Annotated in this window: 52 protein-coding genes (1 of these 52 running past the window's edge); 29 read left to right on the top strand and 23 right to left on the bottom strand. The window is 36.6% G+C overall.

Features of this window, described 5'->3' with window-relative positions; all coding sequences use genetic code 11:
- Positions 1-359 precede the first annotated feature (359 nt).
- Both BUA71_RS06050 and BUA71_RS06055 read right to left on the bottom strand, forming a co-directional pair.
- Positions 360-794: a hypothetical protein gene (locus BUA71_RS06050; protein ID WP_072877764.1), complete on the bottom strand. Its 435-nt coding sequence runs from the start codon at positions 792-794 to the stop codon at positions 360-362.
- Between the two features lie 147 nt (positions 795-941).
- Positions 942-3,755, bottom strand: coding sequence for a M16 family metallopeptidase (locus BUA71_RS06055; protein WP_072877765.1), 2,814 nt, complete (start codon positions 3,753-3,755; stop codon positions 942-944).
- Positions 3,756-3,987: 232 nt separating this feature from the next.
- Here BUA71_RS06055 and bshC point away from each other — a divergent pair, with 232 nt between their 5' ends.
- A complete protein-coding gene (bshC, locus tag BUA71_RS06060; RefSeq protein WP_072877766.1) occupies positions 3,988-5,598 on the top strand; it encodes a bacillithiol biosynthesis cysteine-adding enzyme BshC in 1,611 nt (536 codons plus the stop codon).
- A gap of 4 nt (positions 5,599-5,602) precedes the next feature.
- Positions 5,603-6,967 carry a pyridoxal phosphate-dependent decarboxylase family protein gene (locus tag BUA71_RS06065; protein ID WP_072878393.1) on the top strand — a complete coding sequence of 455 codons (1,365 nt, stop codon included), beginning with the start codon at positions 5,603-5,605 and terminating at the stop codon, positions 6,965-6,967.
- Positions 6,968-7,388: 421 nt separating this feature from the next.
- Here BUA71_RS06065 and BUA71_RS06070 read toward each other — a convergent pair whose 3' ends face one another.
- The 8 genes from BUA71_RS06070 to BUA71_RS06105 form a co-directional block, all read right to left on the bottom strand.
- Complete coding sequence (locus BUA71_RS06070) at positions 7,389-7,541, bottom strand: type II toxin-antitoxin system HicB family antitoxin (RefSeq protein WP_217653607.1); 153 nt, start codon at positions 7,539-7,541, stop codon at positions 7,389-7,391.
- Positions 7,542-8,200: 659 nt separating this feature from the next.
- Entirely contained in the window at positions 8,201-9,259 is a 1,059-nt protein-coding gene (locus tag BUA71_RS06075; protein WP_072877768.1) for a nucleoid-associated protein, read from the bottom strand.
- 179 nt (positions 9,260-9,438) lie between these two features.
- Positions 9,439-9,948 carry an IS1096 element passenger TnpR family protein gene (locus BUA71_RS06080; RefSeq protein WP_072877770.1) on the bottom strand — a complete coding sequence of 170 codons (510 nt, stop codon included), beginning with the start codon at positions 9,946-9,948 and terminating at the stop codon, positions 9,439-9,441.
- 50 nt (positions 9,949-9,998) lie between these two features.
- On the bottom strand, positions 9,999-11,012 hold the full coding sequence (locus BUA71_RS06085; RefSeq protein WP_072877772.1) for a COX15/CtaA family protein: 1,014 nt from the start codon (positions 11,010-11,012) through the stop codon (positions 9,999-10,001).
- A 41-nt stretch (positions 11,013-11,053) separates the two neighbouring features.
- On the bottom strand, positions 11,054-12,478 hold the full coding sequence (locus BUA71_RS06090; protein ID WP_072877774.1) for a CCA tRNA nucleotidyltransferase: 1,425 nt from the start codon (positions 12,476-12,478) through the stop codon (positions 11,054-11,056).
- A 288-nt stretch (positions 12,479-12,766) separates the two neighbouring features.
- A complete protein-coding gene (locus tag BUA71_RS06095) occupies positions 12,767-13,141 on the bottom strand; it encodes a GxxExxY protein (RefSeq protein ID WP_072877776.1) in 375 nt (124 codons plus the stop codon).
- A gap of 22 nt (positions 13,142-13,163) precedes the next feature.
- On the bottom strand, positions 13,164-13,733 hold the full coding sequence (locus BUA71_RS06100; RefSeq protein WP_072877778.1) for an L-threonylcarbamoyladenylate synthase: 570 nt from the start codon (positions 13,731-13,733) through the stop codon (positions 13,164-13,166).
- Positions 13,720-14,835 carry a glycosyltransferase family 4 protein gene (locus BUA71_RS06105; protein WP_072877780.1) on the bottom strand — a complete coding sequence of 372 codons (1,116 nt, stop codon included), beginning with the start codon at positions 14,833-14,835 and terminating at the stop codon, positions 13,720-13,722. The genes BUA71_RS06100 and BUA71_RS06105 overlap by 14 nt, the downstream gene beginning before the upstream one ends.
- 542 nt (positions 14,836-15,377) lie before the next feature.
- On the opposite strand from BUA71_RS06105, the gene BUA71_RS06110 reads away from it, so the two are divergent.
- The 3 genes from BUA71_RS06110 to BUA71_RS06120 all read left to right on the top strand — a co-directional run bounded on the left by BUA71_RS06110 (position 15,378) and on the right by BUA71_RS06120 (position 17,927).
- Positions 15,378-16,112, top strand: coding sequence for a lipopolysaccharide kinase InaA family protein (locus BUA71_RS06110; protein ID WP_072877782.1), 735 nt, complete (start codon positions 15,378-15,380; stop codon positions 16,110-16,112).
- A gap of 26 nt (positions 16,113-16,138) precedes the next feature.
- Positions 16,139-17,110 (top strand): glycosyl transferase family 90, encoded by a 972-nt coding sequence (locus BUA71_RS06115; RefSeq protein ID WP_072877784.1) that lies wholly within the window; start codon positions 16,139-16,141, stop codon positions 17,108-17,110.
- A gap of 70 nt (positions 17,111-17,180) precedes the next feature.
- Positions 17,181-17,927 carry a lipopolysaccharide kinase InaA family protein gene (locus BUA71_RS06120; RefSeq protein WP_072877786.1) on the top strand — a complete coding sequence of 249 codons (747 nt, stop codon included), beginning with the start codon at positions 17,181-17,183 and terminating at the stop codon, positions 17,925-17,927.
- A 13-nt stretch (positions 17,928-17,940) separates the two neighbouring features.
- Here the strand turns inward: BUA71_RS06120 and BUA71_RS06125 are convergent, their stop codons facing one another.
- Positions 17,941-18,954 carry a glycosyltransferase family 2 protein gene (locus BUA71_RS06125; protein ID WP_072877788.1) on the bottom strand — a complete coding sequence of 338 codons (1,014 nt, stop codon included), beginning with the start codon at positions 18,952-18,954 and terminating at the stop codon, positions 17,941-17,943.
- A 58-nt stretch (positions 18,955-19,012) separates the two neighbouring features.
- Between BUA71_RS06125 and BUA71_RS06130 the strand changes: the two genes are divergently transcribed.
- The gene (locus BUA71_RS06130) at positions 19,013-19,840 is read left to right on the top strand and encodes a glycosyltransferase family 2 protein (protein ID WP_072877790.1); all 828 of its coding nucleotides are present in this window, start codon (positions 19,013-19,015) and stop codon (positions 19,838-19,840) included.
- Here BUA71_RS06130 and BUA71_RS06135 read toward each other — a convergent pair.
- Together BUA71_RS06135 and BUA71_RS06145 are read right to left on the bottom strand one after the other, a co-directional pair.
- Positions 19,818-20,870: a glycosyltransferase family 9 protein gene (locus BUA71_RS06135; protein ID WP_072877792.1), complete on the bottom strand. Its 1,053-nt coding sequence runs from the start codon at positions 20,868-20,870 to the stop codon at positions 19,818-19,820. The genes BUA71_RS06130 and BUA71_RS06135 overlap by 23 nt on opposite strands.
- Before the next feature lie 472 nt (positions 20,871-21,342).
- Positions 21,343-22,158 carry a 2,3,4,5-tetrahydropyridine-2,6-dicarboxylate N-succinyltransferase gene (locus BUA71_RS06145; protein WP_072877795.1) on the bottom strand — a complete coding sequence of 272 codons (816 nt, stop codon included), beginning with the start codon at positions 22,156-22,158 and terminating at the stop codon, positions 21,343-21,345.
- A gap of 269 nt (positions 22,159-22,427) precedes the next feature.
- Here BUA71_RS06145 and ruvX point away from each other — a divergent pair, with 269 nt between their 5' ends.
- The 3 genes from ruvX to BUA71_RS06160 all read left to right on the top strand — a co-directional run bounded on the left by ruvX (position 22,428) and on the right by BUA71_RS06160 (position 24,272).
- Entirely contained in the window at positions 22,428-22,835 is a 408-nt protein-coding gene (gene ruvX / locus BUA71_RS06150) for a Holliday junction resolvase RuvX (RefSeq protein WP_072877797.1), read from the top strand.
- Positions 22,836-23,081: 246 nt separating this feature from the next.
- A complete protein-coding gene (gene def, locus BUA71_RS06155; RefSeq protein ID WP_072877799.1) occupies positions 23,082-23,672 on the top strand; it encodes a peptide deformylase in 591 nt (196 codons plus the stop codon).
- 165 nt (positions 23,673-23,837) lie between these two features.
- A complete protein-coding gene (locus BUA71_RS06160; RefSeq protein WP_072877801.1) occupies positions 23,838-24,272 on the top strand; it encodes a DUF5606 family protein in 435 nt (144 codons plus the stop codon).
- Positions 24,273-24,546: 274 nt separating this feature from the next.
- Here BUA71_RS06160 and BUA71_RS06165 read toward each other — a convergent pair whose 3' ends face one another.
- Together BUA71_RS06165 and BUA71_RS06170 are read right to left on the bottom strand one after the other, a co-directional pair.
- Positions 24,547-25,068 carry a DUF7935 family protein gene (locus tag BUA71_RS06165; RefSeq protein WP_072877803.1) on the bottom strand — a complete coding sequence of 174 codons (522 nt, stop codon included), beginning with the start codon at positions 25,066-25,068 and terminating at the stop codon, positions 24,547-24,549.
- Positions 25,065-26,687 carry an FMN-binding glutamate synthase family protein gene (locus BUA71_RS06170; protein ID WP_072877805.1) on the bottom strand — a complete coding sequence of 541 codons (1,623 nt, stop codon included), beginning with the start codon at positions 26,685-26,687 and terminating at the stop codon, positions 25,065-25,067. The genes BUA71_RS06165 and BUA71_RS06170 overlap by 4 nt, the downstream gene beginning before the upstream one ends.
- A gap of 524 nt (positions 26,688-27,211) precedes the next feature.
- Here BUA71_RS06170 and BUA71_RS06175 point away from each other — a divergent pair.
- The 5 genes from BUA71_RS06175 to BUA71_RS06195 all read left to right on the top strand — a co-directional run bounded on the left by BUA71_RS06175 (position 27,212) and on the right by BUA71_RS06195 (position 32,445).
- On the top strand, positions 27,212-29,533 hold the full coding sequence (locus tag BUA71_RS06175; RefSeq protein WP_072877807.1) for an ATP-dependent helicase: 2,322 nt from the start codon (positions 27,212-27,214) through the stop codon (positions 29,531-29,533).
- A gap of 3 nt (positions 29,534-29,536) precedes the next feature.
- A complete protein-coding gene (locus BUA71_RS06180) occupies positions 29,537-30,160 on the top strand; it encodes a potassium channel family protein (protein ID WP_072877809.1) in 624 nt (207 codons plus the stop codon).
- Positions 30,161-30,311: 151 nt separating this feature from the next.
- Positions 30,312-30,524 carry a hypervirulence associated TUDOR domain-containing protein gene (locus BUA71_RS06185; RefSeq protein ID WP_072877811.1) on the top strand — a complete coding sequence of 71 codons (213 nt, stop codon included), beginning with the start codon at positions 30,312-30,314 and terminating at the stop codon, positions 30,522-30,524.
- Between the two features lie 233 nt (positions 30,525-30,757).
- Entirely contained in the window at positions 30,758-31,378 is a 621-nt protein-coding gene (locus tag BUA71_RS06190) for an L-threonylcarbamoyladenylate synthase (RefSeq protein ID WP_072877813.1), read from the top strand.
- Positions 31,379-31,608: 230 nt separating this feature from the next.
- Positions 31,609-32,445 carry an alpha/beta fold hydrolase gene (locus BUA71_RS06195; RefSeq protein ID WP_072877815.1) on the top strand — a complete coding sequence of 279 codons (837 nt, stop codon included), beginning with the start codon at positions 31,609-31,611 and terminating at the stop codon, positions 32,443-32,445.
- Between the two features lie 303 nt (positions 32,446-32,748).
- Here the strand turns inward: BUA71_RS06195 and BUA71_RS06200 are convergent, their stop codons facing one another.
- The 3 genes from BUA71_RS06200 to BUA71_RS06210 all read right to left on the bottom strand — a co-directional run bounded on the left by BUA71_RS06200 (position 32,749) and on the right by BUA71_RS06210 (position 35,132).
- Positions 32,749-33,582 carry an OmpA/MotB family protein gene (locus tag BUA71_RS06200; RefSeq protein ID WP_072877817.1) on the bottom strand — a complete coding sequence of 278 codons (834 nt, stop codon included), beginning with the start codon at positions 33,580-33,582 and terminating at the stop codon, positions 32,749-32,751.
- Between the two features lie 90 nt (positions 33,583-33,672).
- Positions 33,673-34,668, bottom strand: a complete 996-nt coding sequence (locus tag BUA71_RS06205) for a glycosyltransferase family 2 protein (protein WP_072877819.1) — start codon at positions 34,666-34,668, stop codon at positions 33,673-33,675.
- Positions 34,669-34,682: 14 nt separating this feature from the next.
- A complete protein-coding gene (locus tag BUA71_RS06210; RefSeq protein WP_072877821.1) occupies positions 34,683-35,132 on the bottom strand; it encodes a type I restriction enzyme HsdR N-terminal domain-containing protein in 450 nt (149 codons plus the stop codon).
- Positions 35,133-35,330: 198 nt separating this feature from the next.
- On the opposite strand from BUA71_RS06210, the gene holA reads away from it, so the two are divergent.
- From holA to BUA71_RS06240, 6 genes are all read left to right on the top strand, one after another.
- On the top strand, positions 35,331-36,332 hold the full coding sequence (holA, locus tag BUA71_RS06215; RefSeq protein ID WP_072877823.1) for a DNA polymerase III subunit delta: 1,002 nt from the start codon (positions 35,331-35,333) through the stop codon (positions 36,330-36,332).
- Positions 36,333-36,415: 83 nt separating this feature from the next.
- Positions 36,416-37,318 (top strand): 1,4-dihydroxy-2-naphthoate octaprenyltransferase, encoded by a 903-nt coding sequence (gene menA / locus BUA71_RS06220; RefSeq protein WP_072877825.1) that lies wholly within the window; start codon positions 36,416-36,418, stop codon positions 37,316-37,318.
- Between the two features lie 123 nt (positions 37,319-37,441).
- Positions 37,442-38,122 (top strand): metal-dependent hydrolase, encoded by a 681-nt coding sequence (locus BUA71_RS06225; protein WP_072877827.1) that lies wholly within the window; start codon positions 37,442-37,444, stop codon positions 38,120-38,122.
- 44 nt (positions 38,123-38,166) lie between these two features.
- Positions 38,167-39,201 (top strand): o-succinylbenzoate synthase, encoded by a 1,035-nt coding sequence (locus BUA71_RS06230; RefSeq protein ID WP_072877829.1) that lies wholly within the window; start codon positions 38,167-38,169, stop codon positions 39,199-39,201.
- A 3-nt stretch (positions 39,202-39,204) separates the two neighbouring features.
- Entirely contained in the window at positions 39,205-40,146 is a 942-nt protein-coding gene (locus tag BUA71_RS06235) for a CPBP family intramembrane glutamic endopeptidase (RefSeq protein ID WP_072877831.1), read from the top strand.
- A gap of 62 nt (positions 40,147-40,208) precedes the next feature.
- The gene (locus tag BUA71_RS06240; protein ID WP_072878395.1) at positions 40,209-41,306 is read left to right on the top strand and encodes an AMP-binding protein; all 1,098 of its coding nucleotides are present in this window, start codon (positions 40,209-40,211) and stop codon (positions 41,304-41,306) included.
- Positions 41,307-41,541: 235 nt separating this feature from the next.
- On the opposite strand, the gene BUA71_RS06245 is transcribed toward BUA71_RS06240, so the two are convergent.
- From BUA71_RS06245 to BUA71_RS06255, 3 genes are read right to left on the bottom strand one after another with little or no spacing between them, the layout of a single operon-like run.
- Positions 41,542-43,179, bottom strand: a complete 1,638-nt coding sequence (locus BUA71_RS06245) for a M1 family metallopeptidase (RefSeq protein ID WP_072877833.1) — start codon at positions 43,177-43,179, stop codon at positions 41,542-41,544.
- A gap of 22 nt (positions 43,180-43,201) precedes the next feature.
- Positions 43,202-44,086: a hypothetical protein gene (locus tag BUA71_RS06250; protein ID WP_072877835.1), complete on the bottom strand. Its 885-nt coding sequence runs from the start codon at positions 44,084-44,086 to the stop codon at positions 43,202-43,204.
- Entirely contained in the window at positions 44,083-45,726 is a 1,644-nt protein-coding gene (locus BUA71_RS06255) for an acyl-CoA carboxylase subunit beta (protein WP_072877837.1), read from the bottom strand. Before BUA71_RS06255 ends, BUA71_RS06250 begins: the two co-directional genes overlap by 4 nt.
- A gap of 255 nt (positions 45,727-45,981) precedes the next feature.
- Between BUA71_RS06255 and BUA71_RS06260 the strand changes: the two genes are divergently transcribed.
- The 8 genes from BUA71_RS06260 to lpdA all read left to right on the top strand — a co-directional run bounded on the left by BUA71_RS06260 (position 45,982) and on the right by lpdA (position 54,481).
- Positions 45,982-46,161: a CAL67264 family membrane protein gene (locus BUA71_RS06260; RefSeq protein WP_072877839.1), complete on the top strand. Its 180-nt coding sequence runs from the start codon at positions 45,982-45,984 to the stop codon at positions 46,159-46,161.
- Between the two features lie 14 nt (positions 46,162-46,175).
- Positions 46,176-46,649, top strand: coding sequence for a DinB family protein (locus tag BUA71_RS06265; RefSeq protein WP_072877841.1), 474 nt, complete (start codon positions 46,176-46,178; stop codon positions 46,647-46,649).
- A 71-nt stretch (positions 46,650-46,720) separates the two neighbouring features.
- Complete coding sequence (gene ettA, locus BUA71_RS06270; RefSeq protein WP_072877843.1) at positions 46,721-48,412, top strand: energy-dependent translational throttle protein EttA; 1,692 nt, start codon at positions 46,721-46,723, stop codon at positions 48,410-48,412.
- Between the two features lie 166 nt (positions 48,413-48,578).
- Complete coding sequence (gene prmC / locus BUA71_RS06275) at positions 48,579-49,427, top strand: peptide chain release factor N(5)-glutamine methyltransferase (protein ID WP_072877845.1); 849 nt, start codon at positions 48,579-48,581, stop codon at positions 49,425-49,427.
- 38 nt (positions 49,428-49,465) lie between these two features.
- Positions 49,466-50,065 (top strand): LOG family protein, encoded by a 600-nt coding sequence (locus tag BUA71_RS06280; protein ID WP_245812546.1) that lies wholly within the window; start codon positions 49,466-49,468, stop codon positions 50,063-50,065.
- A gap of 8 nt (positions 50,066-50,073) precedes the next feature.
- Complete coding sequence (locus tag BUA71_RS06285; protein ID WP_072877849.1) at positions 50,074-50,745, top strand: VOC family protein; 672 nt, start codon at positions 50,074-50,076, stop codon at positions 50,743-50,745.
- 6 nt (positions 50,746-50,751) lie between these two features.
- Positions 50,752-52,743: an NAD-dependent DNA ligase LigA gene (gene ligA / locus BUA71_RS06290; RefSeq protein WP_072877851.1), complete on the top strand. Its 1,992-nt coding sequence runs from the start codon at positions 50,752-50,754 to the stop codon at positions 52,741-52,743.
- A gap of 331 nt (positions 52,744-53,074) precedes the next feature.
- Positions 53,075-54,481, top strand: a complete 1,407-nt coding sequence (lpdA, locus tag BUA71_RS06295) for a dihydrolipoyl dehydrogenase (protein ID WP_072877853.1) — start codon at positions 53,075-53,077, stop codon at positions 54,479-54,481.
- Positions 54,482-54,595: 114 nt separating this feature from the next.
- Here lpdA and BUA71_RS06300 read toward each other — a convergent pair whose 3' ends face one another.
- Both BUA71_RS06300 and BUA71_RS06305 read right to left on the bottom strand, forming a co-directional pair.
- Positions 54,596-55,471, bottom strand: a complete 876-nt coding sequence (locus BUA71_RS06300; RefSeq protein ID WP_072877855.1) for an aldose 1-epimerase family protein — start codon at positions 55,469-55,471, stop codon at positions 54,596-54,598.
- A gap of 8 nt (positions 55,472-55,479) precedes the next feature.
- On the bottom strand, positions 55,480-56,829 hold the full coding sequence (locus BUA71_RS06305) for a DEAD/DEAH box helicase (RefSeq protein WP_072877857.1): 1,350 nt from the start codon (positions 56,827-56,829) through the stop codon (positions 55,480-55,482).
- A gap of 314 nt (positions 56,830-57,143) precedes the next feature.
- Here BUA71_RS06305 and BUA71_RS06310 point away from each other — a divergent pair, with 314 nt between their 5' ends.
- Positions 57,144-57,671 carry the 5' portion of an NADPH-dependent FMN reductase gene (locus tag BUA71_RS06310; protein ID WP_072877859.1) on the top strand. Its footprint extends 27 nt past the window's final position, so the window shows 528 of its 555 coding nt (coding positions 1-528); it begins with the start codon at positions 57,144-57,146; the stop codon falls past the right edge of the window.

Here is a 57,671-nt window from a genome sequence, read left to right on the forward strand (position 1 = left end):
TAAGACGGTTACAAATGGCCGCTTTTGATTTGTACCGTAAGTTTACGTCAATATTGCCGTTTTTCAAATTTTTTGTAGTGGGTCTCGCAATGACAGTAACAAACACCAAGCTCAAACTTTCAAAACGACTCTTCTGATTAGCCCAACTGATAACTGAAAACTCACAACCGATACCCAGTTTGCAGTCGCAGTGATCAGTAGACAGTAACTTCAAACACCATAATCAGGCAAAGTCAAACTCCAAGCACCGAACAACAAACCTCAAACAACTAAAGATTGCCGCGCTTCTTCATCGCTCGCAATGACAAATAATCAGTTAACAAACGGGGGAAACCACAATAGAGAATCGAGAACCGATATCATTCCTTTACTTCAGAAACTAATTTAAAACTTAGGCTATCCGTTTCGTTTAATTTATACTGAAAAATTGCCTGTCCGGCAACGTGGCCATCTTCATACCCGGCCCAAATAAAGCGATCGTTTAAAATTTCAGTATCTGTGAAACGCATAGTTCCGCCCAGAACCGATGATTCAGGGATTAACTGCGGCTTACTTTTAAGCGATTCTACAATAAAAGTTTCTGGATTTTGAATGGTATCGAATCTTTTTGGAAAAACTACCGGATTTCTACTTTTTAGCAGTTGTAATTCTTTTTCCAGTGAATCTTTTTCAACCTTTAATTCATCGAGATCGGCTTCAAGATTGTCAATTTTTAATTGTGTTTTTTCTTTCACTGCTTCATTAGTACAGCTAAGTAAGAGACAAAGGGCGGGGACTAAAAATAAACTTTTCATTTGGCTAAAATAGCAGGGTGGCGACAGATTAAGCGAAAATATTTGCTAAAAATTCTTTAAAAGTTATACTGCCAAACGACAGGCGATGTACAAAAAAATGCAGGGTTTAGCAATTCTGAAATGACCTTTCGACACAACAACAAATACTTATTTTTCATTCAATAGAACCGGTTTACCAAGTCTTAGATCTTCCAGTTTTTCCATTTGAGTTTTGGCATCGCCTACAATTAGAAAGTACATTTTTTCAGGATCAATGTACTTCTCGGCGAGTTCCCTTATGTCCATAACATTAAGCTTCTTTACCAATTCTTCGCGTTGTTTTATATAATTTTTATCGCGCCCATATGTGCTTATTTCGCTAAGCATATCCAGTTTGGCATTAAGGGTTTCAAACTTTCTGGCATTACTTTTAATCATAAAGCCACGGGTAACCTCCATATCTTCTGCATTAAAACTATGGGGATAATTTTCAATAATTTCTTTGATCAGCTTTACGGCATCGTAGGTAATATTGCTGCGCACGCCACTGGAAATTAAAAAGGGCCCTTTATTTTTTCCGCCTTCAAATTTTGAGCGTATGCCATAGGTGTAACCTTTTCCTTCTCGTAATTCTTGCGTTAATTGAGAGGCAAATCCGCCACCGCCAAGCCTGTAATTCATTACCTGGGCGGCATAATATGCCGAGTCTTTTGCCGAGAGGGCAGGAGCACCAAATCTTATGATAGATTGCTTGGCACCCGGAACATCGTAAAAGTAGATTTGAGATTTCCCGGGAAGTTGCGCCTGTTTCAACTCGGGAATTTTTACAGATTTTGGAGGCCAGGCTACCGAGAGCCCGCGAATTCCTTTTAAAGCCTCATCTTTTTCTATGGCGCCTACTACGTGAAAAACACTTCTTTTTGGAGAAAGGTTTTCTGAATAATATTTTTTTAAATCGGCTAAGGTGATACTGTTTACCGAAGCTTTAGTGCCCAGAATGTTTTGTCCTAAAATATGATTTTCGCCATACATTAATTTTCTAAATTCGTTATTGCCAATGCTGTTAGGATCGGCTTTTTGTTGTTGAATTCTACTCAAGGCCTGTTGCTTTACCAATTTAAATTCGGTGTTGTCCCAACGTGGTTCCAGTAAGATTTCCTGCACCAAATCTATAGTTTTAGCATAATTTTTCGCAAGCGTACTTCCACTTAAAACTATTTTTTCTTTCCCCGCTTGAACCCGAATCTCGGCGCCCAGTAGTTGAATGGCTTCTTCCAATTCTTGCGGGGTTTTATTTTTCGTACCTTTGGTTATTAGGTTTGCCAGTAGATTGGAAACCCCAACTTTTCCGGGTTTTTCCAGGATTAAACCGCCCTGCATTTCCAGGCTAAATTTTACTAAAGGAACCTCATTATTGGTGATACCATAAAGTTTTAAGCCAGAGGGTAAAATGCTTTCCCAAATATTGGGTGTTGTCAATTTTGGCGCTTTCCCATAAGGCGGTTCGTTGCTTCGGTCGAAACTTGAAGGTGTTTTTTTATAATTTGATGTGTTGGATTGCGTAATTTCTGCTTCAGCATTTTCTACAATTTTCTCCTCGATTATCTCGGCCGGTTTAGAACCTTCTAAGGCGAGCTCCGTCTTTCCTTTAGGGACAAAACTGGTCGCCACATAGTTTTTTGCTTTTATGTATTTTTCATAAACACGGCTAACATCTTCAGCGGTTACCGCCAGGATTTTTGCCACATCTTTATTGATGTAATTGGGGTCATTGGCGAAAATTTGATATTGCGCTAGTTGAAAGCCTTTTCCTAAAACACTGGAAAGACTGTTGTAAAAATCTGTTTCCTGCTGGGCTTTTATACGTTTTAAATCTTTTTGGGGAATCCCGTTTGCTTCAAACTCAGTTAAAGTTTCAAAAATTGCTTTTTCTACCGTATCCAGATCAATATCGTTATATGCGGTGACCTGAAGCATCAATTGACCGGCTAATTCAGATGTATAATTAAACATACTTACGCGATCGGTAAGTCCTTTTTTTGCAGCCAGGTTTTGGTACAACGGAGCATTCTTTCCTTCACTTAAATATTTTGCAAGCACTTCTAAGGCATAGGCATCTTTGTGATAAGAATATACCGATGGCCAGGCTAGGGTAAGTTGTGGCAACTGCGCAAAGTTATCTTCATAAAACAGTTTTTTGGTTTGGTTAAGGGCTACCATTTGTTTTTCCCTACGCTTAACTTCAGGACCACGCGGAATTTCATCAAAATATTTATGTACCCATTCTTTGGCCTGTTCTCTATCAAAATCTCCAGCAATACTTAAAGTCACATTATTAGGCACATACCAGCGATTATAAAATTCCTTTACATCGGCCAAACTTGCGTTTTGCAAATCTTCTAATGAGCCAATAACCTGCCAGTGATATGGGTGGTCTTTTGGGTATAGGTTTTTATCTATCACATAATATGTGTGGCCGTATGGGCGGTTATCAACTCCCTGTCTTTTTTCATTCTTCACTACTTCTTTTTCTTTTGCCAGCACGGGTGCCGTTACAGTATTTATAAAATAACCAAGCTTATCTGCTTCGGCCCATATCATTTTTTCCAGGGCGTCTTTGGGAACCGTTTGAAAGTAATTGGTACGATCCCGGCTGGTAGAACCGTTAGCGCCAGAGCCACCAATTCGCGCACTCAATTTATCGAGCCCGCCTTTGCCAAGATTCTCCGATTCCAGGAATAATAAATGTTCGAATAGATGTGCAAATCCGGTGCGACCTTCTTTTTCCCGCGCCGATCCCACGTGAGCTGTTAAAGCTACAGCAACCACCGGATCTGATTTATCGATATGCAAAATCACATTTAAACCATTTTCTAAGGTAAAAGTTTCAAAATCTACATTGAAGTCAGTGGCTTGTTGTGCCTGAAGGTTTGTAAAAAGAAAGCAGCAACAAAAAAGCAGAAAGATATTTTTGAAATTCATAAGCTGAAGTTTAAATCTGGATAATTCGTGATCAACCCGCAAAAGATATTCCTACTAAAGATAAATTATTCGGGCCAAGCTTTTCAAAATTAATATTTATTTCGTTTAATTCAGTAGAAAAAATAAGCTAATAAGTGCTTAGATAAGCTAAGCATTTGCCCTGTTCAAATTAACTAAAATTTAGCGTAAAAAATTCTTAACTTCAATATCTTTACAATCCAAAAATTTGCCAATGCCAACCGAGTGTATCCCGTATAGAGAAACCAATTATTTTACTACTTTAATCCTGGATTATCTCTCTGGAAAAGAGGAGTTGAAAGAGTTTTATAACCGCTTTCCCAAGCTGGAGAATTTTGAGGAGCAAATAAAAGAGAAATCTTCTTTCCCTGCAGAAAACAGAAAAATCCTGGCAGAAGTTCTGGAAAATCAATATGCCGAAGTAAATACTTCAGAAAAAACCCGACAGCATATTGAAGCGCTTAAAAGCGAAAACAGCTTTACCGTGGTTACCGGGCATCAATTAAACCTGTTTACCGGTCCGCTTTACTTTTTATATAAAATTATTTCCACCATAAATCTCACGAAAGAATTAAAGGAGAAATACCCCGATTTTCATTTTGTACCGGTTTACTGGATGGCAACCGAAGACCACGATTTTGAGGAAATTAGTTTCTTTAATTTAAATGGGAAGAAATTTCAATGGGCTAAAACTCCAAAAAATGCCGGTCTCGATGCGGTAGGGCAGTTATCTACCGAGGGACTGGAAGATGTTTTTAAACTTTTTTCTGCTGAAATTGGTGGTGGTAAGAATGCTGAAACACTAAAAAACCTATTTGAAAAGGCTTATTTAGAACATGAAAACCTTACCGATGCAACGCGCTATCTGGCAAACGAGCTTTTTAAAGAGCAGGGACTGGTAATTTTAGACGGACAGGATAAAGATTTAAAAAAGCTTTTTATTCCATTTGCGAAAAATGAACTTTTAGAACAAAAATCGCATCAAGCGACTAGCCCCACAGCAGAAAAACTGAATAAACTCGGTTATAAGGTGCAGGTGAATCCCCGGGAGATTAATTTATTTTATCTGCATAATGGTTTACGGGAGCGTATTATAGAGCGTGAGGGCGAATATTTTGTGCACGAAACAGAAATTAAATGGAGTAAAGACGAGATTCTCAAAGAACTCAATAACTATCCAGAACGTTTTAGTCCCAACGTGATGCTACGCCCATTGTACCAGGAGGTGGTTTTGCCCAACCTATGTTATATTGGCGGTGGTGGTGAGATCGCTTACTGGCTTGAATTAAAAGCTTATTTTGAAGCTGAAAATATAACTTTTCCTATCTTATTACTGCGGAATTCAGTTTTATTGCAGTCTGAAAAACTTGATAAAAAACGCCAAAAACTGAATATTTCGAACAAGGAATTATTCCTGAAACAGCACGAGCTTATTAATAGAAAAGTGAGACAAATTTCCAATATAGATATTGATTTTTCTGAACAGAAAGAACATTTGGTAAATCAATTTCAGGAAATGTACAGCCTGGCTAAGAAGACCGATAAATCTTTTCTCGGTGCGATAAAGGCGCAGGAAGTAAAACAATTAAAAGGTCTTGATAATTTAGAAAAACGACTGCTAAAAGCACAGAAACGAAAATTAGAAGATGAGGTAAACCGAATTACCATCTTGCAAAATAAGCTTTTTCCGAATAAAAGTTTACAGGAAAGACAAACCAATTTTTCTGAAGTTTATGCTGAAATGGGACCAAAGCTTATTTCAGAATTATTAAAAAAGTTAGATCCGTTAGATCAAGAATTTAAAATTTTGACATTTGAAGAATAATAAAATGCATACCATAGATATGGATTTGGTAGAAATGACGCTAGACGTTATGAAATATACCATAGACCGTATCTCCAATCTTACTCCCGAAATGGGAGCTCCCAAAAGTGAAGAAGAATTAATGCGAATTGTTGGTGAAACCGTCACTCCCGAAGGTATTGGAGGGGAGTCGGCATTTCAGTTGTTTAAAGATGTTTTGGTAAAGGCTACGGTGCCTATAGATCATCCGCGGCATCTGGCTTTTGTACCGGCAGCGCCAACCCGGGCAGCTATTATGTTCGATTTGGTGACCTCGGCCTCCAGTATTCACGGCGCATATTGGATGGAAGGCGCCGGTGGGATTTTCTGTGAAAACCAGGCGATGAAATGGCTGGTTTCACTTACCGGTCTCCCCAAAGGTGCTTTTGGGGTATTTACCAGTGGCGGTACGGCGGCAAATTTATCGGCCATGGTGGCCGCCAGGGAAGAATGGAGGTCCCGGAACACTCAAAACGTAGGAAAAAAAGCTTTGATGCTTACTTCACACGGTGCGCATAGTTCTATACAGGCAATGGCCAAAGTGATTGATGCCGATGTGGTGATGATAGATTGTGAAGAAGAAAACCTAACAGGTAGAGAGCTGCAAAATGCCATTGACGAGCTGGAAGAAAAGGATAGAAACCGGCTTTTCGCAGTGGTTGCAACCGGTGGAACTACCAATGCCGGGATTGTTGACGATTTAGATACTATAGCCAATATATGTGAAAAGGAAAATGTTTGGTTTCACGTAGATTGTGCTTATGGCGGGGGTGCTTTGGCAGCACCATCGGTTAGGCATTTGTTTAAAGGCGTGGAACGAGCCGATAGTATTACTATAGATCCTCATAAATGGCTGTTTTCCCCTTATGATTGCGGCGCGGTAATTTATAAAGATTTGGAACTCGCTAAGAAAGCACATTCTCAAAAAGGTGCTTACCTGGAAATTTTTAAAGATGATGGGGCCAATGGCTTTAACCCTGCAGATTATCAAATTCAGTTGACCAGAAGAGTTAGAGGAATGCCACTTTGGTTCTCTTTGGCCATGCATGGTACCAATAAATACCGGGAGGCTATTGAAACAGGAATGGAGCTCGCGCAAATCGCTTCAAAAAAGATTGAGGAAAGAGAAAACCTGGAACTGGTTAGACCGGCGAGCTTATCGGTGGTGTTATTCCGAAGAAAAAACTGGACTCCAGATGAGTACAGGCATTGGACTTATAAAAATCACCGGGAAGGTTTTGCCCTGGTTACACCAACCACCTGGAAAAAAGAAACCGTATTGCGGTTTTGCTTTATCAATCCCGATACTTCAAAAAAAGATATCGATATGATTTTGGATAGTTTGGAGTAGAATACTTTATTTCGAATTAAAAATATACTGTAAAAAATTATGCCACTACTTCACGAAATATTTAATCTATTTGTGAATTAGTGGCTTTTTTTTGATTAATTTAGTGTGTAAATTGCAATTAACTCTTCTCTTCTTTTAGGATGCAGTTTACCGTTAATTTAGATTTTTCAATATACTTAGTATTCTCAAGCAGTAATATCATTTAGAATACTGCTAATGTGGTTTTATAAATGAAAAACGCAAAAATTAATTATTAGATCAATATTTTTTGCAAAACATATCGGAAATTTGAGATTTTTTGAACCAGAGAACTTCAGTTTAAAATAACATTAGGATGTTATAATTAAGACATATTCTAGGCATTTTTCAATTTTACTTTTGGCTGTGGGATTTTTCTTCCTTTTAATTTAGCTGTTTCAATTTACTCTGCTATAATAATCTCAACATTAGACAATGCTTTCTGGTAAGTTTCCCCATCTGCAAAACATCCTGCTAATTCTGGTACTTCAGCAATATAGGCTTCGTCTTCCTCACTCCAAAAAATGATGATTTCATATTTATAGTCCTTATTCATCTTTGTTCAATTTTAATTGAAATAAGATAAGAAAATTCGAAGAAAACCTATTCAGAATTACTTTAACTGAGTTATGCTTATAAAACCCTTGTAGAAGGGTCTTTTAACAGGACTTTTGAAAGAAAATATTGGAATTATAACGCATACTTCTTGGAAGTATTACTCAATGATTGATGCTGTAGTCTCGATAGTTACCTTAGGTTTGCAATGATACTTTTACGGATAAAAAGTTATGTCGCTCCGCTGGAGCTCGCAGAACACAATACCCCCTCTATACTATAAATATGCCGCCTCTACGAGGCTTAGTGGGATTAAAAGACATTCGCAATAAAATATTACAGAAAGGAAAAGTGAAACTCAGCGAGCTTCAGAGAAGCGAAATATTTATAGTAAAAGATTTCAGAACCTGGCAAAAAGCTCCAGGGGAGCGGTATATTTATGACAAATGGATAACCTGATTATATTTGGGATTAAATACAGAATCTTGCAGTGGTCATTACAATTTAGAAAGACGGAAATTAAGTGCTTTAAATTTTAATTCTGAAAGCAGTGTTGAGTTCAACATTTTTTAAAACAAGAGACCTCACAATTTCATGTACTATGAGGTCTGCTACTATTTGATTGATATAATAAACAGTTTAAGGCTTTTTCTAATTACCTTAACTCTTTTCTTCTTTGTTAAAATAAACCAGGTAGTAATACATCTGTTTATCTTCGTCCCAGCCTTTTTCCACAAACTTATCTGCCGACTCGGCATTTACAAAATCCATTTTAATCTGGATATTGGTGTCTAAGTTTATAACACTTTTTATTTTTTTACGGGCATCGGTCACTGCTTTATTGGCAATGGGGAAATTTGTGAGGTCTTCAACTTTATATTTAGGTGCTTTTTCTGTTTTATAATGCTGAAATTCGGGAAGTAGCTCGGGATTGTCTATCACCGAATTTAGGAAATTGCTTTCCTCAAAATCATCGTTTTTAGCGAAGTAATCCATACTGCGGTTCATAAACATCACTTCTTCCTTTTTGTCTTCAGCAGGTAAAACCACGTCTTTGGCAAAATTCTTACAGAAGTTAAGATAACTTTTAGTGTTGTAATTCTCATCGCGCATCACATCTACGCCCAAAAAGTTTTCCAGCCAGTACTTAGTATCGTATTTATTGGAATCTACCGATAAGATTTTATAACCTTCGGCTCTATTCTTGTTGAAAATAAGCGCACCTTTATCTAATTTATTCAGGTTTATTCCCTGCTGAACAATCATTTCCAGAATGCTTCCATTTTCTTCAAATTGCAAAAAGTCGTGTTTTAATTCTGATTTAAATATACCTATACCAGAAACTTTTTCGTTGTCAATTTGCATATTTTCAAAATAAACCACATAAACTTCACCGCTTTTTATATGTGGATGGGAAGATTGTTCAAATAGTAAAGTGGTAATCTTTTTTGAGGCTTCGTGAATATCTTCAGGATTGTCGAAAATAGCGTTTGCTAAATTGTACAATTCATTAAATTCTATATCGGTATCGTGGGAAAACTGAAAATAGTTCTCTTCTTTTTCCCTAAATGGTTTTAGGAAATACTCTTTAATTAATGGAGTTATCTCATCATTGAGTTGATAAGGAGCCGCAGATAGGAAAATATTCTCATTTCGACTTTTGTTCCCTACTCTGTGAATAGAAAGGGATTCAATTTGTGCATTAAAAAGATTGATCATTCAGTACAATGTTATTTTATGATCTCCGCATTTTTTGCCGAACTCATCTCGGTAAAGCGGAAACCTATAGTTGTTTTAAATCTTTATTGAATTTTACGACAGCCTTTATACTATTAATAGATATTTAAAGCTATAAAAGTTGGAATTCCCGAAGCAGGTTCGGGATAATTGCTTAGCAATTAATTCCAATTTTCATCAAAGGAAAGGTCGTCATAATCGTTGGTATTGTAGCCCTGGTCGAAAATGTCCTGGGAACCTGCCTCATCATCGTCTTCGCCAACAAAATCTTTATCTGGTGCTTCATCTGGCAACTGCCCGTGCACATACATAAGATTTGGATAATCGCGACCATCTTCAATTTCTCCTATTTGCGCCAATTCGATTAAAAAAGTCCACATTTTTAAAAAATCATAAACATAGATAATATTCCTGTTTTCTTCGTCTAAGATAGATTCCAGGCTGGTTTCGTTCATTAAACGAACCTCGCCACCCATATCAAATTGGGAAAATTCTTCGCCCTGCTCCCACTTTTCATCACTTAAATAAAACGAGGCCATTTCTGTACCATCAAACCCAAAGGACTGTAAAATAGTGTTATGCAGATCTTCCAGGCTGCTATCTTTCAAAACTTCTATATCTCTAAATACATCTTCTTCAGCATCTAGAATTACTCTAAATCTATAAACCATAACATCAAATTTTAAAATGCAAAGCTACGTTTTTTAGATTAAAATAAAAGCTATTTTGTAAACCTGTGCAGGGTATAAGTCATACCCGCAAGAAGGAAAAATGCACCCATTTGATGTGCGACTCCCAACCAAACCGGTACCTGCAGGAGCAACGTGAATACACCAAGAATAAATTGAAATACAAGTAGCACTAACAAGGTGTTTATGACTTTCGGGTGACGGTGTTCTGGAGCTAATTTTCTAGATCTGTACCAAATATAAAGGATTACAGCTACCACGACATAAGCCATATACCTGTGTACAAATTGCACCCCGCTTTTACCTTCAATAAAATTCATAATTAATGGTTCCTGCTCAATCCAAACGGTTTCGTGAATTAACTTTCCCTCTGCCATAAGTGGCCAGAAGTTATGTATAAGCCCTGCATCAAGTCCTGCCACAAAAGCACCCCAAATAATCTGGATAATGAGCACAAGCATACCAACTCGCAAAAGATTTCTAAAACTTTTATTGATACTGCTTCTGTATGGATAAATTAAATCCAGGGCGACCCAAAGTGTATAGGCGAAGGTTAAAAAAGCAGTTATAAGATGCGCTGCTAGCCTGTAGTGACTAACATCTGGCATATCTACCAGACCACTTTTTACCATATACCAGCCTAAAAAACCCTGAAACCCTCCAAGAAATAGTAGAAGAATCGCTTTTTTGATAGTCGGTTTTGTGAGTTGTTTGGTAATTAGGAAATATAAAAATGGAATAATAAAAACCAGTCCAATTAATCTACCTAGAACACGGTGAAGCCACTCCCAGAAGTAAATATCTTTAAACTCTTCTAAGGTGAAATGAAAATTTTTCTTTTGATATTCCGGGAACTGTTTATAATGCTCGAAGGTCTCTGTCCATTCTTGTTCATTTAAGGGGGGGATTGTGCCCGTGACAAGTTTATAGTCGGACATGGAAAGGCCAGAATGTGTAAGTCGCGTAATTCCTCCAACAATGACCATGATAAAAATAAGAATACATCCTGTAAACAACCAGTAAATTACTTTTTTATTGTCTTTCATCTGAATATATAATTGGCATATTAATCATTTCTAAAAAGACCTTAGTTAGCCATTAAACCAAGTTCCTTTCCTTTTTTAAGCATTAATTCCCTTGCCGCCTTGTGTTCATTGGGAATATCACCTTCTAAAATAGCTTCTTTAATAGTATCTTTTATAATCCCAATTTCACGTGAGGGTTTGATATTGAAGGTTTGCATGATCTCTTCTCCTGAAACCGGAGGTTGAAATTTTCTTACCTTATCGCGTTCTTCTACCTCCTTCATTTTTTTTCGCACCACTTTAAAGTTTTTGTGGTAACGCGCATAACGTTTCGGGTTTTTGGTGGTAATATCGGCTTCACAAAGCGTCATAAGGTCTTCAATATCATCTCCTGCATCAAAGATAAGTCGGCGCACGGCAGAGTCGGTCACGTCATTATCAACAATCGCAATGGGACGCGAACTCATCAATACCAGTTTCTGCACATATTTCATCTTATCGTTAAGCGGTAATCGCAAACGCTTAAAGAGTTTAAATACCATTTTAGCCCCAACAAACTCGTGCCCATGAAAAGTCCAACCTATTTTTTTATGAAACTTCTTGGTCGGCGCTTTGCCAATATCATGGAGCAAAGCAGCCCATCTCAACCAAAGGTTATCTGTGTTTTCTGAAATATTATCTACCACTTCCAGCGTATGCCAAAAATTGTCTTTATGTTTTTGTCCTTCAATTTCATCAATTCCCTCCAGGGCAGTTAATTCAGGCATAATGATAGCGAGCAAACCGGTTTTATGCAGTAACGCAAAACCTTTAGACGGTCTATTGGCTAGCATAATTTTATGTAACTCGGTAGTAATTCTTTCTTTTGAAATTATTTTGATGCGCTTTTTATTTCTGGTAATGGCATCCAAAGATTCTTTTTCTATCTTAAAATCCAATTGGGTTGCAAATCGAATGGCCCTAAGCATACGAAGTGGATCATCAGAATAAGTGACATCGGGATCCAGTGGAGTTTTTATAAGTTTAGCTTCCAGGTGTTTTATACCATTAAAAGGATCTAATAATTCACTAAAGTTTTTCTCGTTTAAACTTAGTGCGAGCGCATTAATAGTGAAATCCCGTCTATTTTGATCGTCTTCCAGGGAACCGTTTTCTACAATAGGCTTTCTACTGTCTTTTTGATAGCTTTCTTTCCTGGCGCCAACAAATTCGATCTCCATATCGAAGGCCTTTAGCATTGCGGTTCCATAATTTTTAAAAACCTGAACTTTAGGTTGGTGTGGTAAGATTTCGGCTACTTTTTTGGCAAGGGCTATTCCACTGCCTATGGCCACAATATCAATATCTTTGGGTGCTCCCCGCTTTAAAATATGATCCCGAACAAAACCACCAATTACATAACTTTCCAGCTGTAATTCTTCTGCTGCCTGGGTTATAACTCTAAATATATTATGATTTAACGCGCTTTGGTATTTTTTCACAAGTATTTAAATTTTTGCTTTTAAAATCTGAAAATATAATCTAAAAGCTCTTGCTACCATGTGTATATCTGGAGAAAACCTCATAGGTTTCGAAAACCTGTGAGGTTTAACCCTCGAATTCGTGGCAACTTTATTTTCTAATCACTTTTACCTTTCCATCATTGCTTAATTTAATAATGGCAGAGGGTTTGGCCGATTTTTTTTCTTTTGCAAATTTACCATTTAGAATATAGTTCCTAAAGTTTTAATGACTTTTCATATACTGTTGTTTTAAAGCCACGAATTCACGAATATTTATAATACTATTCTTTTATGGTCTAGCAAATCTTTATGAAAGTTGGCTAAAATTGCCAATTTATTTTCTGAAACTTTTAAATAATTAATGCACTGAGCAATATGTTTATCATGAATATTTTCTATAGCTTTTATTTCTAAAATTATTTTATCGAAAACCACAAAATCTGCATAAAATTTATGAGGTAGTATAGTGCCTTTATAGGAAACAGTATATTTTTTTTCTCTCTGAAAAGGAATATCACGAATTTTGAACTCCAGTTCAATTGCATCTTTATAGACAATTTCAGAAAATCCGCTTCCCAAATGATTATAAACATCAAATAAAGTACCTACAATGGCATAACTTTCTTTTTTATGAATAATTTCCGCCATAATTCGTGTATTCGTGGCAACTTTATTTTCTAATCACTTTTACCTTTCCATCATTGCTTAATTTAATAATGGCAGAGGGTTTGGCCGATTTTTTTTTCTTTTGCAAATTTACTACATAGTCCACACCTTCTAAAATTTCGGGGCTAATTTCAGCAAAAGATTCTGGGGTTTTTTGCCCGCTAAGATTGGCAGAAGTAGAGACGATTGGTTTTCTAAATCTTTTTGCCAATTCATTGCTAAATTTATCCTTAGAAACTCTAATAGCCAGGGAATTATCTTCAGCGATTAAATTTTCGGCTACCCTAATGGGGTCGTCATAAATTACCGTAGTTGGTTTTTTGGTATATTTTAGAATATCGTAAGCTACCTCGGGCACATCCTCAATAAACTGATTGAGCATTTTATAATCTGAAACCAGGCAAATAAGTGCCATGCTTTCATTTCGCTTTTTTAAAGCATAAACTTTATCTACAGCATCTGCATTGGTCGCATCACAGCCAATTCCCCAAACTGTATCGGTGGGGTAGAGAATGAGGCCGCCGCGTTTTAACGTGGCCAGGGCATTTTGTATTTCGGTTTTATGATCTTCCATTTAAAATATTTTTATAAACTTGAAAAGTTTCTTTTGCCATTCTTTTTGTTGTAAAATTTTCTAATAATTTTTGATAGGATTTTTCGATATAATCCTGTTTTAACTCTGGGTTTCCTACCAGGTAAACAATATATTCGGCAAGCTTTTTTGCATCTTTTGCTTCAGCTAATAGTCCGTTTTCTAAATGAGCCACAATTTCGGGAATTCCCCCCACATTTGTAGCAATTACCGGAGTTTTATAATAAAAAGCTTCAAAAATCACATTAGGTAATCCTTCGGAATTTGAGGTAACCAGTAAATAATCTAATTGCGGAATAAAAGCAGCGGCATTGGGCATAAAACCTAAAATAGAGACATATTCTTTAATTCCCTTTGCTTTTAACTGTTGTAGGAAGCGGGGAGTCTCGGCAGAGAATCGGCCAATTTGCACAAAATGAAATTTTAATCCTGAATTTTTCTTTACCAATGCTTCAATCGTATTCGCCAGGGTAGTAAGGTCTTTGGCAGGAATGTGATTACCTATATGTCCCACTAGAATAACATCTCCAACTATTTCCAGTTTCTTCCGAAGTTGAATTTCAGAAGAAATACTTTTTTGCTTTTCAATGGAAAGCCCGTGGTAAAGCGTCTGTAATTTACTTTTATCTGTAATGTGTTTTGCAGCGATTTCTTTCGTTTTTTCTGAAACACATAAAATGCGCTCAATTTTTGTGTAATTGTATTTTAAAAGTGTCGATTTTCGATTTTTTATGGGAAAGGAGGTTTTTTTACTAAAAACCATAGGAGGTAAATTAAAAAAATTATCGGCCAATACAGCAAGACTAAGTGCTTTGGTATCGTGAATATGAATAAGATCAATATGTTTTGTTTTGCAAATGCGTTTAATTTTTAGGCAATACCTAAGGTCTAAATTAAAACTCAGTTTAACGGTTTGGTAATTAAGTTTAGTGGTTTTTAAGTGTTTGTGAAAAAGCCCTTCTTCAACGCATAAAATAGTATTTTCTACTTGAGGAAAGTTTTTTTTAAACTCCTTACCCAGCAATTCAATTTGATTTTCCCCGCCGCCCCAATTATTAATTGCCGATAAATGAAGTATGTTCATTAGTTTTTCTGTTAAATACTCTTTTAGGATATTTCTTGAAAAATTCAATTATCCGTGAATTTCTTTCGTTGCGAGGAAATAACAAGTCTCATCTTTAGTTTATTTACCTCTTATTCCTTACAAGGCTTTAGAGTTGCAAAAATAAAACAATTCTTAGCGATCTAAGTTTAATAGGAGATTTTAGATGAACCTCAAAAGAGTTTCTTAGCTTTATATTAATCGCAGGGCGATAGCCAAGGGGTTAAATTCCCGGGACTTGGCTCGAATTAGTAATATTTTTTAGAAAGCTATCTCATATCTTTGGATTGCGGTTGGTGCCTGTCTATTTAGTTTAATAAATAGGAATTTTAAAGATTTTTTATAATTTTAGCCCTTTATAGGGAAGTTAAGATTAATTTAAACTTTAAATATGCGCTCATAGGTTTGAGTTTCGTTGAAGAGAGAAACGTATGCTGCAAGACATTTTAAATTGTATATTGTTATAAGTAGCAAAGAAAGACTTCTGTTGAGGGTGAAAACAATAGGAGAAATTCACTGAATTTATGAATATATACATTTCTAAATATCATAAATTGCCTAAAAAAAGCATTGAAGAAATTCTATTGAATTTTAATGCTGTTGGTCATAGTTTTATTGAAGATAAAACAAAGCGTAGAAACCATGTTAAAGTGGTGGAGAAAGAAGGTCGCAGGGTAAATGTAAAATCTTTTCAACAACCTAATTGGCTAAATCGTTACGTGTACGCCCTATTTAGAAAATCTAAAGCCGAGCGGTCTTTTGAGTTTGCAAAAAGATTAATCGAAAAAGGAATTGGCACTCCAAAACCCATTGCTTACGCCGAAGAAATTGGCAAAGGTGCACTTACCAAGAGCTTTTATATTAGTGAGCAATTAGATTACGATCTTAGTTTTGGTGATTTGGATCTTAAAAAAGCCGGTCACGAGGATATTCTACGAGCTTTTACACATTTTACTTACACATTACACGAGCAAAAAATCGAATTTTTAGACCACAGTCCCGAAAATACTTTAATTGAATTAAACAATGGGAACTATCAATTTTATCTTGTAGATCTAAATCGCATGTATTTTCATTCCTTAAATTTTATTGAGAGAATGAAAAACTTCGCTCGTTTAACCACAGATATTGAGAAGGTGAAAATTATGGCAGAAGAATATGCCGAACTCATTGAAAAATCTGAAGCTGAGGTTTTTGAAAAGATGTGGTTTTTCGTGAAGTCGCTTTCTAAAAATGAAAGTACAAGTATAGAAACTTAAATATTTTGTCAAACCAATAATTAGGAATGACTTTAGACTATCTATTTAAATCTGGCAAAAACCCAAAAATAATCTATTATATTTTGGCTTATGCGCGGGTCGCGACTCCAGGAATAGTTTATAGAAGACGGTTAAAAAAAGCTTTAAAAAGTATTGAATCCCGGCCAGATGCGGCCTATATAAAAGAACGAATAAATTATTACAATAAATTAGAGGAGACACAAGAGCTGCCAGAAGATGTGGAACGCCTGGGAGATCTAAAAAGGTCAAAGAAAGTAAAATCGGTTTATTTTCTGGATGCCTATCAAATTACCTGCTGGTTTAATTTTCATTTTAAATGGAATTATGTGCCGGGTGATGTCACCCATATTCCCAAAATACCATCTATTGTGAAAAGCCGGCCAATTGCGGGTGACAACCAAAACTCTATACTTCTAAAATTGGTGCAAGTGCGCCATTTTGTGTTTCTTAATGATAAGCTTTCTTTTAAAGAAAAAAAGAATAAAATTATTTTTAGAGGAAAAGCAGATCACCGGCCCAATAGAACGCAATTCATGAGTAAGTATTTTGATCACCCTATGTGTGATCTGGGTAATATTTCTAAGAAAAATATTTTACCGGAGCATTGGAAGGTTGAAAAATGTTCCCTGTACAATCATTTAAACTTTAAATTCATTTTGGCTTTAGAAGGAATAGATGTGGCCAGTAATTTAAAGTGGATTATGTCTTCAAACTCTATCGCGGTAATGCCAAAGCCAACTTACGAGACCTGGTTTATGGAAGGAAAATTAGTTCCCAATGTGCATTATATTTTAATAAAAGATGATTTTTCCGATCTTGAAGAAAGACTTAATTATTATATAAAAAACGATGACGAAGCGCAAAAGATTATAGACAATGCCAATGAATACGTATCCCAGTTTTTAGATAAAAAAAGAGAACAACTTATTGGCCTGGCGGTGATGAAAAAGTATTTGAAGAAGACAAATCAGCTCTAATACAGTTTACATCATTTGTTGCTATAGTTTCTGAATTTATAATTTTAAATTTGCAGCAAATATCTAACATATGAAATTGAGGCTAAATCCCGCATATCTTCAGAAGGAAAGTAAATTTGAAAAATTACTTTTGGACTTTCAGGATTCGGGAAAAGAGTTTGGAAATTCCCGGCGCAACGAGTTAAAAACCTTTAACCTCGATGGGGATAAACTGCTTATAAAGTCTTTTAAGGTGCCTAATTTCATCAATAAAATTGCTTATAAATATATAAGAAAATCTAAAGCGAGACGCTCCTTTGAAAATGCCAATTATTTACAAAAGCATGACCTGGGAACCCCAACTCCTATGGCCTACGCCGAGCAAAAAGGTATTCTTTTTGGGAGGAGTTATTATATCTGCGAAAAACTGGATTACGACTTAACCATAAGAGAACTTATTCACGATCCCAATTATCCAGATGGGGAAAACATTTTAAGGGCTTTTACCAGGTTTAGCTTTAACATGCATGAGAATCACGTAAATTTTTTAGACCATTCTCCCGGGAATTCCCTTATTGTTAAAACTAAAGAAGCTTATGAAATCTATTTGGTAGATCTTAACCGTATGGAATTTAAGGAGATGGATTTTGAGGCGCGTATGAAAAATTTTCATCGAATCACGCCTTTAAAAGAAATGGCTGCAATTATTGCCAATGAATATTCGAAATTGATTCCGCAGACAGAGACAGAGGTTTTTGAAAAATTATGGGGATATATTTGTGAATTTCAGGAAAAGGCGGCTAGAAAAAAAGAAATGAAAAAGCGTTTAGGACTTTAATATTATATTTTGTTTAATCTAGGTTTCTACGGCGCAGCCAACGATATAAAAGTTCATTGTACCTCTTGAAACTATCGAGATAACTACGAATGTAGCCAGATTTTCCCTTACTAAAATTCCCTTTCAAAAAATATGATTTCAAAAAAGTGAGGAAAGGTTTACTTAAAAGCGCGGTTAGACTAACGGGTTTTTCAATGTCGTTCTTATAGGCTTCAGCCTTCGCTTCGTTCATTAATTTTTCAGTATAAACATCATAATCTGCGAGATTCTTGTCCTTAATTTTTTGTTTTAAAATAAGCAATCGCACATAGCGGCTTAGTACGCCGTAGCCATTCATTACGGTAGAGGTAAGGCCCGCCACACCATCCAGGAAACCAAGCCTGAATAAATACTCGTTCAAAAACCTATAAAATGGTTTAAACATTAAAGTAAATAAACTTACTTTTTTATTTCGCTTAAATAATTGCTTCGATTGCAAGCGGGAATATTGATTCTTCTTCTGAAAAAAATGCCACAGATTTCTGTAGGTATAATGTAGCATCTTGCCTTTAATCACTCCAATACTGCCATCACAAACAAGCTCTTCATGAACCAGGCCTCTATATTCGCAATGTTTCCTGTTAAAAAGTCTTAGTTTTAATTTATTGCCGTTGCTGCCATAATGAATAAACCGGTTGATAAAATAATTCTTAAACAACATTTTATAAGCCTGGTGCCCCGGGTTCTTAACAGCTGCCAATATTTCATTTTTTAAGGTGTACGTAATAAACTCATCGGCATCGAGCACTAAAATCCAATCGTGTTTTGCTTTTTCTATGGCATAATTCTTTTGGTTGGAGAAATTGTCGAATTTTCGCTGTAGGATATTACAGCCGTGTTTTTGAGCAATAGACACAGTAGCATCAGTGCTATAGGAATCTATAACCAGGATTTCATCGGCAAATTTAGAACAATGAATCGCCTGGGCTACCAGGGTTTCTTCATTATAGGTTGGGATTAAAACTGTAATGGGAGCAGCCATTCTCATGTATAAAGAATTTCAAGTCGTTAAAATTAAGTATTTTTGGCTTAAAACCAATTGATACATGGCTATTGATACTTCTGTTGTTTTGAGCACTTATAACGCTACAGAGTGGTTGGAGAAAGTGCTTTGGAGTTATACCATACAGTCTTACAGGAACTTCGAGATTGTAATTGCAGACGATGGCTCTAAAGAACCGACCAAAAAGCTCATAGAAGATTTTAAAAAACTTACCGAAATTCCTATTCAGCATATTTGGCATCCAGATCGCGGATTTCAGAAATCGGAAATTTTAAATAAAGCAGTAATGGCTTGTAAAAGCGACTATATTATTATGAGCGATGGCGATTGTATAGCCCGGGAAGACTTCGTAGAAATGCACGTTAAATATCGGGAATTCGGCTATTTTTTAAGCGGCGGATATTATAAATTGCCTATGAAGCTTTCTAAAGAGATTTCTAAAGAAGATATCTTAACTGGTAAATGTTTTAACCTTAAATGGCTTAAAGAACGAGGTTTAAAATCGTCTTTTAAAAACAATAAAATTAGTGCAAAGGGTGCAAAGACCAATTTGTTGAATTTCCTTACTCCAACATCGGCCACCTGGAATGGACATAATGCTTCCGGATGGAAAAATGATATTGAAAAAGTAAATGGTTTCGATGAGCGTATGCAATATGGCGGACAGGACCGGGAGTTGGGAGAACGTTTAATGAATTTGGGAATAAAAGGAAAACAGATACGCTACACTGCCATCTGTTTGCACCTGGATCATAAAAGAGGTTATAAAAATGAAGAGTCCATTAATAAAAACAAAGCAATTAGAAAGAAAACTAAAGAAGAAAAATTGACCAGCACCAAGTTTGGGATCAAAAAGAATTCGCCTGCATAAAGGCTTGCAGCTCTTTGATAATATAAGCTGGTTTTAACTCCTGGTACAGGCTTTTACGCTCTAAATAAAGTTGTTTTTTGCTTTTCTCTATAAAAAGCTCTGGTTTAATGTCTTTTAGATGAATTGATTTATTTTGCGGTTCATTCTCAAAAGTACCCCAGGAAGACTTGGGGATAAAAGGAGAAAAAATAGTAAAAGTGGGTTTATTAAAGGCTTTAGCGATATGTACACTTCCACCTTCATTAGCGATTATTGCGTCACAGTGATAAGCTAATTTTATAAAATTACGCAAATCTTCTTCAAATATGTGCGGGTAAATTTTATTTGAAGGAATTACACTTTTTAGGATCTCCTGCACTAATTGACGTTGGGAGGGCAAATAGTTAAAAATAATATTTACATTGTAATTTTTGGTTAAAAAATTAATGACAGCTATCGTATAAGAAACTGGCATGGATTTATTTAGTGTACTTCCCAGAATTCCAAACATGATTGTTTTCCTATTTGGATTCACAGAATTTAAAGATTCTTTACCCGCTTTAATTTCTTCGGAAGTAAGGTATAATTCGGGTTTTACTTCAAAATTAAAATTAGGCGCTAAAACTTTAAGTAGATTTAACCGCTCATCCAAAGCTTTTCCATAAACTGAAAGATCTTTCTTAGAAAATAAAACCTGATGGGTGTAGGCACCGGGAAGCGTATTTTTTTTATAGCTTATTCGTTGTTTTGCACCACTGCATAAACTTAAAAACTGGCTCCCAAGTTTTGCATAGGGATCAATAATTAGATCGAACTTTTGAACTTTTATAGAATAGGCAATTTTTAAAAGACTACCGGGATGCTGTAATTTTTTTTCTTCTATAGCAATCAACTTGTCCACATGAGGGTTGTTTTTAAGCACAGGTGCCGCATGTTTATTACAGAGAAAAAATACAACTGAACTTGGATACAGCTTCTTAAGGTTTTTGGGAATTATTGAAGCCAGTAGTACATCCCCAATCATTTTTTGCTGTATTATGAGTATTTTCATAGGCTTCTCATGGTGGCTCTTAATAAGAGGGGATTATGAATTTGGTATTGGAAGGAACAGGAATCGTTCTTCTCACAGCGAATTTTTGAAACATAATTTTGTGGTTTGTTAGACATCTTGGCCAGAAATCTGCCAGAAAATGTTTTGAGTCTATATTTTGTTAAACTCCTATTTTCAGTTTTTCCAGAGGCTTCAAGTTTTATAAACTTTATTGTAATTTTCACACAATAATTCTTATACTATTTTTTAATATAAGCTTTTGAACAGCTTTCTCAAATTTACATAATTATTATTTAAATAGACTTTTCTGCAGTTCTCTTGAAAATGGAAAGCGGATTTTGAAAAATAGCCGAATTAGTCTTTATCCTTTTAACTTAATCTATGTTAGGACATTAGAAAAAGAAAAAATGAAGGGAGAATTTATGTTCTCCCTTCGATATCTTTCCCCAATATGAATCGAGATACTACAGCGTTATACCGCTACATCATATTCCCTTAAAGCATCGTTTAGCGAGGTCTTTTTATTAGTACTTTCTTTACGTTTACCAATAATTAATGCACAGGGTACATTATATTCGCCGGCTGGAAATTTCTTAGTGTAACTTCCTGGAATCACTACAGATCTGGAAGGTACAATGCCTTTCATTTCTTTGGGTTCATCTCCGGTTACATCTATAATTTTTGTAGAGGCAGTAAGTACTACGTTAGCGCCTAAAACTGCTTCTTTTTCAACTTTTACGCCTTCAACTACAATACTCCTGGAACCCAAAAATGCATTATCTTCAATAATCACGGGAGAAGCCTGTAATGGTTCTAGAACGCCACCAATACCAACACCTCCGCTTAGGTGCACATTTTTACCTATTTGCGCGCAGCTACCAACGGTAGCCCAGGTATCTACCATTGTACCTTCTTCTACATAGGCCCCAATGTTTACGTAACTAGGCATCATGATTACCCCGCTGGATATATAGGCGCCATGTCTTGCAACAGCACTGGGAACCACGCGAATTCCTTTTTCCTTATAACCTTTTTTCAACGGTATTTTATCGTGGTACTCAAAAATACCGGCTTCCAGGGTTTCCATTTGCTGAATGGGGAAATAAAGTACCACCCCTTTTTTAACCCATTCGTTTACCTGCCAGCCGTTTTCGGTAGGCTCTGCCGTCCTTAGTTTTCCCTCGTCCAGAAGAGAAACAACCTCTCTAATGGCTTTGATGGTTTCTGTTTCTTTTAATAAATCCCGGTTTTCCCAGGCTTCATTGATCTTAGCTTCTAAATGGTCCATTACTATCTGTTTTTAGCAAATATAATAGCTTAGCACTACATGGCATCTGTAAATGCCGCTTCTTTTTGAGTGTTGAAATTAGCGGTTTTAAAAAAGTTAAACGCATTTTGAGATATTCATTTTTCTTTTTGCTTTTTGAAGCTGAAATTATAATTTTCTTCTCAGTTTTTAAGAAAATAGCATTCTAACCGGGGAAATTTACTTTTATGGTTTTTCCTGAATTTTAGTGATAAAGCAATATAAATCTTACCTTTGCAAAAATTTTGAACATGGCACGTATTATGGCATTAGATTTTGGTACTAAACGCACCGGAATTGCCATTACAGACGAACTCCAAATGATTGCCTCGGGCCTTACTACCGTGAAAACTGCTGAATTAATGGATTTCTTGAAAAAGTATTTCCATGATGAAAATGTAGAACTCGTGGTAGTGGGAGAGCCGAAGCAAAAAGACGAATCGGCTTCCGAAAGCGAAGTGTATATTAAGGAGTTTTTAAAAGCTTTCGCTAAAAAATTTCCTGAAATGCCGGTGAAAAGAGAAGATGAAAGATTCACCTCCAAAATGGCTTTTCAGTCTATGATAGACAGTGGACTCAAAAAGAAGAAACGCAAAAACAAAGCGCTCGTAGATGAAATTAGCGCTACCCTTATTTTGCAATCTTATTTATATAAGTAAGGTTTTGAATCTATAGTGTAGAATGAATAGTGAATAATGTATAGTGTATAATGAAGATGGTATACTGTAAAATGTTTATTGAAAATTAAATGGTTGTGACTATAATTTTACATTCATTGAACGAAACCAGAAAGTTTATTTTATTGAATTTTTAAATATTCGAAGTATCAATGTTGAAACTTATTTTTTAAAAGTACATTATACAATATTTAAAATACAACATACAATTCAAATAGTCAATTAAATATGATATTACCCATTGTAGCTTACGGGGATCCAGTTTTACGAAAAAAATGTAAAGAGATTCCAGAGGATTATCCAAAATTAGATGAATTAATAGAAAACATGTGGGAAACCATGTACAATGCTTTTGGAGTTGGTCTCGCCGCTCCGCAAGTAGGGCGCCCTATTCGTATGTTTCTTGTTGACTCGAGTCCGTTTGCTGAAGATGAAGAATTAGAATTACAGGAAAGGGAAGAGCTTAAAAAATTAAAGAAGGTTTTTATCAATCCTACAATTGTTGAAGAAGAAGGTGATGAATGGGCTTTTAATGAAGGTTGTTTAAGTATTCCTGAAATTAGGGAAGATGTATTTAGAAAACCCAGCATTACTATAGAATATCAAGATGAGAATTTTGAGCATCACAGAGAGACTTATGCAGGTTTATCTGCCAGGGTGATTCAACATGAATATGACCATATTGAAGGGGTCTTATTTACCGATAAACTTTCCAGTTTAAAAAAGCGTTTGCTTAAAGGAAAACTTGCCGGGATTTCTAAAGGAAAAATTAATATTGAATATAAAATGCGTTTTCCTGATATGAAAAAAGGACGTTAATCACTTTGATATTTAATTCTCACAGTTGATATTTGTCAGCCAAATAAAATAGCGCGGCCAGAACGCAAAAACATTCAGAAAACATATAAAACTTGCAAAGAAGCCTAAAGGAAGATTAGGTTTTTTTTAAACAGGAAAACCTTACTAAGGATTTAAAGAAAAATTATGGGATTAGATAAAATATTGGCAATTTCGGGAAAACCCGGACTTTATGAATTAGCGGCGCAAAGTCGCGGGGGATTTATTGTAAAATCCATTCCAGATGGGAAGAAAATGGCAGTAAATATTCGTCATAACGTAAGTTTATTGAGCGAAATTGCGATCTATACTTATACCGAAGAAGTGCCACTTGCCGAAATATTCGAAAAAATTAAAGAAAAAGAAGATGGCGGCGAAGCCATAAATCATAAATCTTCTAAAGCAGAATTGGAAAAATATTTTGCTGAAATTCTTCCAGATTATGACGAAGACCGGGTTTATGCCAGTGATTTGAAGAAAATATTTCAATGGTATAACTTATTGATAAAAAACGGAATCACAGACTTCGCAATCAATGACGAAGAAAAAGATACTGAAGATAAAACGGGCGAGGAAGAATAGCTTATTTAGACCGCTGCATTAGAAAGAAATAAAAAAAGCCACGAATACTAATAGTGTTCGTGGCTTTTTTTATCGGTAAAATAGGATTATCTAAAATAAACTACCCGTTAGGTAAAATTAATTTTTAATTGAAGATAAGAGTTGTAGTTTAATCAAGTTATTACTGCTGGAATGAGCTGTTCATTTCGACGTAAGAGGAATCTATTTTGTTTTTTTATTCCGTAAGGCTTATGATGAAAGATTCTGTATGACAAACTAAGATATAGCCAAGGGGTTAAATAAACTGCTTTACTTCGGTTTTTAGATAAGCAATAGCGACATCAGTAGGAGATTCTTTCTCTACCAATTTTTTTAAAATTACTTCCCTTAATTTATCGGCAGTATCAATCTCTTCTTGCTGGTTGGTTTTTCTAATGAGTGCTATAGTTGCATTTTTAGATGTTTTTATATAATTCCACGATTCAGGAGAGAGATATATTTGTTGCGCTAAATTATGCTCAAACTCCTGTTCAATAGCATAAATTAAAGCGCGTTCATAAGCTTCCTTATCTTCAGAATTTGGCTTAATCCTAAATAATAGTTTTCCCGGGGAAATACGCTCCAAAAAAAGGGTTAAACGCTCATAGGCCTGCAGCTTCAATGGAAGTGCGGTATTTTGGTTTTCCTTATGTAATAAAAATCGTCTTCGCGCTTCTTCGTTTTTATGAAATGATCTAAAAAAATAAAAAGCAACTCCGCCAACTATTAGTGCCGGCAGAACAGCCAATAAAATTTGTGAAAGCTCTATTTGATTCATTCTTCTTTATTATGCGGCGTGGTTTCTTCGGTTTCCGCCTCTTTAGTGGTGACTTTTGTTCTTTTATAGGCTGCTCCCAAATTGGGATCATCTAATTGTTGTTGCACACCTTCGAAAGGTACTTTTTCTTTATGGTATCCAAAAGTGCCGGCCAGGCTTTTTGCAAGGTTTTTGTCACTAAGATTTATTTCTACATCATCCATAGTGAATTGGCAGGGATGCTCATACCCACAGGCATGAGTCATTTCCAATAATTCTTTCCTAAATTTTGTAAAATAAAAATTAACCCGGCGGGATTTATCCTTTATATTAATACCGGCCTGTAACCATTTGTTTTGAGTAGCAACGCCGGTAGGACAGGTGTTATTGTGACAGGATTGCGCTTGTATGCACCCAATACTCATCATGGCCTCACGGGCAACATTTATACAATCTGCACCAAGGGCAAAGGCCATTGCGGCATTTGCCGGAAAACCAAGTTTTCCACTGGCAACAAAAACAATTCTATTGGTAATGCCTTCCCGCAAAAAGATATCATATACATCGGTAAAAGCGTAGATCCAGGGTTGGGAAACATGGTCTGCAAAACTGGGAGGTGCCGCGCCAGTACCGCCTTCACCACCATCTATAGTTATAAAATCTGGCCCTCTTTCGGTCTTAGACATAATCGAGGCGAGCTCTTTCCATTGGTCTAATTTCCCAACTGCCGATTTGATCCCTACCGGAAGCCCGGTAGCTTCAGCAATATCTTCAATAAAATCTACGAGTTCTTCCATATTATTAAATGCCGAATGACTTGGCGGGGACAACACATCTTTGCCAATAGGTACATGTCTAATTTCCGAGATTTCTTTAGTGATCTTTGAAGCCGGTAGCACCCCGCCTTTTCCTGGCTTAGCTCCCTGGGAAAGTTTTATTTCAATGGCTCTAACCTCAGGATTTTGTTCTACCAGTTCTATTATTTTTTCCATAGAGAAATTACCTTCATCGTCCCTAACTCCAAAATAACCGGTGCCAAAATGAAAGACAACATCTGCACCTTTTCTATGATAGGGTGAAAGTCCGCCTTCTCCAGTGTTGTGATAAGCGCCTGCTTCCTTGCAACCCTCGTTTAGAGATTCTATGGCTTTTGCAGAAAGAGAACCAAAGCTCATGGCCGATACATTAATAATAGAGGCCGGTCTAAAAGGTCTTTTTCTTTTATTAAAAGCTCCCATAGTTTTTGCACAGGCGATAAAGCCCGAATCTGATTGGTTAGGATGGTCTTCTTTCAATTTATAGGGCAGCATGGCATTATTGATGAAGATATAATGGGTTGAAAAAATATCCTGATCGGTACCAAAACCTTCGTAATTGTTTCCATTTTTGGCCGATGCATATATCCACCCTCGTTCACTACGGTTAAAAGGTAATTCTTCACGATTATTGGCTACGATATACTGCCGTAATTCGGGACCAATTCCTTCTAATAAATATCTAAAATGACCTATAATGGGGAAGTTGTGTTTTATAGTGTGCTCGCGATTAAAGAATATGTCTTTAATAGCGATTAAGGCTAAGGCGATAAGGATCCAGCCCCACCAGGGGATAGCACCTAAAAAGTTCCAAATATTTTCCATAGTAGTTTTTTTACTCGATCATTGAGGTTTAAATTCTTGAGATTGACCTCAAAATTATTTTTTCTTTTTTTCATACACAAGCCCAGCTTAAGTTCGCAATTAAACGAAGGTTATTCCGGTCGCTTTATGAGCATACGGATACAAATAAAACTTTTAACCTTTCTAGTTTTAGTCTAAACACGAAACTGGATCGAGAATATAATAATTCTTTGTCGTTATTAAAACAGAAATTATGTTTTATAATTTTAGGCTTGTCTTTCGGTAATTTTAAATATACTTAAAAAGTTTAGCCTTAGTTCTTTATATTCTTGTAAAATTATGGTAAAAATTTTTGGACACTCAAATTGTTAAATTGTTTCGCGTATTATTTCTGAAAACAAGACGTAGCTTATTGTGGAAACTATTAAATTCCTGAAACTCTCCAAACGAAAGCAACCTGAGTAGGTTTGTTTATAAAAAAGGTCTTTGAAGTTTATAATTTGTTTCATTTTGGTTAATTTCACGCACTTAAAAACCTGAAGAGATTGGAAGCTTATTTAGCCGAATTAAATGACGCACAGCGCGCGCCTGTTCTACAAAAAGATGGCGCCATGATTGTAATTGCCGGAGCAGGATCTGGTAAAACCAGGGTGCTTACCTATCGCATTGCCTACCTAATGAGCCAGGGTGTAGATCCTTTTAATATATTATCGCTCACTTTTACCAATAAGGCCGCAAGGGAGATGAAAAGCCGTATTTCAAAAATTGTAGGTAGTAGCGAAGCAAAAAACCTCTGGATGGGGACTTTTCACTCTATTTTTGCTAAAATATTACGTTTTGAAGCCGATAAACTAGGTTATCCTTCAAATTTCACCATTTATGATACGCAGGATTCACAAAGTGTAATCAGGGCGATTATTAAAGATATGCGCCTGGATAAGGATGTGTATAAGTACAAGCAGGTTTATAGTCGTATATCTTCTTTCAAAAACAGTCTAATTACGGTTAAAGCCTATTTTCAAAATCCTGAATTAAAGGAAGCCGACGCGATGTCTAAAAAACCGCGAATGGGAGAAATTTATCAGGAATATGTGGAGCGTTGTTTTAAAGCCGGTGCGATGGATTTTGACGATTTATTGCTTAAAACCAACGAGCTTTTAAATAGGTTTCCAGAAGTGCTTCAGAAATACCAAAATAGGTTTAGGTATATTTTAGTAGATGAGTATCAGGATACAAATCACTCGCAATATTTAATTGTGAGGGCACTTTCAGATAAATTTCAGAATATATGTGTGGTAGGGGACGATGCCCAGAGTATTTACGCCTTCCGCGGTGCAAACATTAATAATATCCTTAATTTCCAAAAAGATTATGACGATGTACAAATGTATCGCCTGGAGCAAAATTATCGCTCTAGTAAGAATATAGTAAATGCGGCCAACTCCATTATCGATAAAAACCAAACCAAATTGGAGAAAGTGGTTTGGACAAATAATGATGATGGCCCCAAAACGGTGGTTAATCGCCTACTTACCGATGGGGAAGAAGGTAGGTTTGTTGCCGGTTCTATTTTTGAAAATAAGATGCAAAATCAATTAAGCAATGGTGATTTTGCGATTTTATACCGAACAAATGCCCAAAGTAGGGCGATGGAGGATGCGCTGCGGAAAAAAGAAATTCCGTATCGAATCTACGGCGGACTTTCATTTTACCAGCGAAAGGAGATTAAAGATGTACTTTCTTATTTGAGATTATTAATTAATCCTAAAGATGAAGAAGCTTTAAAACGAGTAATAAATTATCCTGCCCGAGGGATAGGTCAAACCACTATGGATAAGCTAAGTGTAGCTGCTAATCAATATGGGAAGTCTATTTTTGAGGTGATTGAAAATATTGATCACGTAGATATACGTATTAATAAAAGTACACGAACCAAGCTGGATAATTTCGTGAATATGATAAAAAGTTTCACGATTTTATCTGAAAATGCCGATGCTTATACAGTGGCCGATACTGTAGCTAAGAAGACAGGATTACTTCAGGAATTGAAAAAAGACGGCACTCCGGAAGGGATTGCCAGAATAGAAAATATCGAAGAATTACTCAACGGAATTAAAGATTTTGTTGAAGGCCAAAAAGAACTTGCCGATGCCAACGGGTCCCTCGCTGAATTTTTAGAAGACGTTGCCCTGGCTACAGATATGGATAAGGATACCGGCGATGAAGACAAAGTGGCCTTAATGACCATTCACCTCGCAAAAGGCCTGGAATTCCCTTATGTTTATATTGTGGGGCTGGAAGAAGATCTTTTTCCTTCTGCCATGAGTATGAACACCCGTAGTGAACTGGAAGAAGAAAGACGCTTATTTTACGTGGCCCTAACACGGGCCGAAAAACAGGCTTATTTAACTTATACCCAATCCAGATATCGGTGGGGAAAACTTATAGATGCCGAACCCAGTAGATTTATTGAAGAAATAGACGAGCAGTTTATGGATTATATGGTTCCGCAAGATGATTATAAATACAAACCGCTTATCGACACCGATATTTTTGGTGATGAGGTAGATAAAAGCAAACTACGCCAAACAAAACCTAAGAAAGGCACTCCGCCGCCGGCTCATAAACCCAGTGAAGCACAGCTTAGAAAACTGAGAAAATTAAAACCGGCCGGCCAGGAACCAGAAAAGGCTAAAAATACTATTAAGCTGGAGGTGGGGAATGAGGTAGAACACTTGCGCTTTGGTAAAGGTAAAGTGCTCGCCATAGAAGGTGTTGGTCAAAATAAAAAAGCCGAAATAGATTTCGAAAACGGCGGGATTAAAAACTTACTATTGCGTTTTGCTAAATTAAAAATGCTAAGTTAGGGTATGAGTGTCTCGAACATCATAATAAGTTTACTTTCCCTGTTTAGCATTTTTTTGTTAACGCTTACTTTTTTTATTCCACATGATTCCGAGATCTATCAATTGCTAAGTTATTTTGATTTTATCCTGTGTTTTGTGTTTATATTAGATTTTTTTACCCAGCTCTCAAAAGCAGAGAATAAGTGGAAATATTTCTATACCATAGGTTGGCTAGACTTGCTGTCTTCTATCCCGGTGATATATGAGTTTAGATTTATTAGGATCTTTAGGGTTTTTAGAGTGCTTAGAATTATTAAATCTACCCGCTTGCTTATCGCTTTTATAAAGAGGAATAAGGCTACCTCACTTTATGGATTTATTGTTTTTACGGCTTTTATAACTTTAGTATTCACTACAACGGCAGTTTTATATTTAGAGCAGGATGTTGGGAATATAAAAACTGCCGAAGACGCACTATGGTGGAGTTTTGTGACGATAACTACTGTGGGTTATGGCGATTATTACCCTGTGACGGGTAGCGGTAAGTTGCTGGCTTCCCTGCTTATTTTTTGCGGAATTGCCTCTTTTGGCGCTGTTATTTCTTATGTGAATAGATTGGCGGTTTCTTTTAAAGATAAAGGCTTTTAAATTTTTAGCTGAAAAAAATGCTTATTATTTAAATTAATTCCAGCAACTTTTTCGCATTCATTTCAGGTAAAACCTGGCTGTATCACTCGTTAAACTTCTGTTATTTCTACAGGGTAAAAGCATCTTTATTTTTATCTTCAGAAACAAAAAGATGATAAAAGAAGGGAGCAAAGTAAGCTGGAAATGGGGAAATGGTACAGCAACCGGAAAAGTAAGTTCAACCTACACTAAAGAAGTTACTAAAACAATTGATGGGAGCCAAATCACCCGCAAAGGGGAACAGGGCAACAAAGCATTGTTTATTGAGCAGGAAGACGGGAGTAAAGTTTTAAAACTGGAGAGCGAAGTGAGAAAAGCAGATTAATTTGCATAATTCACTTCAATGATTTGAAGGGGTTCCCGAGGTGTGTTAACCCGGACTTAGTTCTACCCTTTTTTCGAGGATCGAAAATTTAGGTGAAACTTAGTCGCAATAAAGCAGGGAGGTCATTTTAGTGAATATTCCGGGTTAAATTTGTATTTTACAATTTCAGAAAGTTTAAAAGCTCTTTTGTTGCAGCTTGAAATTAGAATTTTACGAACACTAAAAATATAAATATGGCCGAATTACTTAAAATTTACGATGAAAATCCGAGTCAAAAGCACATTAATAAAGTGGTGGAAACAATGCGCAACGGCGGATTGGTAATTTATCCCACAGATACTGTTTATGGCTTAGGTTGCGATATTACCAATACTTCAGCTTTAGAAAAAATAGCGCAAATAAAAGGAGTGAAATTAGAAAAAGCCAATTTTTCGTTTATTTGTGAAGACCTAAGCAATCTTTCAGATTATGTAAAGCAAATTGATTCTGCCACCTTTAAAATTTTAAAACGCAACCTGCCGGGACCTTATACCTTTATTCTTCCTGGGAATAATAATTTGCCCAATGTTTTTAAAAAGAAAAAAACGGTGGGAATAAGGGTGCCAGATAATAATATATGCAGAAGTATTGTTTCAAATTTGGGTAATCCTATTGTTTCAACTTCTATTTATGACGATGATGAGGTAATAGAATACACTACAGACCCTGAACTTATTAAAGAAAAGTGGGATAATCTGGTGGATATCGTGATAGACGGTGGATATGGCGACAATTCACCTTCTACAGTTATCGACTTAACCAAAGCAGAACCCGAAGTAATAAGAGAAGGAAAAGGTAGTATTGAAATTATGTAATTATACTTAAATTATTAAAGATTTAGACCTCACAGTTTTTAAAATTGTGAGGGCTTCTTGTTTTAATATTTATGAAATTTTGATAAAGCCATTATAAAACAATAAAATCTATAAATCCACAATTGTTATTTGCCTGCCAAGAATTTATTATAAGTCGTTAAAAGCCTGCTAAATACAGGCTTTTCTTTTGTGTTTGCCTGTGTAATTTCTAACTTAATAAAAAAATCACGATGAATTATATAGAGACAACAAAAGAAGAGAAAGGGAAAAAAATAAAATTATTCTATGAAGATTATGGCGAAGGGCAGCCGGTAATACTTATTCATGGTTGGCCATTAAGTCATAAAATGTGGGAATATCAGGTTGAGAAAATTGTAGATGCGGGGTTTAGATGTATCACTTATGACCGTCGAGGATTTGGCGCCAGTGATAAACCCTGGGAAGGTTATAATTATGACGCTTTGGCTTCAGATTTAAATGATGTTATTAATACCCTGGATCTTTCTAACGTAACTATCGTTGGATTTTCTATGGGTGGTGGTGAAGTAGCCCGCTACATTGGAGACTATGGAACCAAAAAGTTAAGTAAAGCAGCATTAATTTCAGCAGTTCCTCCTTTTATGCTGAAAACAGAAAACAATCCAGATGGTCTTGATAAAGATGTTTTCGAAGGGTTTAAGAAAAAAATTAGAAAAGACAGAGCTGGTTTTTTAAAAGGATTCGGCGATAATTTTTACAATTATGATAAAAATAAAGACCGAATAAGTGATGCGCAAAAGCATTTAGATTGGAGTATCGCCTGTTCAGCTTCGGCAAAAGCTACTATAGACTGCGTAGATGCCTTTGGACTTACCGATTTTAGGGAAGACCTAAAAAAGTTTGATGTACCCACCCTGGTGGTACACGGTGATGCCGATGAGGTTGTACCCATGAATATTTCCGGCAGGAAAAGTAAAGAGCTAATAGAAAATGCTACTTTTAAAGTTATTGAAGGCGCACCTCACGGTTTAATTGTTACCCATAAAGATCAACTAAATGATATTTTGTTGCAATTTTTAAAGAAATAGTTCTTTAAAAATAAATAGAAACACTATTGTCCGGTAAAGAAACAAGATCGCTTCGCTGCAAGAAAAAAGAGAAAAGACTAAACTTTAACTAACTGAGCATCCTGCTTTTTCATAGGTAATATTCTACAATTAAATGTTCTTCGTGAAGATTTCACATAGCATGGAGGATAATTATGAAATCGCTTTTAGGCCTTGTTATAAAAAAGAACATGCAAAATTGTTATATTTTTATAGGACATCAATAAAATAGAAATAAAAAACCCCGCTTTTGCGGGGTTTTATTATATAAGAGGATTTATCAACTTATTTTGCGTCTTTCATTCCTTCTTCGATCATTCCGTAGAATTGGTCTAATTTTGGAAGCACAACAATTCTTGTTCTTCTGTTTTTAGCACGTCCTTCTGCAGTTTCATTAGTAGCAACTGGTACATAGTAACTTCTACCGGCGGCAGTCATTCTCTTAGGCTCCACACCAAATTCATCCTGTAAGATTCTTACAACAGAAGTGGCACGTTTTACACTAAGGTCCCAATTATCTTGAAACATAGAAGTTTTTATAGATTGAGAATCGGTATGACCTTCAACCATAAACTCGATGTCTGGCTTGTTTTTAACTACAGTAGCAACTTTACCAAGTACTTCTTTAGCACGGTTAGTTACATTATATCTACCGCTGTCAAATAATAATTTATCTGAAATAGAAACGTAAACTACACCTTTTTCAACATTAATTTCAATATCCTCATCAGACATGTTTCCTAAAGCACCTTTCAAACTGGTTACGAGAGCTAAAGTTACAGAGTCTTTTTTGCTAATAGCATCACGCATAGATTGTATAGCAAGGTCTTTCTCTTTAATGCTTTCTAAAGAACGTTCCAGGTTTTGGGCTTCCTTTTTAGAAAGCGTAGCCAGGTCACCAACATTGTTAAGCAACGCCGCATTGGTATTGTTAAGTCTGGTAATTTGTTGATTTAAATTTTGTTTGTCTTCTAAACAGGCGTTTAATTTCACAGTAGCAGTGTTTAGCTCATCCTGTGTTTGTTGTTGTTTCTTTTCTAACTCTGCGTATTTCTTGTTAGATACGCAAGAGGAGAACAAAAGAACGGCAGTTGCCGACAAAAGCATAATTCGTTTCATAATCTTGTTATTAATATTAATGTTAGATAATCCAAAAGTATCAAAAAAATATAAGCTTAAAAAGTAAGCTTATATAATAGTTTAAAACCTTTATTTTAGTTTAGAAAATTTCTTGATGTTCAAGCAAAAATAAGACCAAATTATTGATTTTGTTAGGAAATAAGCTTTATTTTTTTTTAGCCCTTTTCGCTTCCCATTTATTTTTCTAATATTACCATAAAACGCCGAGTGTGCCTGTAAAATTGCATAGAAATGAGAAAATTTTCCCTCGGTTAAAAATTTTAATCCGGCGACTCCATCCAAAATCATTCTTGCAAAGATGATATAATAAACATTGGGAGTCGGGACATTTTTAAGAAGCGTGTAGAGACTGTTTCTAAAATTGAAAAATGTTTTCCTGGGGTTCATACTGTCTAAAGTGGCGCCTCCAACATGAAAAACCCTGGAATTTGCACAAAATTTCACCTGGTATCCCAAATTATGAATTCGCCAGCAAAGATCAATCTCTTCCTGGTGAGCAAAAAAATCTTCATCCAAAAGCCCCGCTTCTTTAAAAACCTCATTTCTAATCGCCAGGCAAGCTCCACTAGCCCAAAAAATCGCAGCATCATCATTGTATTGCCCAAAATCTTCTTCTAAAGTGTCAAAAATTCTTCCGCGGCAAAAAGGATATCCATATTTATCGACATAACCCCCGGCGGCACCGGCATATTCAAAATAATCCTTTCTTTTGTAATCGAGGATTTTTGGTTGTACCACGGCAGTATTAGGTTCCTGTCTAAAAATCTCCTGAATGGGGGATAACCAATTTTCGGTAACCTCTACATCACTATTTAAAAGGATAAATATATCCTCACTTAATCCTGAAAGTGCATCGTTATAACCTTTTGCGAATCCGCCGTTTGTTTTATTCTGAATGATTTTCACCTGCGGAAAATCCTTTTTTAGCATAGCGACAGAATCATCGGTAGAGGCATTATCTGCCACGTAAACCCTTGCTTCTGCCGAAAACTGAAGTACCGATGGAAGAAATTGCGATAAAAGTTCGCGTCCGTTCCAATTTAAGATTACTACTGCGGTGGTCATGCCATTAATTGGGATTAAGAAATTTTATAAGCAGGTAGTTCTCTAAGGAATTCATATTTTTCTGCTTTATAATCCAATTTGCAATAATAATGATTTATGCCGTTAGTGAGCATTAAATAATCTGCTTTTAAACTTAGGTTATATCGTGCAACCTGGTCAAAAACCTCCTGGGTAATCTTAATATGTGGCGCTTTACACTCAACGACTACTTTTATTTCACCATTGGGTTTAAAGACTACAGCATCATATCTCTTGGTAAGCTTTCCCAGTTTTAATTGCTTTTCAACATTAATATGGTTCTTCGGATAGTTTTTGTCTAAAATTAGGAATTGAACTACATGCTGTCTTACCCATTCTTCGGGGGTTAGAACAACAAACTTTTTCCGAAGTTCATCAAAAACAGCTATTTTATTTTCACTATTTTTGAACCGAAACGAATATTTGGGAAAATTAAGCGCTACCATAGAATTATTGCTGAGATTCAAAATTTAACTAGCTTGGGGCAAGCCCAAGTGGTGCATAATAAGAAAATTATTTTGATTTCGAGGCATCATGATAGCTATTGGTACAGAGTATTTAATCTCGATTATCGAGTAAAAGAAATTTAGAGCGGGTAGAACTTTTACTTAATTAAAAATAGAAGTTATAGAAATAGCTGATAAATGGAAGAGGCAAAAGCAATAGTAAATAATATTCAAAACGGTAGTATCTACCCCCTTTATTTTTTGATGGGAGAGGAACCTTACTATATAGACAGGATTTCCGATTTTATTTCAGAAAATGTGCTGGCCGAAGAAGAAAAAGGCTTTAACCAAATTGTGATGTACGGTCGTGATACCAGTATAGATGAGATTGTGAGTAATGCCAAGCGCTATCCTATGATGGCAGAGCGGCAGGTAATTATTGTAAAAGAAGCGCAGGATTTATCGCGAACTATAGAAAAACTGGTGAGTTATGCTGAGAATATGCAACCTACCACCACCCTGGTTTTTTGCTATAAATACAAAACCCTGGATAAACGTAAAAAGCTCTCGAAGCTACTTAAGAAAAACGGTATTTTATTTGAAAGTAAACGCCTATACGAGAACCAGGTAGCAGATTGGATTATGACCACCATGAAATCGCGTAATTATACCATATCGCCTAAAGCCGCGCAAATGTTGGTGGAATTTTTGGGGATAGACCTGGGGAAAATAGATAACGAGTTAACTAAATTGCAGTTAATAAGCCCTGAAGGTACTCAAATTACCCCAGAGCTTATTGAAGAAAATATAGGAATAAGTAAAGACTTTAATAATTTTGAGTTAAGAAAGGCTATTGGCTTACGAGAGTCTTTTAAAGCGCATCGCATCATCAATTATTTTGCGCAAAACCCTAAAGACAACCCAATGGTGGTTACCATATCACTTTTGTTCTCTTATTTTTCACAAATTATGCAATACCATGGGCTTGCCGATAAATCTAAAGCCAATGTCGCGAAAAAATTACGTGTGCATCCTTATTTTGTAAATGACTATGTAGTAGCAGCTCGTAATTTTCCCATGAAAAAAGTAAGTGAAGTGATTAGCCTGTTGCACGAAGCCGATGTTAAAGGAAAAGGAGTAGGGGCTAATGTATCTCAGGGGGATTTGTTGAAGGAATTGATCGTGAAAATATTGAATTAATAATATAGACATAGGAAAAAAGAATATAGAGAATAGAACAGAGAAGGCTTCTTATGATTATTTACCCTTTATAGTAATTAGAAATGATTAAAGTTAAATCCTGGATAAGCGCTGCCCGGTTACGTACCTTGCCTTTATCTGTTTCGGGCATTATCGTTGGTACAAGTATCGCTGTAAAACAAGGCGTTTTCGACATTAGTATTTTTAGCCTGGCCCTGGCGACTACGTTGGGACTTCAAATTTTATCGAATTTTGCCAACGATTATGGCGATGGTGTAAAAGGGACCGATAATGAAGAACGGGTTGGACCGCAAAGAGCTTTGCAAAGCGGATTAATTACTCACAAAGAAATGTTGGGTGGGATAATAATAACCGCTGCAATAACATTACTCCTGGCAGTATTATTGATTTATGCCGCTTTTGGTAAAGAGAATTTAGTTCATACCTTATTGTTTTTCTTTTTGGGAATTGGTGCAATAGCTGCTGCCATAAAATATACCGTAGGAAAATTTGCTTATGGTTATCGTGGACTGGGGGATTTATTCGTATTTATTTTCTTTGGACTGGTTGCTGTTTACGGTTCCTATTTTTTATATGCACACGAGTGGAGTTGGAGTATTCTTTTGCCATCTATTAGTATTGGATTGCTTAGCATTGGAGTACTTAATCTCAATAATATGCGGGACCAAATCCCCGATAAAAAAGCCGGTAAAAATACGCTGGTAGTTAAATTGGGAGCTAAAAAGGCTAAAAATTATCACTATTCGCTAATTTTAGGAGCAATGTTGTGCCTGGTGCTGTTCACTGTTATTACTTTAGAAAATATGTTTGAGTTCTTGTATGTTCCATTTTTAATTTTTCTTATTCTTCACTTGAAACGAGTAGTAGAGAATGAAAATCCTATTTTATTAGATCCTGAATTAAAAGTTTTAGCGCTTTCTACCTTTGCCGTTTCAGTATTTTTTGCACTGGGGCAGTTATTGTAGTTCAATTTTTAAGAAAAACGCTTAGATTTAACAAAATTATATAGGCTATTAACCCATTGTTTTTTTCTGAAATATCTAATTTCAGCTATCTTTAAATCTATCTGAATTCTAAATTTTATAATTATGAAAATCACCTATTACGGGCAAAGTTGCTTCGGAATTAAAATTGGAAAGTTCAATCTATTGGTAGATCCTTTTATAACCGGGAATGACCTCGCAAAAGATAAGATTAATATAGACAAGCTTAAGGCAGATTTTATCTTGCTCACACACGCTCACCAGGATCACACTTTAGATGCTGAAGCAGTTGCCAAAAACACAGGGGCGGTAATTGTGAGTAATTTTGAAATTGCCAATCATTATGAGGAAAAAGGTATAGAAGTACATCCTATGAATCACGGCGGAAGCTGGGATTTTGAATTTGGCCGGCTCAAATATGTAAACGCAGTACACAGCAGCTCGTTTGCAGATGGGAAGTATGGGGGGCAGCCTGGAGGTTTTGTGATAGAAGGAGAGCATAAAAACATTTACCTGGCAGGGGATACCGCACTTACTATGGATATGAAATTGATTGCGCAACAAACCAACTTAGACCTGGCGATCCTGCCTATTGGCGATAATTTCACCATGGGAATAGAAGATGCGATTATTGCCAGTGACTTTGTAGAATGTGATAAGGTTTTAGGTTGCCATTATGATACCTTTGGTTATATTGAGATAGACCATGAGCAGGCCAAACGTAGATTTTATGAAGAAGGAAAAGATCTTATGCTTCTGGAAATAGGAGAACCATTGGAGGTATAATATTAGAAATAGAATTACATCTTTAGAAAAAGCAAGAGTTGTTTATGCAGGCAGAATATAAAAAGTACGTCTTAAAATTTAAACGCCCCAGCGGAACTTCGCGGGGCGTTCTTACTACTAAAGAAACCTGGTTTCTCAAAATTACCAATGCAGGGAAAATTGGAATTGGCGAATGTGGCATCTTAAGAGGATTAAGTATAGACGATAGGCCAGATTATAAAGAGAAATTGCAATGGGTATGCGATAATATAAATATGGGAGAGACGATGTTATGGGAGGAGTTAAAAGAATTTCCCAGCATCCAGATTGGAGTGGAAATGGCCTTTAAATCTTTACATGCAGACCATCCCTTTAAACTTTTTCCTTCTGCATTTACCAATGAAAAAGCTGCAATTCCCATAAACGGACTCATCTGGATGGGCGAAAAAGCTTTTATGAAATCCCAGATTCAGGAGAAAATAGCGCAGGGTTTCAGTTGTATAAAGATGAAAATTGGGGCGATAGATTTTGAAACAGAACTGGAACTCTTAAGATATATTCGAAGCGAGTTTTCTTCCAAAGAAATAGAACTAAGGGTAGATGCCAATGGAGCTTTTAAACCGGAAGATGCCTTAGAGAAATTAAAACGCTTAAGTGAATTTAAGTTACATAGTATAGAACAACCTATAAAACAGGGTAAATGGGAAGCTATGGCAAACTTATGCCAGGAAACACCGCTGCCTATAGCATTAGATGAAGAACTTATAGGGATATTTAATGTAACAAAAAAGCAGGAATTGCTACAAACAGTTCAGCCGCAATATATCATTTTAAAGCCGAGTTTAATAGGTGGTTTTAAAGGTGCACAAGAGTGGATAGATTTAGCTGAAAAAAATAATATTGGTTGGTGGATTACCAGTGCTTTAGAGAGTAATGTTGGCTTAAATGCGATTTCGCAATTTACATACACAAAAAGAAGTAAAATGCCACAGGGACTGGGTACAGGAAGCCTTTATACCAATAATGTAGAAAGCCCCCTGGAAGTAGAGCGCGGAGAAATTCTATATAACCCAAATAAAAGCTGGGACTTTAATTTTTAACAAATGTACATAACACAAGTTTTTAAATACCAATATGGTTTCTGGAGGTATATTGTAGGAACAATCATTGTTTTAGCCGGAATTTTTATTGGTCAAATTCCTTTATTGGCAGCGGTGGTCCTGGAACGTGGTTACGACGTTATGACAATGCCGCAGGAAGAAGTTTTAAAGGTTCTGGATTCTAACTTTACGTTTTTCCTAATGCTCTTAAGCTTCGCCGTAGGTCTATTAGCCCTATTATATGTGGTGAAGTTTTTACACGATCAACCAATACGGTCATTAACAACCAGTAGGAAAAAAGTGGACTGGGGAAGAATTTGGTTTGGTTTTGGGCTTGTAGCAGCTTTTACCATAATTGTAACGATAGCCGAGTATTTGGTGAACCCGCAGGACTTTTTAATCAACTTTCAACCGGTTCCATTTGCAATTTTACTGGTTATAGCCATAGTGATGATTCCGTTACAGACTAGTTTTGAGGAGTATCTCTTTCGGGGGTATTTTATGCAGGGCCTGGGAACTTTATTCAAAAATCGGTGGGTACCATTAATTGTCACTTCGGTTTGCTTTGGAGGTTTACATTTTGCCAATCCTGAAGTAACCCAAATGGGAAATCTTATTATGATTTATTATATAGGCACAGGGTTTATGTTGGGAATCATGACCTTAATGGACGAGGGAATGGAGCTGGCGCTGGGGTTTCACGCCGGTAATAATTTAATTGGTGCTTTATTAATTACTGCTGACTGGACGGCGTTTCAAACCGAATCTATTTTTAAGGATATTTCTAATCCTACTGCCGGTTTTGATGTGGTTATACCCATTCTAATAATCTATCCTTTATTCCTCTATATCATGGCTAAAAAATATGGCTGGAAGGACTGGAGAAATAAGCTTTTCGGAAAAGTGGAAAAGCCTGAAAACATAAAGTTTTCAGAAGAAGCCTAAATCTATTCGGTACAAATTGTTAACTTCGGATATATAGTTTGTTAACCTATTGGTTTGAAGATATGGCAAATAAATACAAAGTTCCTGAAACACATCCCGATTTTAAACTAAACAAAACGCATTTTTCTAATGCGGAGCTGCACCAGGTGGCTTATAGTTTTATAAAGGAAGGGGAAGCTTATGAAGAAAAAATTGGTGCTTTTCTATTAGATTGGTTAAAACCCTCTGCTTATGTGGAAGTAAAAACTTCAGGATCCACCGGGGAGCCTAAAATTATAAAAATCAAGAAAGAGTATATGGTGAACTCGGCAATGGCGACCTCCAGGTTTTTCGATTTGCCGGCAAACACTACCGCTTTACTTTGTTTACCCGCAACCTATATTGCCGGAAAAATGATGTTGGTGCGGGCCATGGTTTTGGGTTGGCATTTGGATATCGTGCCACCTTCTTCCACGCCTTTAGACCAGGTTTTTAAACGTTATGATTTCTGCGCGGTGACACCATTTCAATTAGATAATTCTATTGGGCGTATGCACCTCATTGGGAAACTAATCGTTGGCGGCGGGGCGGTTTCTCCAAAGTTGCAAAAAATGGTGAAGGAGCTTGATACCAGGGTGTATGAAACCTATGGAATGACCGAAACTGTTACCCACATTGCCGCAAAACTCTTAAATCCAAAAGTGGATAAAGAGAAAGTGCGACCTTTTAAAGTCCTGCCCGATATCCAGATTTCGCAGGATGATAGAGATTGTTTAGTAATAAAGGCACCACAACTTTCAGAAGAAATAATAACTACAAACGATGTTGTTGAAATCCTAACCTACAAAAAGTTTGTTTGGAAAGGCAGGATAGATCACGTAATCAATTCTGGCGGAATAAAATTACACCCCGAGCAAATAGAGAAAAAGCTTTCTAAAATTATAGATCAGCGTTTATTTGTTACCGGCATGGAAGATGATGCTTTGGGTGAGATGCTGGTTTTGTTTGTGGAAAATGAATTTTCTGAAGACTTGCTTCAGCAATTAAAAAGTGAAATTAAAACCCTTAAAAGTTTAGATAAATTCGAGCAGCCAAAGAAGATTTATTTCATCGAAAAGTTTGAAGAAACGCATACCGGAAAAATTCACCGCGCAAATACGATAAAAAGTAAGGTAGATTGATAATGGATTATAGAGCATAGAGAAAAGAGACAAGAAAGGGGGATATTTTCCTGTTTCAGGGAGCAGCAATTTTCTTAGTATCTAGAGCTTTGCGGTTTGTTGTATTAGATTGTAAAGACGATTATTTTAGATTTTCGTTTTTATTTATAAAGTCGTAAAATTCCATCAAATTAGATCTCACAGTCCAGCTATCTAAACTGTGAGATCTCATATCATCTGCGGCTTTACAGTAGGATTATTTTCCTAAATTACTGTCAATATAAAACTTCAGTTCATTAATTTTTATATCATTTAAATCTGGATTACCATCTAAAGTTTGCCAATTTTTGCTGGGATAGATTCTTTTTTCCACACCCTTAATAAAAATATCCACCGGCATTTTAAAATTTTCTACATCGGCTACCCATCTGGCCTGGGTTTTTCCGTCTTTTTTCCTGAATTCGAGTTTTGGTAAATCGGTATGCCTTAAATACTGGTCAAAAACCGGTTGTAAATCTACTTTTGTAGCATGGTTAAAAAAATCCTCAACTTGTTGGGTGTTCACTAATTGATGTTTAAAAGTCGCTGTATAATCCCTTAGCGTGTTCCACCATAACCCGTCATCATTATAAATACTCCGAATGGTGTTTAAAAGATTAGAACCTTTATAATACATATCTCCCGACCCTTCGGCATTAACACCATAATCTCCAATAACAGTCTCCTTATTTTCAATATTATCACGCAATCCTTTCAGGTATTCCAGCGCATCGTCTTTTCCCCAGCGGCATTCAATATAAATTGATTCGGTATAACTGGTGAATCCCTCGTGCACCCACATATCGGCAATATCTTTTGCGGTAATGCTATTGCCATACCATTCGTGACCAGATTCGTGGATAATAATAAAATCCCATTTTAAACCAATCCCGGTACCCGATAAATCGGTGCCTTTATAGCCCATCATATACTCATTTCCATAAGCTACGGCACTTTGGTGTTCCATACCCAAATAAGGCGTTTCTACTAATTTAAAGCCGTCTTCCTCAAAAGGATAAGGCCCCATTTTTTCATAAAAACAAGCCATAATATCCTTAACCTCTGCAAATTGTTTTTTAGCTTTTTCCAGATTGTAGGGAAGCACATAATAATCGAGGTCCAAATTTTTATAAGTGTCATGAAAATGCTCATAATTAGCAATATTGATCATAACGTTATAATTATTAATGGGGTTTACGGTTTTCCAGCTCCACTCGGTAAAGCCGTTACCTAAATCTTTTTCTCCTAAAAACTGTCCGTTAGATACATTCATCAATCCGTTGGGAACAGCGATATCCAGCTGAACTTCTTCGGGCTCATCACTTTGGTGGTCTTTATTGGGATACCATAAGCTAGCACCGGTACCCTGAACGGCTACACCAACCCATGGATCGCCATTTTTATCTTTATCCCAAACAAAACCGCCGTCCCAGGGTGCGTTTTTAGCAACAATTGGATTCCCGGAATAATAAAATTGAATTTCTCCTTTTTCATCGGTTTCAATTTTCTCTTTTAAATCGATAAAAACCGCATTGTGCTTTCTGTTATAATCCAGTTTTTTTCCCTGCTGAAGAATAGAATCGACTTTCATATTTTCAAAAAGATCAATTTGAATTGTTTTTAGATTTTCTTCAGCAATAAAACTAATGCTATTTGAACCTGAAATAAATTGTTTTTCAGGTTCAACCTTAAGTTTTAAATGATATTTCTGAACATCGAAAGCACGCTCTGGTCTTAACGAACCCCGCAGGGAATCGGCTTCGGTATATTTTCCATCTTTATCGCTTAAAACCTGGGCACAGGATATGTTAGTAGCTGTTGTAAATATGGCAAGAATTAATACTATATTTCTCATATTTTATCACAAAATTAATTGGTTAGTTTGAATGAACAACTTCTAAAATAACATTTTCATGCTTTTTCCTGAGCTTGCTAAATTTGTTGTGAAGTTCTTCGAAATCCTCAAGATTAACACCTTTGCATACTCCGTAAGAATAATGATATTTGAGTAATTCCAGATCAATATCGGTTAATTGCCTTGGTACTCTACAAGCCGACAAATAACTTCTACAATCTAATTTTTTGGAACTACGAAAATAGCCTAAAGATCGGAAAAATTGAAATTTTAATAATTCAAAGATATAGTTGTCATTATCGGTTTGACTGGTATTAATTTTTAAATCGGTTTTATAAATTTGATTTTTACCATTCCAATGCACATAGTAGCCACTTTTATTTACGATTCTTGGTTCAAAATCAGTATTATATTCAGAATTTAGATAATAAATTCTATAATTTGAGTCATCGATAGTAAACACTCTTTTTATATTTAAAGAGTCGATATTTTTTGAAATCTTATTTCCAAACTCCATAAGTTCATTAGCCTGGCTACCGGGAACACTGGGTTCAAAATATACTTTCACTGAATCTTTCCAATATCTCATAAACATTGGGTCTTTTGGAGATTGGTCGGTACCATAAACTACATTCTTATAAAGTTCCAAAAAGGTACTATCCTTTTCCTCATAGGGAACTTTAACTTTATTCTTACCTTGAGGGATTTCAAAATCGGCTGAAACCGGAACTAAAGTATCGCCATTATGATAGCGAAAATTGGCACTGTCTTTTTGAGTTATGGGTTTGCCCGATTTTTTATAATAAGATAATGAAATATAACGCTTTACAATAGTATCCTGAGAATACGCGAGGCTTATGGTAAAAAAGATTACCAGGTATATACCATATTTTAAAGTTTTTTTCATGTTTGAATTACCCCTAGATTAAAATCTTTTTCAATAGGTGCATGGTTCGCAGCTTCAATTCCCATAGAAATCCATTTTCTGGTATCTAAAGGATCTATCACTGCATCTGTCCACAATCGGGCAGCAGCGTAGTATGGTGAGGTTTGCTCATCATAACGGGATTTTATAGCTTCAAAAACCTCTTTTTCTTTCTTTTCATCTACTTCTTCGCCTTTCTTCTCCATGGCCGCAGTTTCAATTTGCGCTAAAACTTTGGCGGCCTGTGTTCCGCCCATAACTGCGAGCTCGGCACTAGGCCAGGCTGCGATTAGTCTGGGGTCGTAAGCTTTTCCGCACATGGCATAATTCCCCGCACCATAAGAATTTCCCATAATAATCGTGAATTTTGGCACTACCGAATTACTTACCGCACTAACCATTTTTGCACCATCTTTAATAATGCCACCGTGTTCACTTTTGCTGCCTACCATAAATCCGGTAACATCCTGAAGGAAAACCAACGGAATTTTTTTCTGGTTACAGTTTGCGATAAACCGGGTAGCTTTATCGGCGGAATCAGAATAGATCACCCCGCCAAACTGCATTTCGGTAGGTTTAGTTTTCGAAGCCGTAGTTTTTACAATTTTACGCTGATTGGCAACAATGCCCACGGCCCAGCCATCTATCCTGGCATAACCGGTAATAATGGTTTGCCCGTATCCTTTCTTATATTCTTCAAATTCCGATGCATCTACCAGGCGGGCAATAATCTCCCTAACATCGTACTGGTCGCTGCGTTTCTTTGGTAAAATCCCGTAAATATCTTCCTGTTTTTCTTTAGGCTTTACGGCTTTTTTATGGCTAAACCCGGCTTTATCGAAATCACCCATTTTATCCATTATATTTTTAATCCGGGTAAGCGCGTCTTTATCATCTTTAGCTTTATAATCGGTCACCCCGCTAATTTCAGAATGTGTGGTTGCGCCCCCAAGAGTTTCATTATCTATAGATTCACCAATGGCAGCTTTTACGAGATAACTTCCCGCCAGGAAAATACTTCCGGTTTTTTCAACAATAAGTGCTTCATCGCTCATAATAGGAAGATATGCACCACCGGCTACGCAACTGCCCATCACCGCCGCAATTTGGGTAATCCCCATACTACTCATCACGGCGTTATTTCTAAAAATTCTTCCAAAATGTTCTTTATCAGGGAAAATTTCGTCTTGCATAGGAAGATAAACCCCCGCACTATCTACCAGATAAATAATAGGTAACCTGTTTTCTATAGCTATTTCCTGGGCGCGTAAATTCTTTTTCCCGGTAATAGGAAACCAGGCTCCGGCTTTTACGGTAGCATCATTGGCTACTACGATACACTGCTTTCCCGAGACATAGCCAATTTTAACCACAACTCCGCCAGAGGGGCAACCGCCGTGTTCCTCATACATACCTTCCCCGGCAAAAGCGCCAATTTCTATGGCTTTAGTCTTATCATCCAATAGGAATTCTATACGCTCACGAGCGGTCATTTTTCCTTTGGCGTGGTGTTTTTCGATACGCTTCTCACCACCACCTAACTTTACACGTTTTAATTTATGATTTAAGGAAGAAACCAAAAGTTTATTATGGTCTTCGTTTTTATTGAACTTGATATTCATATATTGTAAGTTTAAAACTTTATTTTTGAAGATAATCTCTGCTGATCTAATCTTTTAACGAAAATTGAAAATTTTGAGCTATATTTTGCTAAAATACAAAATAGGTGCTATTATTAAAGTGGAAGTTTCTCTTTAATTAACCATTAATTACTCGATACTTGTCGGGAGCTCGAGGTTTACCTCGACATCAAAATATCATTCTATAAACTTCCTCGTGGGCTTGCTCAAGATAGTTTGTTATAAAAATTATTAAATATGGGAATGAATAAGAATACCGTTTTTGCCTGGGCCTCCTTTGTCATGTTTATTATTGGCATTGCAATTATTTTATTAGGTGTTTTAAAATACATCAATTATGCTATTGGATTTTCGGTAGTGGGGATTGGGTTTTTTGCTATTTCCTGGGCGTTCAACGCATTAAAAGGTAGGGTCTAAATAACAAATTATCTATGTCTGTAAATAAAGAAAAGGAACAACTCGTAGCCCATTTAAAAGGCGGGGAGGCCTTTGCATCTTTAGAAGATTTTATTGATAAAATTCCTTTTGAAAAATTGGGGGAGCGTCCGCACAACCTGCCTTATTCTTTTTACGAACTATTTTATCATATAGCTTTTGCTCAAAAAGATATATTAGAATATGTTACTTCTCAAAATTATAAGACGTCCAAATGGCCTGATGATTATTGGCCGGCCAAAACTTCTCCTAAATCTGTCGAAGATTGGGAGAAACTGAAAAACGAATATTTTGAAGATCGGGGAAAATTCGAAAGCTTTTTATTAGATCCTAAGACCGATTTAAATCTACCGGTCAAAAATTCTGAAAATCATAGCTTGTTACGGGAAATTTTATTGGTGATAGAGCATACTGCATATCACACCGGCCAAATGCTAATTATCTTACGCCTATTAGGGCTTTATAAGTAATAGAATGGCTTATCTGACTTAAATTTCGGATATTTGCAAATCTAAAAAAACAATAAAAAAAATTCATAAATATGGCAGACGATAAAAAAGTGATTTTTTCAATGTCTGGGGTGACCAAGACTTTTAAAAATGCGAATACCCCGGTTTTGAAGAACATTTATCTCAGTTTCTTCTATGGGGCAAAGATTGGTATCCTGGGACTTAATGGTTCGGGGAAATCTACTTTACTTCGAATTATTGCGGGAGAAGATAAAAATTACCAGGGTGATGTGGTTTTTTCGCAAGGTTACTCAGTAGGCTTTCTGGAACAGGAACCTAAATTGGATGAAGAGAAAACCGTATTAGAAGTTGTAAAAGAAGGAGTGGCCAAAACGGTTGAAATTTTAGATGAATATAACAAAATAAACGATCAGTTTGGTTTGCCCGAAGTTTATGAAGATGCCGAAAAAATGCAGAAGCTAATGGATAAGCAAGCGGCACTTCAGGATAAAATTGATGCTGAAAATGCCTGGGAACTGGATACCAAGCTTGAAATTGCCATGGATGCCCTGCGTACCCCAGAGTCTGATAAAAAGATTTCGGTACTTTCGGGAGGAGAACGAAGAAGAGTGGCGCTTTGTCGCTTGTTACTGCAGGAGCCAGATATTTTACTTTTAGATGAGCCTACTAACCACCTTGATGCCGAGTCTGTACATTGGTTAGAGCATCATTTGGCACAATATAAGGGAACGGTGATCGCTGTAACGCACGATCGTTATTTTCTTGATAACGTGGCCGGTTGGATATTGGAATTAGACAGGGGAGAAGGAATTCCGTGGAAAGGAAATTATTCTTCCTGGCTGGACCAAAAATCTAAGCGTTTGGCGCAGGAGCAAAAACAGGCCAGTAAACGTCAAAAAACCTTAGAACGGGAATTGGAATGGTCTAAAATGAACCCAAAAGGCCGACAAGCCAAACAAAAAGCCAGGCTTAATAATTACGATAAACTCTTAAGTCAGGATGAAAAACAAATGGACGAGAAGTTGGAGATTTATATTCCAAATGGTCCAAGACTGGGGAACAATGTAATAGACGCCAATGGGGTGAGTAAAGCTTTTGGCGATAAATTGCTTTACGAAGACCTCAATTTTAAACTTCCACAAGCGGGAATTGTTGGGATTATTGGACCAAACGGTGCCGGTAAGACCACTATTTTTAAGATGATCATGGGAGAAGAAAAACCCGATAAAGGTAGTTTTGAAGTCGGGGAAACCGCCAAGATCGCCTATGTAGATCAGGCGCATTCTAATATTGATCCAGAAAAGACGATTTGGCAGAATTTTAGCGATGAACAGGAATTAGTAATGATGGGCGGCCGCCAGGTTAATTCCCGGGCCTATTTGAGTCGCTTTAACTTTAGCGGAAGCGAACAAAACAAGAAAGTAAATATGCTTTCGGGTGGAGAGCGAAACCGTCTGCATTTAGCGATGACTTTAAAAGAAGAAGGAAACGTGTTGTTACTGGATGAGCCTACCAACGACCTTGATGTGAATACTTTACGTGCCCTGGAAGACGGACTGGAGAATTTTGCCGGTTGTGCAGTGGTTATTTCCCACGACCGTTGGTTCCTGGATAGAATTTGTACACATATTCTTGCTTTTGAAGGAGATTCCCAGGTTTATTTCTTCGAAGGTAGTTTCTCAGATTATGAAGAGAACAAGAAGAAACGTTTGGGTGGCGATGTGATGCCAAAACGAATTAAGTACAAAAAATTGGTACGATAACAACTTTGTTGATTACGTATAGTACACCCTCCCAGGTTTTGATAACTTGCGGAGGGTTTTTAAATTCAAGGTTCAAGGTTCAAGTTTGAGTCAAACATTCAAAATCGACAACCGAAAACTGTTTTTTAACAACAAACGACAAACCTCAAACTACAGACATTTTCCAATGAAATTAAATATATTAAAAGAAGAATTTTGTACTGCGCTTTTATCTGATTATCCTGCGGAAGAAGCGCATTCTTTTTTCTTTATGCTTACCCAGGCCTATTTTAAGGTAAGTCGGCTGGACCTGGCTTTAAATCCTAATATAGAAATTGATGCTACTGAAGCTGATAAACTGGAACAGGCAAAATTGCGTTTGTTGCAGCACGAACCCATTCAGCATATTTTAGGGACTACAGAATTCTTTTCACTTAATTTTCAGGTTAGTAAAGACGTTCTTATTCCAAGGCCGGAAACCGAAGAATTGGTGCAATGGATTTTAGATGATGTTTCAGCTAACGATTCCACTATAAAATTAACCGAACTGGGAACCGGTAGTGGCTGTATTGCTATTAGTTTGGCAAAAAGCCTTTCTGGATCAAAAATTTCAGCAGTAGATATTTCAGAAAAAGCATTAAAGATTGCCAAATTGAATGCGAATAAAAATGAAGTTTTCATTGACTTCTCTTTGCAGGATATTTTAGAATTAGAACAATTACCGGAAAATCAGGATGTGATTGTTTCAAATCCGCCTTATGTGCGAGAACTGGAAAAGAAAGCTATGCAGCGCAATGTTCTTGATTATGAACCGGAACAGGCGCTGTATGTAGCAGATCACGATCCTTTGATTTTCTATAAACAGATCGCAAATCTAGCTAAAAAATCCCTTATTCCTGACGGAAAATTGTATTTTGAAATCAATCAATACCTTGCTGCTGAAACTGAAAAACTCTTGCAAGACCAAGGGTTTACAACAGAATTACGTAAAGATATTTTTGGAAATTACCGAATGCTTAAGGGGATTAAGCAATAAAATATCTAAGAAGCCAGGGTTTATAAAACTTAAAGATTTTGGAGAAAAATAATAAATTAGAAAGCATTGCCGTGTTTTGCGCCAGTAGCCCGGGCAATGATGAGCAAATTTATCACGAAGCTTATCGCCTGGGAGAGATTTTAGCAAAAAGAAATATTCAATTAATTTTTGGCGGCAGTAAACTGGGTCTAATGGGACAGGTTGCCGCAGGGACTCTTGAAAATGGCGGACGTGCAATTGGGGTGATTCCAGAGTTTCTAAAAACTAAAGAAGTAGTGCATACCGGTTTGACTCAACTTATTACCACCAGGAATATGCACGAGCGCAAACTTAAAATGCACGAATTAAGCAATGGTTTTATCGCGCTTCCCGGTGGCTTTGGAACTTTGGAGGAGCTTTTTGAAATTGTAACCTGGGGCCAGTTGGGCTTGCACAGGAATCCTATTGGATTGTTGAATATCAACAGATTTTACGACGATTTAATAGCCTTGTTAAAATCAATGGTTAGGAAAGAAGTACTTAGAAAAGAAAATTTTGATCTACTTCTTATTGGTGAAAATATTGAGGAGCTATTAGAAAAAATGCATAATTTTAAACCTTTGCCCATACCAAAATGGATGAATAAGAACCAAACTTAATCTGCTTTATGAAAATTAAAAAACTTCAGTTATACACAAGTGAATTACAGGAGCAGCTTCGGTTTTACCGGGATACGCTAAATCTTGAAGTACTTGAGTCAACCGGGGATTATTTTGAAGTTTTAACTGGTTATACGCAACTTAGATTTCAGAAAAAAACAAACGCGACGCCTTATCATTTTGCGTTTCATATCCCGGGAGAACAAGAAGAGATTGCCTTAGAGTGGTTAAAAGAAAGGGTAGCGATTTTGCATGGTAACGGGCAGGAGATTGTAGATTTTCCAGCCTGGAATGCAAAGTCGATTTACTTTTACGATGTAGATGATAATATCGTGGAGTTTATCTCCCGCACCAATCTTCACAAACCAAAATCGGCTTTATTTTCTGAAAAAAGTATCCTGGGAATTAGTGAAATAGGTTTGGTGACATCCAATATTAAAGAGCAACTGGAGTTTTTGAATTCAGAAGCTAACCTTGAAAAATATGATGGGAATTTAGAGAATTTTTGTGCCATTGGAGATGACCACGGACTTCTTATTACCATCAATAAAGAATTGAAAGATTGGTATCCTACCGGTGATAAAGCACATAGTTCAGCATTTAAAATTGAATTTAAGCATAAGGAAAAAAACTATTCCCTTATTTTTGAAAAAAACACCCTTAGAAAGTTTATTGGTTAAAGCACTATGACTACAGAAGAGAAAATTAAAAGTTTACGCGAGGAATTACATCATCACAACAACCTTTATTATATTCAGGATGATCCAGAACTAAGTGATTATGAGTTTGATATGAAGCTTAAAGAGCTTCAGGAATTAGAAAATAATCATCCCGAGTTTGAAGATAAGAATTCTCCTACCCGTAGAGTGGGCGGGGCAGTGACCAAAAACTTTGAAACAGTAGTTCACGATTTCCGCATGTATTCACTTTCAAATTCTTACTCAAAAGAAGAGTTGGAAGATTGGGAAAAACGCATAGAAAAGGCGATTGGTGGAAAAGTGCAATATGTATGCGAATTAAAGTATGATGGAGCGTCCATAAGCCTAACCTACGAAAACGGAAAATTAGCAAGGGCAGTAACCCGGGGTGATGGTTTTCAGGGGGATAATGTAACCAATAATATAAAGACAATTCCGGCAGTCCCTTTAAAACTAAAAGGTGACTACCCCGAGAAGTTTCATATTAGGGGTGAGATCGTACTGCCTTATGAAGGTTTTGCTAAAATGAATGCTGAAAGGGTAGAAGCAGGAGAAGAGCCTTATGCCAATCCCAGGAATACTGCATCTGGGAGCTTAAAATTGCAGGATAGTGCCGAGGTTGCCAAAAGACCTTTAGACTGTTTGCTCTATAGTTTGGTTGCCGATAGCCTTCCCGTAAAATCACAATTCGAAAGTTTAGAAAAAGCCAGGGAATGGGGTTTCAAAGTGCCTCCCGAAGCCGAATTAAAAAATAGTATTGCTGAAGTTCAGGATTATGTAAATTACTGGGATCAACACCGGCACGATTTACCTTATGAAACCGACGGGGTTGTAGTAAAAGTAAATAGTTTCGACCAACAGGATGAGTTGGGTTATACCGCTAAATCGCCGCGTTGGGCCATGGCCTATAAATTTAAAGCCGAGCAGGAAAGCACCCGTTTAAATAAAATCACTTACCAAGTAGGAAGAACAGGCGCCATTACCCCGGTGGCTAATTTAGAACCGGTTAAGCTAGCGGGGACGATTGTAAAGCGTGCTTCCCTGCACAATGCAGATCAAATAGAAAAATTAGATGTGCGCGAGCAGGATATTGTGTATGTGGAGAAAGGCGGAGAGATCATCCCAAAGATTGTAGGCGTAGATTTTAAACAAAGAGATCCTAATACACCAGAAACAGAATATGCAACAAACTGCCCTGAATGTGGTACCGAGCTAATTAGAAATGAAGGAGAGGCCCAGCATTACTGCCCAAATTACAATGGTTGCCCGCCGCAGATTATTGGAAGGATTCAGCATTTTATTTCCAGAAAAGCCATGGATATTGAAGGTCTTGGTGGTGAAACGGTGGCGCTATTGGTTAATGCTAATCTTATTGAAAACTATGCCGATCTCTATACTTTGAAGAAAGAAGATATCCTGCCATTGGAACGTATGGCAGAAAAATCGGCCGAAAATTTAATCAACGGAATTGAAAAGTCTAAAGAAATTCCTTTTGAACGGGTTTTGTTTGCGCTGGGAATTCGTTTTGTGGGAGAAACTGTAGCCAAAAAACTGGCTAAATATTACAAGAATATTGATGCTTTAGCTTCCGCAACTGTAGAAGAACTTATTGCCATAGACGAAATTGGCGGTCGTATCGCCGAAAGCCTTACTGATTTTTTTGCTTCCGAAGAAAACAGGGAATTGGTAGCTCGATTAAAACAATATGGAGTTCAAATGGAAATGGCTCCCGAAGAACTTGAAAATCTAAGTGATAAATTGGCGGATAAGACCTTCGTGATTTCTGGCGTTTTTGAAAAAGTATCCAGGAATGAACTTAAAAAGATGATAGAAGATAATGGAGGAAAAGTTTCGGGTTCTATTTCAGGAAAAACAAACTTTTTGGTAGCCGGTGATAATATGGGCCCCAGTAAGTTAGCGAAAGCCGAAAAACTTGGTACTAAAATTATAAGTGAAGATGATTTTTTAAAGATGGTATGATCGCGGGGCGATAGCCAGAGATTTAGTTCCCCCGGGGCTTGCCTCGAAAATTTTTTTTCGGAAGCATACCTCGTACGTACCTTTTGGTTGAGGTTGTTGATTCTAAATTTTAATAGCTGAAAAGTTTTAAAGGTCTGGTTTTTCGACTAATTTTTATTCCGAAAAAACACATACTTATTGACGATAGTTCCCAGAGGTTTTTAAAGCCTTTTTCACAATTTTTTTATGGCTTTTTCAAAAAGTCTGAATCTGTTGTTTGTCAATTGTTCATTGCGATAATAATCGTATTTTTGTGTACAATTTCTTAAAAAATAATACAAAATATAGACTTATGAGTAAATATGATGTTGCAGTTATAGGATCTGGCCCCGGTGGATATGTGGCTGCCATACGCTGCGCGCAATTGGGAATGAAAACTGCAATCATAGAAAAATATTCAACTTTGGGAGGAACCTGTCTAAATGTGGGATGTATTCCCAGTAAGGCCTTATTAGATTCCTCTCACCATTATGAAGATGCTGTAAAACATTTTGAAGAACACGGTATTGAACTTCCGGGAGAGGTGAAAGTGAACCTGGAGAAAATGATGGAAAGAAAATCTTCAGTAGTAAGTCAAACTTGCGATGGCGTTAAATTTTTAATGGACAAAAATAAGATTGATGTTTTAGAAGGAGTAGGTTCATTTAAAGATAAAACCCATATTAATATTAAGAACAGTGATGGGGAAACTGAAACCATCGAGGCCAAAAAAAGTATTATAGCGACAGGTTCTAAACCTGCAAACCTTCCGTTTATCGATCTCGATAAAGAAAGAATCATCACATCTACAGAAGCTTTAAAATTAAAGGAAATCCCCAAACATATGATCGTGATTGGCGGTGGGGTGATTGGTCTTGAGCTTGGTCAGGTTTACCGTCGTTTAGGTGCCGAGGTGTCTGTGATAGAATTTATGGATAGAATTATTCCAACGATGGATAGTGCCCTGTCTAAAGAATTACGTAAGGTTTTAAAGAAGCAAGGTGTTAAGTTTTATACCAAAACCAAGGTGAAATCTGTATCCCGCGAGGGCGATGAGATTATCGTAAAAGCAGATGATAAAAAGGATAAAGAAGTCGAGTTTAAAGGAGATTACTGCCTGGTTTCAGTAGGACGCAAACCTTTTACAGATGGTTTAAATGCCGATGCCGCCGGGGTTAAAGTAGATGATAAAGGGAGAATTGAAGTTAATGAGCAGCTGCAAACCAGTGTTGATAATATTTATGCCATTGGCGATGTGGTAAAAGGCGCAATGTTAGCACATAAGGCCGAAGAAGAAGGAAGCTTTGTTGCTGAAATTATGGCTGGACAAAAACCGCATATTAATTATAACTTAATTCCGAGCGTAGTTTATACCTGGCCGGAAGTTGCCGGAGTTGGTAAAACTGAAGAGCAACTTAAGGAAGAAGGCGTGAAATATAAAGAAGGGAAATTCCCAATGCGTGCCCTGGGTCGTTCAAGAGCCAGTGGTGATATAGATGGAATGGTGAAAATCCTTGCCGATGAAGAAACCGATGAGATTTTAGGCGTTCACATGATTGGAGCCAGAACTGCCGATCTTATTGCAGAAGCAGTAACTGCTATGGAGTTTAGAGCTTCTGCCGAAGATATCGCAAGAATAAGCCACGCACACCCAACTTATGCCGAAGCCGTTAAAGAAGCTGCTCTAGCCGCAACCGATAATAGAGCGCTTCACGTTTAAGTATTTTAAAGTAAGTTGAAGCCACAGTAAAAACTGGAAAAATAGAAAGGCTGTCTTAAAAGTTTACATTTTACTTTTAAGACAGCCTTTTTAGCTAAGAATTTTCGTAAAATTTTAGGTGTTTATAGTGATGGTATAAGTTGCTGTGAAATCTTTATTGCTTTCTAATTTTTCTATACCTTCCTTGGTTTTAAACTCCTTATTGGTATCTGCCAGATCGGCGATGCCCAACCAGGGTTCAATGCAAACGTAAGGCGCGCCTGGTTTTGCCCAAATCCCTAAATTTTTAAAATCGGAATATTCCACATTTAAAATTTCACCGGAATTTTGACTTTTTAAACTCACTTTTTTAGCCTGAATATTCTTAAAAATAAGTGCATCATTGTCAAATAGGTTTTTATGAAGTCTTATTTTGTCCTCGTTATCTAAAATTCCTTCTGTATTAGCACTTACCAAACCGTTTTGATCTAACAGGTGGGTGCTAAGGTCTAATTTTTGGTCAAACTCCAGGTAGTAATCTTCGTAAGCTTCGTTGTTACTAATTGGTGCATTAAAAGCCGGGTGACCTCCCAACGAGAAATAAAGTGCTTTATCGTCTATATTAATCACCTTGTGCGCTACCTCTAGTTTATCCTGGTTTAAGGTATATGAAATTTGAAACTTGAATTTAAAAGGATAGATTTTTAAAGTTTCTTCGGAAAATTCCAATTCAAAAACCAGTTTATGATCTGTTTTTTCTTTTAGCTTAATATTTTCATTATGTCTCACAAAGCCGTGTTTTGGCATCTGGTACGTTTTACCCTCGTAGGTAAACTCTCCATCCTTTAACAACCCAATGACCGGAAACAAATTTGGCGCCCGTCCTGTCCAAAATTCAGAATTTCCCTGCCATAAATGTTCAATTCCTGTGTTTAAATTTTTAAGGCTGGATAATTCGGCCCCAGTAGGTTTTACTGCGATACTTAAAATGTCATTATTTATTTTATGCATGCTTATAATTATTTTTTCTTTCTCCGGTTGGCGTTCTTATCGCCCCGGGTTTTTGGCTTTTTGTATTTTTTGGCGATTTCGCGTTTATAGGAACCGCCTAAATTCACTTTTTTGTTTTTGTCTTTCTTTTCGTGAAAAGCAGGTCCCGGCGCATCCATATCTTTATTTTTAGACGGATTATTGATTTCAAAAACCCTGGGCTTTTCTTCGGGAATTAATTCAGAACTTACTGTTACTTCTTTGGGTAAGTCGACCTGTGGCACCGGCATTTTCATTAATGCTTCAATCTTCTGCAAGCTTTCTTTTTCAGCCTCTGTAGTCAATAGAATTGAATTTCCCTGTTTTTCTGCCCGGCCGGTCCTTCCAATGCGGTGCATATAATTTTCAGGATATTTTGGGGTGTCAAAATTAATCACGTGGCTTACAGATTCGATATCCAGGCCTCGTGCCATGACATCTGTTGCTACCAAAATTCTACAAAAACCACTGCCAAACTGCTTTATACTCCTTAAGCGGTAATTTTGGGTTTTGTTAGAATGAATTACCGTACATTCGTCTTGAAAATATTCCTCTAATTCAGCATAAAGCTTGTCGGCCATACGCTTGTAAGCAACAAAGATGAGTACTTTGCTAAAACGCTCCTTATCTTTAAGAAGGTATTTTAAAAAATTTACTTTGGTGTAAAAATTTGGAATACGGTAACCGGTTTGTTTAATATTATCCAGCGGAGTTCCACTTGCCGCTACCGAAATAGTTGTGGGGCTTTTAAAATTACTTTCAATCAATTTCTCCACATTTTCGGTAATAGTGGCCGAAAACATAATATTTTGTCGGTTGTTTGGTAGTAATTCGAGAATATTATTAATCTGAAATTTAAATCCCAGGTCCAGCATAACATCTACCTCATCGATTACTAGTTTTTGGATAGATTTAAGCTGAATCGCCCTTCTAAGCACAAGATCGTAAAGACGGCCCGGTGTGGCAACTAAAATATCCTGTCCCTGTAACAAAGCCTGGTGCTGCGTGTTGATATTTACCCCGCCATAGATACCAGAAATGCGAACATTCATATAAGCGGTTAACTTCTCGATCTCTTCCACCACTTGAACTACCAATTCCCGTGTAGGCACCAGGACCAAAACACGCGGATTTTTTTGTTTAGAATACTTAAGCATTCTAAGAATAGGCAACATATAGGCAAAAGTTTTTCCCGTTCCTGTTTGTGCGATTCCCACCATATCCTTACCAGACATTATAGTAGAAAATGATTGTTCCTGGATAGGAGTGGGGCTGGTAATCGCGATATCCTCCAACGCATTTCGCAAAGGAGTAGTAATATTTAAGTCTTGAAAAGTCACTAAATGTTTTTTTGAGCCTGTAAAGTTAGTGAAACTCTACTTTAAAATCGCTTTTCGCGGTTTTAAAGTAGTTAGTTGAACTAATCCCGACGCAGGAGGGATCTCAACCTATCCGCGATTTAAAGTAATTAGTTGAACCTGACCGCTCAATTAGTGACCTGGAGTAGGAGGCTTAATCCCGATATACGCAGGTACAAACTACATACATTTTTTTAATCTATTTATATTCCAGATTCCTTGTGTGCTGTTTATTTTGGACTTCAGCCTCATGCTGCTTCCAATTATTTCTATATTTTTGAAAGAAACGATTCTAAATGAAAAAGATTCTAGCCTTTGCCGGCTCCAACAGTAGTAAATCTATAAATTTCAAACTTTTAAATTATGTTGCTAATCGCATTAGCGGGCATGAAGTTAAAATACAACAGTTTCAGCAATATGAGTTGCCTATCTACAGCGCCGATTGGGAAATTGAAAAAGGAATTCCGGTAAATGTAAAGATTATTCATAGTATTATTAAAGATCACGATGCTATAGTGCTGGCGGTGAATGAGCATAACGGTAATGTTTCAGCTTATTTTAAAAACCTACTCGATTGGTTATCCAGGTTAGATCGTAAGTTTCTGGATAGAAAAAAGATTTTACTAATTAGTACATCCCCCGGAAAACGGGGAGCGGCTTCGGCGTTGGAATATACCAAAAACGTACTGCATAGATTTGGCGGGCAGGTGATAGAAAGTTTCAGTTTACCGTTATTTAATGATAATTTTAAAGATGGAAAAGTACAAGATGAAATATTAGCCCTGGGAATTGATGACGTTTTAACTACTTTTTCGCACGAACTG

The sequence above is a fragment of the Salegentibacter echinorum genome, assembly GCF_900129445.1.
Classification (GTDB): domain Bacteria; phylum Bacteroidota; class Bacteroidia; order Flavobacteriales; family Flavobacteriaceae; genus Salegentibacter; species Salegentibacter echinorum.

Excerpts from the sequence above, each read along its gene's own strand:
- BUA71_RS06050 (WP_072877764.1), bottom strand. The coding sequence starts at position 794 with ATGAAAAGTTTATTTTTAGTCCCCGCCCTTTGTCTCTTACTTAGCTGT.
- BUA71_RS06055 (WP_072877765.1), bottom strand. The coding sequence starts at position 3,755 with ATGAATTTCAAAAATATCTTTCTGCTTTTTTGTTGCTGCTTTCTTTTT.
- bshC (WP_072877766.1), top strand. The coding sequence starts at position 3,988 with ATGCCAACCGAGTGTATCCCGTATAGAGAAACCAATTATTTTACTACT.
- BUA71_RS06065 (WP_072878393.1), top strand. The coding sequence starts at position 5,603 with ATGCATACCATAGATATGGATTTGGTAGAAATGACGCTAGACGTTATG.
- BUA71_RS06070 (WP_217653607.1), bottom strand. The coding sequence starts at position 7,541 with ATGAATAAGGACTATAAATATGAAATCATCATTTTTTGGAGTGAGGAA.
- BUA71_RS06075 (WP_072877768.1), bottom strand. The coding sequence starts at position 9,259 with ATGATCAATCTTTTTAATGCACAAATTGAATCCCTTTCTATTCACAGA.
- BUA71_RS06080 (WP_072877770.1), bottom strand. The coding sequence starts at position 9,948 with ATGGTTTATAGATTTAGAGTAATTCTAGATGCTGAAGAAGATGTATTT.
- BUA71_RS06085 (WP_072877772.1), bottom strand. The coding sequence starts at position 11,012 with ATGAAAGACAATAAAAAAGTAATTTACTGGTTGTTTACAGGATGTATT.
- BUA71_RS06095 (WP_072877776.1), bottom strand. The coding sequence starts at position 13,141 with ATGGCGGAAATTATTCATAAAAAAGAAAGTTATGCCATTGTAGGTACT.
- BUA71_RS06100 (WP_072877778.1), bottom strand. The coding sequence starts at position 13,733 with ATGGAAGATCATAAAACCGAAATACAAAATGCCCTGGCCACGTTAAAA.
- BUA71_RS06105 (WP_072877780.1), bottom strand. The coding sequence starts at position 14,835 with ATGAACATACTTCATTTATCGGCAATTAATAATTGGGGCGGCGGGGAA.
- BUA71_RS06110 (WP_072877782.1), top strand. The coding sequence starts at position 15,378 with ATGAATATATACATTTCTAAATATCATAAATTGCCTAAAAAAAGCATT.
- BUA71_RS06115 (WP_072877784.1), top strand. The coding sequence starts at position 16,139 with ATGACTTTAGACTATCTATTTAAATCTGGCAAAAACCCAAAAATAATC.
- BUA71_RS06120 (WP_072877786.1), top strand. The coding sequence starts at position 17,181 with ATGAAATTGAGGCTAAATCCCGCATATCTTCAGAAGGAAAGTAAATTT.
- BUA71_RS06125 (WP_072877788.1), bottom strand. The coding sequence starts at position 18,954 with ATGAGAATGGCTGCTCCCATTACAGTTTTAATCCCAACCTATAATGAA.
- BUA71_RS06130 (WP_072877790.1), top strand. The coding sequence starts at position 19,013 with ATGGCTATTGATACTTCTGTTGTTTTGAGCACTTATAACGCTACAGAG.
- BUA71_RS06135 (WP_072877792.1), bottom strand. The coding sequence starts at position 20,870 with ATGAAAATACTCATAATACAGCAAAAAATGATTGGGGATGTACTACTG.
- BUA71_RS06145 (WP_072877795.1), bottom strand. The coding sequence starts at position 22,158 with ATGGACCATTTAGAAGCTAAGATCAATGAAGCCTGGGAAAACCGGGAT.
- ruvX (WP_072877797.1), top strand. The coding sequence starts at position 22,428 with ATGGCACGTATTATGGCATTAGATTTTGGTACTAAACGCACCGGAATT.
- def (WP_072877799.1), top strand. The coding sequence starts at position 23,082 with ATGATATTACCCATTGTAGCTTACGGGGATCCAGTTTTACGAAAAAAA.
- BUA71_RS06160 (WP_072877801.1), top strand. The coding sequence starts at position 23,838 with ATGGGATTAGATAAAATATTGGCAATTTCGGGAAAACCCGGACTTTAT.
- BUA71_RS06165 (WP_072877803.1), bottom strand. The coding sequence starts at position 25,068 with ATGAATCAAATAGAGCTTTCACAAATTTTATTGGCTGTTCTGCCGGCA.
- BUA71_RS06170 (WP_072877805.1), bottom strand. The coding sequence starts at position 26,687 with ATGGAAAATATTTGGAACTTTTTAGGTGCTATCCCCTGGTGGGGCTGG.
- BUA71_RS06180 (WP_072877809.1), top strand. The coding sequence starts at position 29,537 with ATGAGTGTCTCGAACATCATAATAAGTTTACTTTCCCTGTTTAGCATT.
- BUA71_RS06185 (WP_072877811.1), top strand. The coding sequence starts at position 30,312 with ATGATAAAAGAAGGGAGCAAAGTAAGCTGGAAATGGGGAAATGGTACA.
- BUA71_RS06190 (WP_072877813.1), top strand. The coding sequence starts at position 30,758 with ATGGCCGAATTACTTAAAATTTACGATGAAAATCCGAGTCAAAAGCAC.
- BUA71_RS06195 (WP_072877815.1), top strand. The coding sequence starts at position 31,609 with ATGAATTATATAGAGACAACAAAAGAAGAGAAAGGGAAAAAAATAAAA.
- BUA71_RS06200 (WP_072877817.1), bottom strand. The coding sequence starts at position 33,582 with ATGAAACGAATTATGCTTTTGTCGGCAACTGCCGTTCTTTTGTTCTCC.
- BUA71_RS06205 (WP_072877819.1), bottom strand. The coding sequence starts at position 34,668 with ATGACCACCGCAGTAGTAATCTTAAATTGGAACGGACGCGAACTTTTA.
- BUA71_RS06210 (WP_072877821.1), bottom strand. The coding sequence starts at position 35,132 with ATGGTAGCGCTTAATTTTCCCAAATATTCGTTTCGGTTCAAAAATAGT.
- holA (WP_072877823.1), top strand. The coding sequence starts at position 35,331 with ATGGAAGAGGCAAAAGCAATAGTAAATAATATTCAAAACGGTAGTATC.
- menA (WP_072877825.1), top strand. The coding sequence starts at position 36,416 with ATGATTAAAGTTAAATCCTGGATAAGCGCTGCCCGGTTACGTACCTTG.
- BUA71_RS06225 (WP_072877827.1), top strand. The coding sequence starts at position 37,442 with ATGAAAATCACCTATTACGGGCAAAGTTGCTTCGGAATTAAAATTGGA.
- BUA71_RS06230 (WP_072877829.1), top strand. The coding sequence starts at position 38,167 with ATGCAGGCAGAATATAAAAAGTACGTCTTAAAATTTAAACGCCCCAGC.
- BUA71_RS06235 (WP_072877831.1), top strand. The coding sequence starts at position 39,205 with ATGTACATAACACAAGTTTTTAAATACCAATATGGTTTCTGGAGGTAT.
- BUA71_RS06240 (WP_072878395.1), top strand. The coding sequence starts at position 40,209 with ATGGCAAATAAATACAAAGTTCCTGAAACACATCCCGATTTTAAACTA.
- BUA71_RS06245 (WP_072877833.1), bottom strand. The coding sequence starts at position 43,179 with ATGAGAAATATAGTATTAATTCTTGCCATATTTACAACAGCTACTAAC.
- BUA71_RS06250 (WP_072877835.1), bottom strand. The coding sequence starts at position 44,086 with ATGAAAAAAACTTTAAAATATGGTATATACCTGGTAATCTTTTTTACC.
- BUA71_RS06255 (WP_072877837.1), bottom strand. The coding sequence starts at position 45,726 with ATGAATATCAAGTTCAATAAAAACGAAGACCATAATAAACTTTTGGTT.
- BUA71_RS06260 (WP_072877839.1), top strand. The coding sequence starts at position 45,982 with ATGGGAATGAATAAGAATACCGTTTTTGCCTGGGCCTCCTTTGTCATG.
- BUA71_RS06265 (WP_072877841.1), top strand. The coding sequence starts at position 46,176 with ATGTCTGTAAATAAAGAAAAGGAACAACTCGTAGCCCATTTAAAAGGC.
- ettA (WP_072877843.1), top strand. The coding sequence starts at position 46,721 with ATGGCAGACGATAAAAAAGTGATTTTTTCAATGTCTGGGGTGACCAAG.
- prmC (WP_072877845.1), top strand. The coding sequence starts at position 48,579 with ATGAAATTAAATATATTAAAAGAAGAATTTTGTACTGCGCTTTTATCT.
- BUA71_RS06285 (WP_072877849.1), top strand. The coding sequence starts at position 50,074 with ATGAAAATTAAAAAACTTCAGTTATACACAAGTGAATTACAGGAGCAG.
- ligA (WP_072877851.1), top strand. The coding sequence starts at position 50,752 with ATGACTACAGAAGAGAAAATTAAAAGTTTACGCGAGGAATTACATCAT.
- lpdA (WP_072877853.1), top strand. The coding sequence starts at position 53,075 with ATGAGTAAATATGATGTTGCAGTTATAGGATCTGGCCCCGGTGGATAT.
- BUA71_RS06300 (WP_072877855.1), bottom strand. The coding sequence starts at position 55,471 with ATGCATAAAATAAATAATGACATTTTAAGTATCGCAGTAAAACCTACT.